This is a genomic window from Planctomycetia bacterium (assembly GCA_015075745.1).
Classification (GTDB): Bacteria; Planctomycetota; Phycisphaerae; order UBA1845; family UTPLA1; genus UTPLA1.
Genome location: JABTTW010000001.1, coordinates 634,386 through 692,056 on the forward strand (window position 1 = coordinate 634,386; position 57,671 = coordinate 692,056).

Sequence of the window (57,671 nt, forward strand, 5' to 3'; positions counted from 1 at the left end):
ACGAGATTATCCCAGGTGGCCTCGACCAGCTCGGTCGAGGGGCCGGTGCGCAGCGAGATCGGCGGCGTGGTCGGCGACGGCTGGGAAGGGTCGGCGAGAACGATCGGTCCCTGCGTCGGCTGCGCCGGGGAGCGGTTTTCCGGCGCGCGCGTCTGCGGCGGGCGATTGGCCAGCCGATCCGCCAGGCGGCGCGGCGGCGGCGTCCTCGCGGGGGAGGCGGTCGGGTTGATGCCGCTACTGCCCTTGCCGACCGGCTTGGACGCGTCGGTCGACAGCGGAATCTTCGGCTGCTCGCCGACGCGCGTGGCCGAGGTGACGAGGATCTCGTCATCCCGGCGATCGCTTCCGTAGAAGAAGTACACACTGGCGACCACAACGATCACCAGCCCGGCCAGGATGCCGACGCGCGTCTCAGTGCCCATGATGTCCTCCCTGACGATGGCGGTAGTGTCTACGACGCCTTCATTGCCGTAAGCATTTTTCGCTTCACCAGGAACTGCGAAGCGATGGCGAATGAACTGTACGTCCCGGTAAGGATACCGACAAGCATGGCGAAATTGAAGCCGTGAATGCCGGGGCCTCCGAAGATGTACATGACCAGGATTGTGAACAGCGTGGTCGCTCCGGTCAATATGGTTCGGGATAGGGTTTGACTCACGGAATTGTTGACCATTTCCGGCGTGATGTCCGTGAGGCGGCCCCGGTTTTCACGAATCCGGTCAAAGACGATGATCGTGTCGTTGACCGAGTATCCGATGACCGTCAGAAGGGCCGCGACCAGCGCCAGGTCGATGCGGAAATTCTCCAGCAAGAGCGCCCTGCCGAAAGCCGTATCCGCCACGAAGTGGGCGGCAGCCAGCGCTCCGGCGGCCACCATCACGTCGTGAATCAGGGCCACGACGGCGGCCAGACCCCAGCGGATGTTTCCGAACCGGAACCAGACGTAAATGATGATCATGATCCAGCTCAGCATGACGGCGATGATGGCCGACGTCTGGGCCTCGCCGGAGACCTGCTGATCGAACTGGGTGATCTGGCTCAGCGACGTTTGTCGCTGGAGCGCGACCTGGATCAACTCGACTTCCGGCTCGGCCAGATCGCTCACCCACGCCGACGATATATTGCCCTGTTCGTCGAGCAGTGGATAGTTCTCATCCGCGACCACCACCATCACCCGCTTGTAGCGGTCGCTGCCGGGAGCGGCGGGAGTGAGTCCGAACACGTCCGACTCGCGCCAGCCGTGCGACTCGAAGCCGGGTTGAAGTCGCATGGACCGCAGACGATCCTTCAGCGTATTAATGTCCTGCGGCGGGTCCATCTGATCGAGGATCATCGCCACGCCGCCCTTCCAGCCGCGCAGATCAACCTCGTTGGCCTCGGCGCCCGATAGCGGCAAATTCATCTGGCGAACGTCCTCATCGCGCAGGGCGAAATAAGGAACGCTGCCGCCCGCGGTATCGTCCATCAGGTTAAACGTAAGGGCCGGCTGGATGTCGAGGTCGTCGCGCATCGTCTCCATGATGGCGCCGACGACGATCTCCTTGTTGGTCTCCAGCGTGACCACCTCGAACGACTTGCCCTTGACCGCCTCGGTACCCACGCCCTGCACGCCCTGCACCTGGGATCGGGCAATGGCCTCGCCGGCCTTTCGGGCGCGCTCAGCGATCTGCTTGACGTAATCCTTCATCTGGTCGAGGGAGACATCCTTGTCGGTCCGCGTGCGAATCGTGATCTGCTCGGCGCCCGGATCGGTGTAACGAATGCCGTCGACGTCGCTCAGGATGCGATTGTCCTCGGTATCGAGAACGCTCTTGACGATCGGCTCGAGCCGGGCCGCCGGAACGCCCGCCGCCGCGACGACGAACGTGCCGCCGGAGCCCGTGACTTCGGCGGACTCCAGGGCGTTTGCGAATTTGCCGAGCGTTTCACCGCTGGTGGTGAGTCGCTTGGCGATGCCGGTTTGATCCAGTGATCCAGGCTCCTTGAGATCGATCTGCGCCGCCGTACCGCCGAGAAACTCAATGTCGTACAGCTCGTCGCGATCCAGGTCGGCGAAGGCCACCACGCCCACGATGGTGATCACAATGGAAAAACCGAAGAAGTACTTGCGCGCACCGATCCAGTCGATGTTGGGCACGCCGATCAATTGCATCATGGGCATGCGCGGTTTGGCCCCGGTCTGGAACAAACGGTGAATCGCCCTGAAGCCCAGGAGAAGTATGAGCAGGCCGATCATCGCCGGGGCAATGTCGAGCAGGGCCTCGCCAAACCCGATGAGGACCGAATGAGTCCTCGCCGTCTCGTCATTTAAGACATAACCCAATCCATAAAGGACGCCGCCGAGCGCCGCGACGATCAGCCCCGAGTAAAACGGATATCTCAGGACTTCCTTGGGGACCGTGATCAGCGACATCGTCTCGAAGAAGATGCGCGTCACGAAGTAGGCGGTAAAGAGGTTGAGGACGACGCCCAGGCCGAGCGTCAGGCCGAAGCCCTTGATTTCCTCCGAACCGAGCCAGTAGAGGATCACGCAGGTCAGGAGCGTGGTGACGTTGGAGTCGAGAATGGCGCGGAACGCTCGTTCATAACCGAGCTTGATCGCCATTCGCATCGTATTGCCGCGGGCGAGTTCCTCGCGCATCCGCTCGTTGATGAGGACGTTGGCATCCACCGCCATACCGACTGACAACACCAAACCGGCGATGCCCGGAAGGGTCAGCGTGGCCCCGAGTGCCGACATCACGGCGAGCGTAAAGAGCAAGTTGAGGCTGACCGCCAAGACCGCAATGCCGCCGGCGTAGGCGTAATAGACAATCATGAACACGGCGACGACGATCGCGCCGTACTTCGCCGACCTCATACCGGCCGAGCGATTCGCCTCGCCCAGTGACGGGCCGATGGCACGAACGCTGATCGGCGGATCCTTGAGCTTGCGCGGCAGACTGCCCGCGTCCAGCTTTTTGACCATGTCCTGAACGTCCTGCGGGGTGAAGCCGCCGGTGATCTGACCGCGCGTGCGGATGACGCTGTTGATGGTCGCGAAGGAAATCGCCTCATCGTCGAGGAAGATGCACAGGAGCTTGCCGGTGTGCTGCCGAGTGAGCGTGGCGAATTTGTCGCCGCCGCGCTCGTCGAGCGTGAAGCCGATGGCCGGTCGTCCGATTTCATCGCGCTCGAACGAGGCCCCCTTGAGCGACCAGTCCGCCTCGCCGTAGCGGTGCGTCAGGACATAGCCGTCGGCAATGTGCGTTAGAACGTAGTACCGATTGCCGAAACGCTCGACGATGACGCTCAGGCTGTTCTTTCGGGCGTCGAAGTCCTTCTCAAGATCTTTCATCTTGAGGAAGTCCGCCGCGTCTTCGATCTCAAACCACTGGTAATTCTCTTCGCCCGGCATTCGCCGCGGCCCGCGCGTCTTGAGTTGTTCGATGTACCGGGCAAAGGTGTCGGCATTGGCGTCGTCGCGCCTCGGGATGATTCGAAACTCGAGAACGCCCGCTCCGCGGAGCAGCCGCTGGAGGTCGGCCGGGTCTTCGAGTCGCCCTTCGCCGCGACGCTGGGTCTTGAGGCGATCCGAGGCCGTCAACATGCCGTCGATCGTCTCCGACAGTCCGGCATAGTCTAACTTGATCTTGGCCAGTTGTTCGATCCGCGTCTTGTCGGTCGGCTTGGCCTCGAGCACAAGCTGCAACTGACCGAGATCGATGTTCGTCGCCAGAAGCTCGCCCATCGCGGCGTCGAATTTCTCCTCCAGCTCGACGACGCGGTCGATCGTCATTCCTTCCGAAATCTTGTCGGGGTCCACGTTGGCCGCGAGCACCTGCTTGATCGCATCCTCATAGGCGGTCTGCTTGGCATGAAGGGCCGCGAGGGCGTCGGCCGTCGCGGGCGTCGTTCCGGCGGCAGGCTGAGTAGTGGCCAGCGCGGCGCTCACTTCGTCCCATGCCTTCGCCGCGGCGATGAGAAGTTCCTTTCTCGAAGGAATGCCGCCGACCAACGCATCGAGCGCAGCGGCCCGCTCGGCAACTGGCTTCTTCACGGCGGCCTCAATGTCCTCTCGGGAGAGGTTGTCCGCCTCGATCGTCTTCACGCGCTGGTCGTATTCCGACTGGGCGGCTTGCAGCGCGTCGTAGGCGGCGGCCGCGGCCGTCAACAGGGGCTGGCGTCCGCTGATGCCCATCACCATTGCATCGAGCGCCGCGGTCCGCTCGGCAGCGGGCTTCGACAGGGCGCGAAGGACGTCGGTCCGGCGAAGCGTCGTCGCCTGAATCTCTTCCTGATACCTCTCGTAATCGTGGCGGGCCTTGACGATCTCGTCGCTGGGCCGCGGCATCTGAATCTCAAGGCGGTTGTAGCCGACCGGACGCCAGACGAGGTTGAACACGCCGCGCGGGTCCACGCGCTCACGAAGGACGCGCATGACGCGCTCCGAAAGGTCGGCCTTCTCGGCGCCCTCAAGACCGCTGTCGTCGATCTCGTACAGCAGGCTGTAGCCGCCGGCGAGGTCGATGCCGTACTTCAGCTTTTCCTTCGGCGGGTATACCGTGGCAAAAGCCAGAGCGGCAACGAAACCAACCAGCACAATCTTCCACCACAAATCACGTTCGTTCATCGGGGCACCTGCGAGAAAATCTCAACTGAAACGATCGAATGTCCAATTAACGCTTTTACTTCTGACGGGAAACCGGGCGATGCCGCGACGATCGCTTCGGATCGGCCGCCTGCCGCCTGTCATCCTAAGTTTTTACCGGGAGATGTCGGTGACGATCGACGGCGCGCGGCCGGCCGAATTCAATCACCGATCAGATTACTAGCACACCGGAGGGGCGTGCGACAGATAAGCTGGATAATGCTGGGCCGAAGCAACAACCCGCGAAAGCTGCGGGACGATCTGACCCGGGCTAACGCTGTCGTGGTCCTGAAGAATCGAACAGAGGATCGCCGCGCCGGAGGAAAACCCGTGGTGATCGACCGGCTTGGCCGCACCCGCGGCGACGAGACACGAAGTCGACGGCGGCGGGGTCTTGTGGCTCTCTTCGGAGTCCTGCCCGGCATCTGGCGATGTCTGGTGCCGGTGATCGGCAGCCGCCTTCTGACGGGCTGCCAGCATCGCGGCACGCTCATGCGATGCGACCCATGCCGTCGACAGAGCAGGCCCGCCGGTCAGCGCGAAGGCCGACAACAACGGGACGATCACCCGGCAGGTCTTGGTGCCCAGTGTGGACATGGTGCAAGAGCATACACTCCCCACCGTCGACGTTCAATGTCCGATACCGACTCACCCAGGGCACAGCGAACCGGCGGTTTCCCGGCCATAACCACGCGGACCGGGTGCTACGGCACAAACGGTTGGAAACCGCCCCGCCATTTTTGCTACACTAGACCTTCTCAAATCTGAGTAAGGCAGGGGTTATTGGAGGATCATCTGTTGCTATCGCGAGTCACGCTTTTCGTTTCCGGCCTCTTCCTGCTTTCCTTCTGCGCCGACTCATCCCGGCAAGTCTGCCGGGCTGGCGAGCCGGTCACGGCTACTCTGCGTGGCACGGCGAATACGCCCGTCGATCTGCCGGCGCGGCTGCTCGGTGCCCCGTCGCTCGATGCGTACCTCAAGGCGTCGAACACCGACGCAGGCGATGAGTTCGGCCAATCCATCGCGATATCCGGCGACACGCTGGTCGTCGGCGCGTGGGAAGAGGACAGCAGCGCGGTCGGCGTGGGCGGCAATCAGGCGGACAACGGCGCCGTGGATTCCGGAGCCGTTTACGTCTTTGTATACGAAAGCGGCGGATGGAATCAGCAGGCGTACATCAAGGCGTCGAACACCCAGACACGCGACTGGTTCGGCTCGTCGGTGGCGATCTCGGGGGACACGCTCGTCGTCGGCGCGCTCGGCGAGGACAGTAACGCCACGGGCATCAACGGCGATCAGGCCAACAACAGCGCGTCCAGCGCAGGCGCGGCGTATGTCTTCGTCCGAAGCGGGACGGTGTGGTCGCAGCAGGCCTATCTGAAGGCGTCGAACACCGATTCATTCGACCGGTTCGGCAATGCGGTGGCGATTTCCGGCGACACGATCGTTGTCGCGGCCTTCAACGAGGACAGCAACGCCACCGGCGTCAACGGTAACCAGGCAGACAACAGCGCAGACAAGTCCGGTGCGGCCTACGTCTTTACACGCAGCGGCACAGTCTGGACTCAGCAGGCCTATCTCAAGGCGTCGAACACGGGCGCCAGCGACAAGTTCGGCCGGGCTGTCGCCGCGGACGGCGATACGGTCATCGTCGGCGCGTATTTGGAAAAGAGCAGTGCGACCGGCGTCAACGGCAACCAGGCGGATGACAGCGCGAACAACGCCGGCGCGGCTTATGTCTTCGTTCGCAGCGGCACCGACTGGTCGCAGCAGGCCTATCTCAAGGCATCGAACACCGAGGCATACGACCAGTTCGGTTACTCGGTGGCGCTGTCCGGCGACACCGCCGTGGTCGGGGCCGCCGGTGAGAAGAGCAATGCCACCGGCGTCGACGGCAATCAGGAAGACAACAGCCTCGAACAGGCCGGCGCGGCTTATGTCTTTGCCCGAAGCGGTGTCACCTGGAGCCAGCAGGCTTACCTCAAGGCGTCCAACACCGACGCGTTTGACCAGTTCGGCTGGTCCAGCGCCGTGTCGGGCGACGTCGTCCTGATCGGAGCGCCGTATGAGGACGACGGGCTTATTCAGCTCGGCGGTTTCGAAGCCGGGATTCCGGCGCCGACCGGGGCGGGCGCGGCGTATCTTTTCACCCGGGCCAAGTCCGTCTGGAGCCACGCCCATTACATCACCGCGTCGAACCGCGAGGCGGAGGACCACTTCGGCCATGCGGTGGCGCTCGATGGACTGAGGGCCGCCGTTGCTGCACCGTTTGAAGAAAGCAGCGCGGTCGGGGTCAACGGCAACCAGGCCGACAACAGTTTTCCCGACTCCGGCGCGGCGTATGTGTATTCGCTGGCGTCGTGCCCGAGCCTCGGCGATATGAACTGCGACTGCGTCGTCGACATGGGCGACGTGGATGCGTTTGTGCTGGCGCTTCTCGACGCGGCGGCATATGACTTGGCGTACCCATCCTGCGAGATTCTGAACGCCGACATCCTGACCGACGGCAAGGTCGACGGCGCGGACGCGCAGGGGTTTGTGGACATGCTGGTGCCGTGATTCGCCGGTGCCCGGGCCGGTTGGGCGGGGCCACATTCCAAGATGACAATAGGCGAAAAAAATAGGGGCCGAGGGACCAAGGGGCTGAGGGGTCCAGGGTGAAGACATTCGCACGCTGATCGCGCGCAAGTCGTGCAAAAGCCAAGGTGACATAAGGTGACACACGCGATTTTTTTCGTTTGCAAGTCTTGTGGCGGGCATGTGTTGGGGCGGGTCGCGTTTGAGGTGAAAATTCGTGAAAACAGGCGGCAGCGCGGAAAGGTGAAACAAGGCCGGTACATGCACGAACAGGCACGGAAAGTTTCGGGGAAGTTCGTTTGTAAGTCTTTGAAAAACGGTTCTGGAAGGTGACACAAGAGAGGGGCTGAGGGGTCGAGGTTCCAAGGGGCCGAGGGTCCTTGTTTGTGAGTGCTCATGGCGCGGCACCTCATGGGGCGGGGTAAGGTTGGGCTCTATTTGTAAATACTTGCTCCGCGCTCGCGCGGGGGGATGCCTTTTCGCTCGACCAGAAGGTGCAGGCAGGTCGGGTACTCGCCCGGAGGGCGCACGATGGTAGCCAGTGGCTTGAGCCACTGGTAAAAATGGCCCCCAGAATTTCACCGCCCAGAGGGCGGACGAGGCCAGCGATGCCGACGACGTACACGCAAAACTACTACCATCTCGTCTTCAGCACCAAGGGTCGGACGAATTTCATCAAACCGGAACTCGAACCGCGCCTGTACGCGTTCATTGGCGGGATCGTCCGCGACCTGCGGTGTCAGCTTCTCGGCATCAACGGAATGCCGGACCACGTGCATTTGCTCATTCGCTATCGCGCGGACTTGTCGATCTCGGATGTGGTTCGCCACATCAAGGCGCGATCATCGAAATGGGTCAACGAGACGGGTTTCTCGCCGGATCACTTCTCCTGGCAGGAAGGTTACGGCGGCTTCACCGTCAGCCGCTCCGCCGTGCCGGAAGTCGAGGCGTACATCGCCCGACAAAAAGATCATCATCAGCGGCAGGATTTCAAGGGCGAGTTTCTCGAACTCCTCCGGCGACACGGAATCGAGTTCGACGAGAATGAAGTCTTCCGGTGATCGTCGTCCGCCCTCTGGGCGGTGGGGAAAGAAGGGGTGGTGGTTGGGCTCGTTAACCAGTGGCTGAAGCCACTGGCTACCATCGAGCGCCCTACCGGGCGAATTGGGATTGGAAGAATCGCACACGGGAAGGGATTCCCATCGGGGGGCGTGCGAGAAAGGATTCACGCACGAGCGGGGGCCGTCGGACCGGCAGGATGCCGATGCTACCCTTCGTTACCGGCTACCCGTTACTACCGGCAGGATGCCGATGCTACCCTTCTTTACCGGCAGGATGCCGATGCTACCCTTCGTTACCGGCTACCCGTTACTACCGGCAGGATGCCGATGCTACCCTTCGTTCCGGCAGGATGCCGATGCTACCCTTCGTTACCGGCTACCCGTTAAATCGCGTGGGCCGGCGAGGGCATATCGCCATGAATCTTCTGCTGTTGACTCTGTTCCCCGTCGAATGAGAACAGCACCATCTCATCATTGATCATCGCCTGCAAATGCGTCGGGCGGCGCCAGATGCGCTGGACGTTTTTCAGCGTCTCCACCGCGTACTTGATGTCCAGGTCGACGCCGTGGTGCTTGTGGCCCATGTAGAGCTCGCCGCGGTTGCCGTAGTTCCCGTCCAGGACGTAGATGTACGGCTGGGCGTGATTCGTCAGCATGAAGAGCAGTTGGGCCTTGATCTTGTCGAAGTCGCGGTTGACCACGACCATCCGCCGGGTTGAGGGGTCGTAGCGGTAGTGGTACATGCGGAAGCGGTCGACGAACTCGGGGGTGAGGAACTCGTCGATAAAGGTCACGTCGTTATAGATGCGGCGGACCTCGAAGACCTTCTCCATGCCTTTGCCGAGCTTTTTGTCCCACTTGCGCTTCTGCTCCATCGACTTGCACTCGTCGTATTCCTTGCCGAAGCGGCCCTTGTTCCAGCGCTCCTCGATGTCGCGGAAGAGCTCGACGCCGATCTTGTAGGGATTGACCTGGCCGGGGGGCATGTGGGTGGTGCCGCTGTGGTGGTCGGCGTAGGTGATGATCTCGTCGTCCTTGAGGATGCGGGTGGTCATGAGGCGGCTGTGCCAGAAGGTGGCCCAGCCCTCGTTCATGATCTTGGTCTGGCCCTGGGGTGCGAAGTAGTAGGCCTCCTCGCGGATCATGGAGAGGATGTCGGCCTCCCAATCCTCGAGCGGGGCGTGGTCGACGAGGAACTGCAGCACGTCGCGCAGGGGCTGAAGCGGGAGGGCGAACTTCTTCTTCTCGCGCTGGGCCATGAGCGACTCGCGCTGGCGGGAGCGCTCGGCCGGGGGATTGACCCAGGGCTCCATGTAGGGCTTGCTCTTGTAGCGAATGATGTCGCGCTCGACCTCGCGCTCCGGCGAGACGCCGCTGTCGGCGACGGGCTTGGCGGTGCGCTGCATGAAGGGCGCGTGGGGGTCGATGAGATTGTCCAGCGTGGAGCAGAGGTCGATGAAGCGTTCGACGCGCTCGAAGCCGTAGCGATCGACGTGACGGCGGATGCGCGTAGAGTGGTTGGCCATCTCGTCCATCATTTTGCGATTGGTCTTGCTGAACCAGTAGTTGTTCTTGAAGAAGTCGCAGTGGGCATAGACGTGGGCCATGACGAGCTTCTGATCGACGACGGAGTTATCGCTGACGAGATAGGCGTAGCAGGGGTCGTTGTTGATGACCATCTCGTAAATCTTGCCGAGGCCGTAGACGTGCTGCTTGCGGAGTCGCTCGTACTCCATGCCGAATCGCCAGTGGGGGTATCGCTGGGGGAAGCCGCCGTATGCGGCGATTTCCTGCATGGTGTCGAAGTCGACCAGCTCGAAGCGCGTCTCAAAGAAGTCGAGGCCGTGGGACTTGGCGATGTCGGCGATCTCGCGGGCGTACTTGGCGAGGTCGGGTCGGAGGTGTTGGATGTTCATGGTGTTCGTCGAAGCGACGGCCTCGCCCTCCGTGGTATCACTTGCCGGCGGTGAAGAACGCCTTGAGTGAGTCGTAAATGTCGTCCTTGGTGTTGACCCGGCTGGTGACCACGTTGGCCTCTTCCTCGAGGTGTTCGTGGATGACGTTGATGAAGTTGCCGCTGCCGTAGGCGCTGGCGACCTGGCAATAGCCGAACATGTTGGAGAGCGGGAGGATGCCTTCCTTGAGCATGCGGCAGCACTCGCGGGAGTCGCTCTCGCTGGAGTTGTCGCCGTCGGAGAAGTGGAAGATGTAGATGTTCCACTCGGACGGGTTGTAGTGCGTCTCGATGAGCGACTTGCAGAGCTTGAAGGCGCTGGAGATCTTGGTGCCGCCGTCTTCGCGGATGCTGAAGAAGGTCTGGCGGTTGACCTCGGCGGCGCGGACATCGTGAACGATGTAGCGGCTCTCGATGCCCTCGTAGTTTCGGCGGAGCCAGGCGTCGATCCAGAAGGCCTCGAGGCGGACGAGCTCCTTCTGCTCGTCGCCCATGGAGCCGGAGACGTCCATCATGTAGATGATGACGGCGTTGGACTGCGGCTTGAGGACGGTCTTCCAGCTTCGATAGCGCCGGTCGGAGCGCATGGGGATGATGATCGGGTTCTCGGGGTCGTAGGTCCCGGCGATGAGCTGACGGCGCAGGGCCGAGCGGAAGGTGCGCTTGAAATGGCGCAGCGACTCGGGGCCGGTCGAGCGAATGCCGCTGTAGCGATCCTTCTCCGAGGTGATCGTGTGATGGCCCTTGGGCTTGATGCGCGGGAGCTTGAGCTCTTCGCCGAGGATGTCGGCCAGCTCGTTGAGCGAGACTTCGACTTCCATGATGTGGTTGCCGGGCTGAGAGCCACCGGGGCCCTGTTCGCCTTCACCGCTGTCGACGGGATCGCCGACGCTGGCGTCGCCTGCGCCGATGCCGCCGTCGTTGTTGTCGCCGTAGCGAAAGTGGGGAAGCTCGATGCCGCGGACGGGGATGCTGATGAGGTGCTTGCCCTCTTTGCCGATCAGCTCGCCGCGGGTGAGGAACTTGCGCAGGTCGTCGCGGATCTTGCCTTTGACGATCTGGCGGAAGCGCTGATGGTCTTTGTCGATCTTCAGGTACATATGCGGCAAACCCCGTCGGGACTATTGGCTAATTCATTATACGGATCGACTTCTCGGCTTAGCGACGAAACGCGGCATTCGAGCGTTTTGGCGGAGTCTCGATGATCCGAGAATTCCGCTTCTGGGCACGATAAGCCGGGACGCCCGCAGACCGCAGGCCGCTAGAAAAATATCGGACAGTGGGGGTAGGGGCTGAAGCAAAGAGTCGGGGGGAGGAAAGGGCCTGCGAGTGCGATATGGCCGCCCATTTGGGCGTGGATGGGGATTTCGAGCGGTGGTGGGGAGAATCTTCGAGTCTGGCGGGCGGCGGGGATGGGCGTGAGAATCGGGGCATGGCGATCAAAGTGGTGGCATTTGACGTGTACGACACGCTGGCTCGATGGCCGGAGGGGCGCGTGGAGCCGATCGAGGTCCAGAGGGTTCTGGCGCGATTCGGCGTGGAGATCAGCTATCAGGCATATGAGGCGGCGCGTCAGGGGGTGATGTTCTTTGACGGGGCGAAGCGGCCCATCGAGGGGTGGATCGACTTTCTGGCGCTGACGTTCGCGAAGATGGGGGCGAAAGTGTCGGTGGACCTCATCACGTCGGTGGCGGCGATGTACGAGTCGCGGAATCGGATGGAGGTGTTTGCGGATGCCCTTGGCGCGGTGGAGGCGGTGAAGGGCGCGGGGCTGGTTGCTTGCGCGTTCACGACGCTGCCGAGGTTTATGTTTCAGCGCGGCGGCGAGGCGCTGTTGGCAAGGCTGGATCATTACTTCGACGCGGCGGCGACGGGCTACGCGAAGGGGCATCCGCAGTTTTACGCGCGCGTGACGGAAATGCTGGGCGTGAAGCCGGAGGAAATTCTATGTGTGGGGGATGATTTGATCTGCGACGTGGAACTTTCGCAGGCGGCTGGGTGGCGAGCGGTTTGGTTGGATCGGCGGGGTGTTAACGCTGATTCAACTGAATCTCAGAAGGTGCACTCGCTGGTGGATTTGTCACGACATTGGAGTGATGATTCCTAAAATGCCAATACCAAACGCCGATCGCGCGGTCATCGCTGAGGAGAAGCTTCGGACCTATCTGCTCAATCCCTCCCATAAACGAGGGAGCGGAAAAGCTCACGTGTTGGCTTCGATTGGTTTCTTTGAGCGAAACTGGAAAGACCTGGAGGGCGCTATTCGACGCGATCATCTGGGGCAAGAGCCGAACGCGACGATTTCATCTCATTACGGCAAACGATATCAGATTTTGGCCCCGATTACCGGTCCGAATGGACGTGCGGCTTCATTTCATACGATCTGGCAAATAGACATTGGAACAGACTACCCCAGGCTGATTACAATGTATCCGGAGTGAATGATGGCACTTGAGATTTACAAAGACGCCGTTTTACTCGTTGACCTGCCGAAGGAAGGGCTTCGCGCGGGCGACGTCGGCACGATCGTGGAACGCCATCAAGTCGCAGGTCGAGAGGACGGCTATTCCGTCGAGTTCTTTGATATGACCGGAAGAACGGTCGCGGTCGCGACAATTCCAGCCAGTCAACTCCGGGCGCCGACTGCGACGGATCGGCCCGCTGTCCGCAGCCTCGCTTCGTAAGCGCGCGACTGCGGAAATCGTCACTTTGAACATTTCCAGGGTTCTTTTCCCTTCTCTGTCTGAACGCGAAGCCCAGCAAAACCGTCCTCATAGAACCCGGCGACCCGAAAAAGTGACTCGCCCTCATTGTCAGTTATCGAAAACATGGCCACTTGCGAAGGTCTTGATTCCATTGTGACGCCTGACAAACCCTCGCCATGCTCGATTTTCATCGTCGCCTCACCAAGTGTGGATACCGCGAGATCAATACGACCGGGCCCTGCCGTCGATCCTACAGTCAGGCCGCCGCCTGCTCCGTCTCCCTTTGAGCTCTGATGGGAATGCAACATTACATTCGGATGCTCTTTGGCGTCCAAAAGGCTCACATACGGCATATCCATTTCTTCGCGTCGATCATCTGATCCTCGTCTGCGAAGTCCTAGTTGGATACGGCGGCGACCTTGAGCGTCGTACAAACGAACATCAGGACCCTTGTCGGTGACGGTGAGCCGAATTCGCTTTCGCCCCCGGGCGTCTTCAATTGTCAGTGACCGGCATGTGATGTTACCTCCGTGATCATCGCCCAAGCTGTTTGCCAATGCCCGCGAATCTCGCAGGCTAAGGCCGATGATGATCCCACCAGTCAGGGTGACGATAAGGAGCGTCGCAGAGAATCTGTTGGACATTGATTCATCTCCGGTAAATAACGCTGCAGCGTCAAGACGTAGCCCGATGAACGCGGATTTTGCCCGCGAAGGCAAAGCGACACAATAGAAGGCCAGATTAGATTAGGAAGTCAGCTACTTCTGCTGAAGCATGCGCTCGATGAAGCCGGTGTCGATGTTGGATTTGTGGAATTCGGGGTGGTCGAAGACCTGCCGCAGGACGGGGATCGTTGTCTTGAGCGGTTCGATGTGGAACTCCTCCAAGCATCGTCGCATGCAGCGGATGGCGTCGTCGCGGTCGGCGCGGTGGACGATCAGCTTGCCGACGAGCGAGTCGTAGTACGGGCCGATGGTGTAACCCGCGCAGGCGTGCGAATCGAAACGGACGCCGAAGCCGCCGGGCACGCGGAGCTCGTTGATCCTGCCGGGGCTGGGGCGGAAACCGTTTTCCGGGTCTTCGGCGTTGATGCGGACTTCGATGGCCGAGCCGTTTCGGGGGATGTCCTTCTGCCGCAGGGTCAGTTTCTCGCCGGCGGCGATGCGGATCATCCACTTGATGAGGTCGATGCCGGTCACCATTTCGGTCACCGGGTGCTCAACCTGAATGCGCGTGTTCACTTCGAGGAAGTAAAACGTCCCGCTCTTGTCGACGATGAACTCGACGGTGCCTGCGGAGTAATATCCGGCGGCCTCGACGAGGCGAACGGCCGACTTGCAGAGCTCCTCGCGCGTCTTGGAACTGATGGCCGGAGAGGGCGATTCCTCGACGAGCTTCTGATGGCGGCGCTGGAGGGTGCAATCGCGCTCCCAGAGGTGCAGATAGTTTCCGTGCTGATCGGCGAGCACCTGCACTTCCACGTGGCGCGGCTGCTCGACGAGCTTCTCCAGATAGACGCGGCCGTCCTTGAAGGCGTTTTCGGCTTCGTTGCGTGCATTGCGAATCTGGGTGCGCATGGTCACTTCGTTGTGGGCGATGCGCATGCCGCGACCGCCGCCGCCGGCGACGGCCTTGATCATGACGGGATAGCCGATCTCCGCGGCCAGCTTCACCGCTTCGTCGTCTTCCTCCACCACGCCGTCGCTGCCGGGCACGGTCCTGACACGCGCCTTGCGGGCAAGCTTCTTGGCCGCGGCCTTGTCACCGAGGAGGCGGATGGCATCGGCGCCGGGACCGATGAACTCGATCTTGCTGGCGCGGCACTGCTCGGCGAAGTTGGCGTTCTCAGCCAGGAAGCCGTAGCCGGGATGAATGGCGTCGACGTTGGCGATTTCCGCGGCGGCGATGATGCGGTCGGCGCGCAGGTAGCTTTGAGCCGGAGCCGGGGGACCGATGCAGATGGCCTCGTCGGCGAGCTTGAGATAAGGGGCGTCGCGATCGGCCTCGGAAAAGACGGCGACCGTGCCGATTCCCATCTCGCGACAGGCGCGAAAGATGCGGAGGGCGATCTCGCCGCGGTTGGCGACGAGGATCTTGGAGAAATTTCGCTTCTTTACGGGAGTTCTGGATGGCTTGCGAACCAAGGCTTCACCGATTCGATCCGCGATCGTGGCGGTCGATTCCTTGCTGGATGATTTATGAGATGCCATCAGGAGGTACGCACCGTCATGAGTATCTGACCAAACTCGACGGGAACGCCGGAGCGGACTTCGATGGATTCGATCGTACCGGTTGCATCGGCCTTGATTTCGTTAAAGACCTTCATGGCTTCGATGATGCAGACCACCGAGTCGGGCGTCACTCGATCCCCGACCTTGACGAACGGCGGAGATTCGGGATCAGGCGTGGCGTAGTAAGTCCCCACCATCGGTGAGGTAATCTTGCCGATGCCGGGGTCGACAGCCGGCGCGGCTGGCGCCGCCGCGGGCGCAGGCTGCGCGACAGCGGCCTGAAGTTGCGGAGCCGGGCTGACAACCGCCGCCTGCGTGACCGCCGCAGACTTCGGCCCGCCTCGGCGAAGGAGAATTCGCTTCTCACCGTCACGGATCATGATTTCCGAGAGATCATGCTCGACCATGAGGTCGGTGAGGGTCTTGATTTCGTCTATTTCCATCCAGAATCACTTTCGCAAAGTCTTAATTCGGGCCGCACCACAAAACCGCATTGCGGCGCTGCCTCACCAGGGCGGAAAGATCGCCACTTCTGGTAGTGCGACAAGGGGCCGATTTTAGTTGACTGGGTGAAAAAGGGTCAAGATCGGCCTAAGTTTCGCATAAGCCTCAGGTTAGCGACACCTGGCCGGGACGCAAGACGAATCTTGTCCACCGCATTTTTCGGTTATCCCCTATGCGATGCCCCTTGTTTCGCAGTCCATCGAGCGTCGCGGGTGCCCGGAATGCAGGTCTTGCGGCGTGTCCCGCGAATCGCCGATTCTGAAGGAAACCGCGTGATTCCGGTACTTTTCCACCTGCCAGCGGGCAGGTCGCCGGAGATGTCGGCGACGAATTCATCCGTCGCGGCGGGCATTCAATTGCGAACCGGCGTCGCTCATTCCCCGAGGTAGAGCTGGCCCACGATTTGGTATCGTCGAACTCAGAAAACTACAACAATCCTGCGATGGCTGGGTAATATCACCTTTTACTGGGGATTATCGGGTCGTCCCGGTGGGTTGACAACTTTGCGCGTATCATATAACTTTCTATATGACATGTATTTGCGATATCAGAGATAGGATCACCCCTCGCCTGGCTTCATGGTGGCACGTCAGGTGTCATGTATCACTCAGCAACAAGAATGCATCCCGGTACTGCTGAAGCCTCGGCCCCCTGCCGGTGAAATTCATGAATTTCGGATGCATTCAAAATCTGCGGTCCGAACCGGGCTTTGACGCGTGACAGTCATAGGGGCCGAGTCACGCAACGAATTCCCGACCGTCGCGAATTGTTGCTCACCGATTGTTCCCCGCGCCTCACCTCTGCGGGCCCTTGGAGGTCCTATCAGAGGAGAAAGATGTCAGACATTCCAGAAACCGAGATTGAAAGCGCCCTGAAGGAGACGCAGTATCTGCTGGGCCGCTGGGAGTTCTCCATTTCCAGCACGGACCTGCTGTGGATCGCTCCCACCAAGCCTCGATTGAGCCCTGAGGAATTGGCCGGCATGCTCCAGATTCTGAGCAAGGGGTGTCACGGCGATCTGCCGAGAACCATCAAGCTCGACCTGGGCGGCGTGAAGGTCGTCGGCGAACAGTGGACGCTGATCGAAGCGTTGATCGTCGACTTCGCTCGATTGATTCACGCCGAAGTCCGGATCGTCGGCGGCGGAACTTCGCCGGCGTACTCCGTGTTTTTCAGCCGGCTCAGTGAAGCGCCACAAGGCCCCGGCGATATTGCGGACGCCCCCTCTGCCGAACGTTTCTACACGGCGCCCCACTCTCCAACCGAGCGGAACGACTCCTCAAACGGGTAATATCACCCCCAATTTACCCAATGAGACGCCGATTATCCTCTGGCCAAATCCAAATTTATAAGGGTTTTCCTTGATTCCTGGGGCAATATCGGACAGTATTTGCGGAAGAGCTTCAGGACTCTCGAAGGTTTTCATTTCGCGCGCCGGTCCATACTCACTTCGACGCTTTCACACTTAGCGGACCTCGCCCACGCGGCCGGACTATTCATGGGCATCCGGAGGCCGACATGGCATCGTCCCGACCCATCGAGCTCTCGCGTTTTGACACGCCTATTCCCTGCGCGTTCGACAATGCATCCGATCCCGACTCCGGCACGAACTTTATCAAGCGACAAGTGGGGGTGAAGTCTTTGAGTAAGTGTCACCTTTCACGGAGGTAGGAAGATGAAACAATGCACGACATTGTTATCACCATCGTGTCAGTTCCGTCATGGGCCACCGATCAGGTGGAACGCGGCAGCCATCACCCTCGCTGTGCTGATCGCGGCGATGGCATCCGGCGCCGCACAAGCCGCTATTGTTCACTTCGTTGCCGATCCGATCAATTCGGCGAACGAATGCCCGGCGTGTACGTCCGCCCAAGGATCGGGTTGCGGCGCCTTCACCCTCGATACGGCGACGGGAAACGTCAATTACTACATCGTCCACAATCAGGCTGGTGAAACGGCGGCCCATGTACACGGAGCAGCCGGTGTCTGCCCTGCGACAGCCGGCGTGCTCAAGCCGCTGCCCGTCGGATTCCTGAAAGTAGGCACTTACAACCTCACCGCCGCGCAGCAAGCCGATATGCAGGCCTCACGGCACTATGTGAACATCCATACCGGCGTGTGTCCGAGCGGCGCGATCCGCGGGCAGATCGTTCCCGTCACCGCGACCGCGCCATGCTGCCTTCCCAACAACGTCTGCATGACCACGCTGCCATCGACCTGTCAATGTCTGGGCGGAACGCCCGGCCCCGTTGGCGCGGCCTGCACGCAAAGAGAGGCGTGTTGTCTTCCCGGTGCGGCGTGTGTCGATGTTGATCCGGTGTGCTGCACCCAGATGGGGGGCATGCCGCAGGGCGCCGGGACAAACTGCGTCACGACCGTCTGCCAGCAGCAGACGTGCGAAGTGCTGCCCGATGGCTCCGCCTGTCAGCCGGTTCAATGCCCGGGAGACGGACAGGAGTGCATTCCGCGCTGCATGAACTTCAATCCCTCGACCGGACAAATCAAGATCATCGACTGCGACTGCCGCAGCCCGAATGAGTGCCATGTCGAGTTTGGCGCCGCCGGCCTGACATGCGTCGGTGCGTGCCCGCCGGGTTTCCACTGCGAAACCACCACCAACCAGCTCCCCGACGGCAGTGTCGAAGTCTGTTGCGATTGCATCGAAGACCCGCCGTATATGAACTGGGTCATCGCCGACGACTTCTGCATCAACCCGTCGTGCCCCGAATGCCGCTGCGACTTTGACGGCGACGGCGTCTGCACGACGTTTGGTGATTTCCAGATGCTCGTGAACTGCTTCGGACCGGTCACACCGGCCTGCCAGTTCGCGGACCTCAATTGTGACGGTGTGGTCAACGCGGCCGACGAACAGATTTGGGCGTGTCTTGCCGGGGGAAATCCGCCGGAGCTTTGCTGCCCGGACGTCGTGCCTCCGCGGATGCCGATCACCGACATCCAGTGGTACGGCTCGTATCTCGATCCCGAGTACGATCCCTCCATCACACCCGTGCCGCGACCGATCGACGGATGGCTCATTGCCATTCATCGCGACATCGCGCCGCAGCCGTGTCCCCCGGGCACTAACTACGACGCCTGCGGGATCATCTCCCCGCCGAATGCGCTGGGCTGTGTCACGTTCCTGCCCGATGGCGCTGCGGTACCGATTCCTTTGACGCCGCCGGTTGGCCCGGGATGTGCCGTGCCCGGATGCGTCATTCCTCCGCCCGGCTACTGGCGCATCTGTGCCCGATACCTGCCGGATTGCAACACGCCCTGCGCACCTGCTCCGGGCGCTTTGTGCGTGCTGCAACACCTGCCGTGCGAAACCGGCATCAGCCGACCTGACCGCCTCGTCGCGCAGTGGGCGTTCAATCCGCAGGCGGTTCCGTTCTTCAACACCGGCCTGATCGGTTGGGACCAGCACACAACCTTCTGTTACAGCACGCGGCTTGCGGCCGGTTGCCTCGTCCACAACAACGCCGGACCGGATGAGATCGACCCGGCGCTGCCCGGCATCTTCAACCCACGCCCGGGCGTTACATACTGGCTGAGCATTCAGGCGGAAGTCGGACACTTCATCTCCCCGCCGCCGCAGTGCGTCGAGTCTCCCACGGGCAATATGGCCACGGGCGACTTCTGGGGATGGCACACCACGCCGCCGGGATATCACATGAAGGACGATGCCTACATGGGCAAGCTCGGTATGAGTTGCCGGGGCGGATGGGTCTACAACTGGATGAATCATCTGCACTGGGGCCAGCCGGAATACATCGGTTGCGCTGATGATCCGACGAAGTCCATGGATATGGCGTTCTATCTCATCTGCAGCAACGGTACGGCGGGCAAGCAGGGCCAGGTCATCTGGTGCCAGCCTCATGTCCCCGGTCCGCCGCCGCCGACCGATCCGCCGCCGCCGGCACGGCCCATCCCGCCGGGAACCATCGACACGCTCATCGACACGCATGCCGATGTCGTCATCGAGTTCTTCCCACCGGGACCGCCCATCGTGAATCTGACGGCCGATGGACCGACGCGCGTCTGGCGTGACAACCCGGACATCCAGCCGGCCGCCACGACGATTCAGACGGAGATCCTCTCCTTGGATCTGACGGGCAATGCTCCGTTCGGCCCGGTCACGATTCGCGAGCAGCCGGAAAAACACAGCAGCGGTCAGATCTTCGGACCGGGAAGCGAGCCATTCCTCCCCTATCCGTACTGGCCAGTGGATAGCTTCTTCGACGTCTTTGTCGAAATTGAGTTGCCTAACGCGCCGCCGGGATTCCAGAACCTGTTTAACTCTGTGCCTGCGCACATGACGGCGCCAAGCGGGCTTTGGGAACTGCCCCCGAACAACGTCGATTACGTTGGGCCGGGCGATCCGGTGTTGCTGTTCGATGAAAGCAACCCGAACCAACCGGTCGGGCAGATTATCTCGATCAGGCATGGCGTCGGCTATCGCGGCGGCATCGACGTCCACAGCGATACCGACTGGGTGAACATGCCGATGTTCTGTTCGTGCAAGGGCGATCTGAATCTGGATGGCCTCCTGAACGGACTCGACATCCAGCGATTCATCAATTGTCTGCTCAATCCTCCGCCGCCCCCGGTCATGCTGGGGTGCCCGTGCGATTGTGCGGACATGAACAACGACGGCGTCGCCACAGTGGCGGACATTAATCCGTTCGTGAATCAGCTCATGGAGGTGCCCAAGGCGGTCTGCCCGCCGGATCCTTGATTTGACGGGTGAATAGGTCGCCCGCGCGGCGGCCTGAATGAATGAACCATTAAGCGGCCTTTCGCCCCAGTGCGGAAGGCCGCTGTTTTTTTCTGCGGCAGGTGCGCGCCGACGGCCTACCAATAGACGTGCCGCCGGAACAGATCTCGCTCGGACTTCGGCAGCGACTCCACATCGGCGATGAGGTAGCGATTCTCGTCGACGTCGGTCAGGATCTTTCCGCTTTTGCCGTGGTCGATCGCCTGGCTCTGCTGCCAGCGCATCATGAACTGTTCGGGCCCGCGATTCGTCACCACGTGGAAGATCAGGAGGCCGAATCGCAGGCGGATGGTCTCGATCCGCTCGATGATGTGAATGAAATAGCGCCGGTCGAGCGCCTCCTGCACCAGCCGACGCACTTCCTCCGGCCAGTCGCTCAGCCGGGCGATGATGCCGATCTCGTGTTCTCTGCCGTCGGCGCCTTCGTGCCGCAGGCTGATGTATTGATCCGGGTAGGCCGCCGGAAACACGCGCACCGCGAAGACGCCGCCGTAGATGCGGTCGTCGATCACGGTGACGTGCAAGGCGTCGTGCGTGCCGAGATGGATGTTCGCTGTCTGCGGCGTCAGCCATCGCGGGGCGAAGTCGAATCTCGCGGGAGAGGACGCGTCTGACGAGACCTGAGCATTCGCCTCCTCGGCGCTTTGCTCTTCCTCGGCACCGGCGACCAGCTTGTCGATGCTGGCCCCGGCGGTCAGGCGCGTTTGTATCTTCACCATGGACGCGTAGATGCCGTCCCTGGCCAGCAGCTCCTCGTGCGTGCCCTCTTCCATGAGCTTGCCGCGATCGAAGGCCATGATGCGATCGGCATTGCGCAGCGTGGAGAGTCGATGCGCGATCACGATGCTGGTGCGTCCACGGGTCAGGGCGAAGAGCGCTTCCTGGATTGCCTTTTCCGATTCGCTATCCAGATTGCTCGTCGCCTCGTCGAGAATCAGGATCGACGGGTCGTACAGGACCGCGCGGGCAATCGACATGCGCTGTTTCTCGCCGCCCGACAGCCCGGCGCCGCGCTCGCCGAGCGGCATGTCATAGGCGAACGGCATCTTGAGAATGAAATCGTGAGCGTTGGCCGCGCGGGCAGCCTGAATCACCATCTCCGGCGTGGCGTCGGGATTGCCGTAGATGAGATTCTCCCAGACCGTGCCGCGAAATAGAAACGACTCCTGCAACACGACGCCGACGTGGCGCCTTAATTCCATGCTGCTTAGCTCGCGCACGTCGCGCTCCTCTACCAGCACGCGGCCCTCGTCCACGTCATAGAACCGGCAGATGAGATTGACCAGCGTGCTCTTGCCCGATCCGCTGCGCCCGACAATGCCGATCATCTTTCCCGGCGAAATCTCGAAGGAGACATTCTCCAATACGGGATGGTGGCGATCGTAGCCAAAGGTGACATTCTCGAATCGAATGCTGCCGACCTTTTCGGGAAGCCGGACAGGATTCGCCGTATCGGTGATGCGCGTGGGCGTGTCGACCAGTTCGAAGATGCGCTGGCAGGCGGTCATGAAGCTGGTCAGCCATGTCGTCAATTGCGCCAGCGTGGAGAGCGGAGCGTAGAACATCGCCAGATATGCGAGGAACGCCATCAGCGAGCCGAGCGTCATGCGATCGCCGAGCACGTCGCGACCGCCGACATACCAGACGATGAGCCCGCCAAGGCTGAAGATGACCTGCATGACCGCCGAAAAGGTCGTCGAAGACAACTCGACCGCCAGCCGTGACTTTCGAAGGTACTCGCTCGATGCGCGGAAGCGCTCGAACTCGCGATCCTCCTGGGCGAAGGCCTTGACCACGCGAATGCCCGACAGCATTCCGGACAGTGCGCCGGCCTGTTTGCTCGCCGAGTCCCAGTATCGGTAATAGCGCGGATAGACGTACCGCCAGAAGAACCAGCTCCCCGCGAGCACCAGCGGCATCGGGATGAGCGTGTAAAAGGCGAGCGTTGCGTTAAGGGTGAACAGCATCGCCCCGACGCCGAACAATTGCAGAATCTGAAGCAGGAACCCGCCGGTAATCTGATGGATCAGCCCGTGCAGCACCTCGGTGTCGTAGGCCACGCGGTTCATCAGCACGCCGACCTGGTGCCGATCGTAGAAGGCGACGGAGAGTTGTTGCAGCTTCTGCACCATCCGCGCGCGGAGGTTGCTCGTCAGCGCCGTCCCGACGCGCAGCGACAGTCGCCCCTTGAGTTCCGAGACGATCGCCAGCACCACACGCGTGCACGCCAGAAAGAGCACGATGGCCAGCAGCGAACTGGTGAGCTTGCCGATCGGTCCGCCGCGATGATCGACGCGGAGGATGTCATCCACGAGGTACTGCTGCAGCTTCGGCGGCACCAGTTCGGCGACGACGCCCGCAAGCAGCAACGCAAAGATGCCGACCGCCGCCGCGCGATACGGTCGAATAAGGTCCCACACCTTCGAGCGAATCGCCTTGCGATCCATGCATTGCGGACAGACATCGCCGACGAAGCGGAGCATCATGCCGCAGTTGCGACACCGGTGCGGATCGACATCATCCTGCGGGAAGAACTCGATCCGCCCGTCCGCGCGCAGCTTTTCCAGCTTGCGGGCGATCTTCGAGAATCGATCGGACAGCCCGTTGGAGTAGCGAAGCAGATCGACCCACACGCCGTCGGCCTGCGCCTGAAGAAAGCCCGAGCCCACGACGCGGTGGGCGCGAAACTTCGTGATGCTTGAGATCGGCAGATTGCGAAGCAGGCGCGGCGTCGGCTCATCGCTCAGCACGGCGATTCGTTCGGTATTGACCAATAGCCACTGGCGCTCGACCGTGCCGCCAATGGCCAGGTCGCTCGAGGTGGTGAGTAGCAGCGGTCCATCGCCGAGCCCTTCCCGCGCGAATCCCTGCACGACGGACTGCGGCGCTTCTTCCTGAAGCATGCCGGGATCATATCGCGGCCGTCAACCGGCGGCAGCACCCCGCCTTTGACGCGAAGTTTGACCGATCGTAGATTAGCAAAATGATAAATCGCTCCATCGCCATCCTCGATTTCGGCTCCCAGTTCATTCAACTGATTGCCCGGCGGGTGCGCGAGAACCATGTCCATTCGCTCATCTTCCCCCCCACCGTTTCACCGGAAGAGCTCGCCCGGAACAACGTCTTCGGCATCATCCTCTCCGGCGGCCCGGCCAGCACCTATGCGGCTGCCGCGCCCAAGCCGCACCCCGGCATCTTCGACATGGACCTGCCCATTCTCGGCATCTGCTACGGCATGCAGGTCGCCTGCGAACAACTCGGGGCCAAGGTCAGCGCCGCGCCGCACCGCGAGTACGGTCGGGCATCGCTCGAAATCCGCGGTGACGATCCACTGGTCCGGCACTTGCCGCGCTCGACCACCGTCTGGATGTCTCACGGCGACATCGTCACCGGCATCGGCGACGACTTCATCACCCTCGCCGAGACGCCCAGTTGTCCGCACGCCATCGTTCGGCACAAGCGGCGTCCGCTCTACGGCATTCAGTTTCACCCCGAAGTCAGCCACACGCCCGAAGGCTCGCAATTACTTCGCAACTTCCTGTTCGACGTCTGCAAGGCGGAGGCATCCTGGTGCCCCGGCTCCATCGTCGAGCAGTCGATCGAGGACATCCGCGCAAAGGTCAAAGGCGACGACCGCGTCATCTGCGGCCTCTCCGGCGGCGTCGATTCCTCCGTCACCGCCGCCCTGCTGCACCGCGCCATCGGCGACCGGCTCACCTGCATCTTCGTCGATAACGGACTGCTCCGGCTCCACGAGCGCTGGCGCGTCGAAGCCATCTTCCGCGGCCATTTCAAGATGGACCTCCATGTGGTCGACGCGGCCAAACAATTTCTCGATCGTCTCAAGGGCGTCGTCGATCCGCAGGAAAAACGCATCCGCATCGGCCACGAATTCATCGAGGTCTTCAAGCACGAATCCAAGCGCATCCCCAATGCCCGATTCCTCGCGCAGGGCACGCTCTACCCCGACGTCATCGAGTCGGGCCACAGCGCCGCCGGGACCGCCGCGAACATCAAGCTGCACCACAACGTCGGCGGCCTTCCCGCCGAACTGGGCTTCGAACTCGTCGAGCCGCTGCGACACCTCTTTAAGGACGAGGTGCGCATCATCGGCGAGCTGCTCGGCCTGCCGGAGGAGCTCGTCTGGCGACATCCCTTCCCCGGCCCCGGCCTCGCCGTGCGCATGATCGGCGACGTGACCGAGGCGCGGCTGGAAATCCTCCGCCTCGCCGATCAGATCATCATCGAAGAACTCACCGCCGCCGGGTGGTATCGAAAGGTCGCCCAGGCTTTCGGCGTGCTCATTCCCGTCGCCAGCGTCGGCGTCATGGGAGACGGCCGGGCCTATCAGGACCAGAGCGTCATCGCCGTGCGCTTTGTGGAGTCGGTCGACTTCATGACCGCCGACTGGGTCCATATCGACCACGCCATCCTCGCCCGCATCAGCAGCCGCATCACCAACGAAGTCCGCGGCATCAACCGCGTCGTTTACGACATCACCAGCAAGCCCCCGGCCACCATCGAGTGGGAATGACCACCCTCCGGCGGGCCATGCAAACCGCCCCCCTTCCGGTTAACATTTGCCGCCTGAAAGGATGTCCATGCGCCCACGAATCAAGGAACTCATCGCCGAGGCCGCCGCCGCCATCGGTCGACTCGATGACGCCCGACAGGAGCAGATCGAGTCCGCCGCGCGGATGATCGTCGACGCCCTCAAGGCGGGCCGCACCCTCTACATCTGCGGCAACGGCGGGTCGGCCGCCGACGCTCAGCACATCGCCGCCGAACTCACCGGCCGCTATCAGCGCCAGCGCCTGGCCTTCAACTGCGTCGCACTCACCGTCAACTCCAGCAACCTCACCGCCATCGGCAACGACTACGGCTTCGATCAGGTCTTCGCCCGGCAGGTCGAGGCCCACGTGCGAAAGGGCGACGTCCTCTGGGCCATCAGCACCAGCGGCAAGAGCCCCAGCATCCTCCTCGCGGCGAAGGCTGCTCGGCAGCGCGGCGCGAAGGTCCTCGGCTTCACCGGCGAGGACGGCCACAGCCTCACCGAGCTTTGTGATCTGTCCTTCGTCGCCCCGGCCAAGTCGGCCTACGCCATTCAGCAGCTTCACGAACTCGCCTACCACATCATCTGCGACCTCGTCGAGCGCAGCGCCGAGGAGATCGAGAAAGGACTCTCGGCATGATCGGCGCCGCCGTCATCGGCATGGGCTACTGGGGCCCGAACCTGGCGCGCAACTTCGCCACCGCCGACGACTGCGCGCTGGTGATGTGCTGCGACAAGGATCGCCGCCGTCTGGAGAAGACCGCCCGGCAGTACCCCGCCGCGACGATGACCGACAGCCTCGCCGAAGTGCTCGACAATAAGAAGGTGGACATCGTCTCCATCGCCACGCCGGTCCACACGCATTACAGCCTCGCCAAGGCCGCCCTCTCCGCGGGCAAGCACGTCCTCGTGGAGAAGCCGCTGACCGGCAGCGTCGCCGAGGCGGAGGAACTGGTCGACCTGGCGAAGAAAAACGGCCGCGTCCTCATGGTCGATCACACCTTCATCTATCACCCCGCCGTCGAGAAGATCAAGGACATCATCCGACGCGGCGAGCTCGGCGACATCTGCTATTACGACTCCGTCCGCATCAACCTCGGCCTCTTCCAGCACGACATCAGCGTCCTCTGGGACCTCGCCCCGCACGACGCCTCCATCATGGAGCACCTGATCGGCAAGCCGGTCAAGTGGGTGCAGGCCGCCGGCGCGCGACACGCCGGCCAGCCGGTCGAGTCGATGGCCTACGTCACCGTCCAGTTCGACGACAACATCCTCGGCCACATGCACGTCAACTGGCTCAGCCCCGTGAAGGTCCGGCAGATCATCGTCGGCGGCGGCAAGCGCATGCTGGTCTACGACGACAACCTCGTCACCGAGAAGGTGAAGATTTACGATCGCGGCGTCGAGCTGCACAGCATCGAGGGCATCCATCAGGCGATGGTCCAGTACCGCATGGGCGATATGTACGCCCCGGCCATCGCCACGGAAGAGGCCCTCAAGCGCGCCATCCAGCACCTGGTCTATTGCATCCGCGAGAGTAAAAGCCCTGTCACCGACGGCGCGGCAGGCCTTCGCGTGGTGCGCATTCTCGAGGCGGCCGAGCGCTCGCTGGAATCCGGCTCGCGCATCACGCTGTAGCGCGTACGCGGCGCCGCCGTAGGGTGGGCTCGGCCCACCATGTATTCTTATTACCATCCTGACGGAGAACCCCCCGTGCCCGATCCGCTTCCGACCTACAACCGCATCGCCGACGACGTGAAGCTCGCGCCCGGCGTGAAGGTCTTCGGCTTCGCCAATCTCTACGGCTGCGAGATCGGCGAGAACACCAAGATCGGCACCTACGTCGAGGTGCAGAAGAACGCGAAGATCGGCGCCAACTGCAAAATCTCCAGCCACACCTTCATCTGCGAGGGCGTCACCATCGAGGACGAGGTCTTCGTCGGCCACCACGTCGTCTTCATCAACGACCGCCGCCCCAGGGCGACGACCGAGGACGGGGCCTTGCAGACCGAAGCGGATTGGAAGGTCGCCCCGACGGTGGTGAAGCGCCGGGCCTCCATCGGCAGCGGCGCGGTGATCCTCTGCGACGTAACCATCGGCGAAGGCGCGACAATCGGGGCCGGGGCGGTGGTGACGAAGGACGTGCCGGCGGGGGCGACGGTGGCGGGGAACCCGGCGCGGGTGATGTACGCGCGATAGTTCTGCGAACATTTCCATACCAGCCCGAAGCGCAAGCGAGGATGTCTCGGGTGATATTCCGTGCGACATGAAGTGACAATTGGGCGTGCTGGGAAGCAAAAACCCAAGGTGACATAAGGTGACACAAGGCCTCGAGCGGCGATTGCAACTCGTGCGGCGGGCACGGGTTGGGGCGGTTCGAGTTTTGGGTGGTTTTTTAGGAAAAGGGCTTCGATACTCAGCATGTGAGTCGGTCGGGGCTTTCGCATTGGACTTTGGCATCGCAGAAGCTCCTTCGAAGAGCAATGCTTGCTCCACGTCCGCGCCTATGGGTTAAGAGGCGCAACGCCGTTGGCGTATTGGTTAAGTTAATTGGTGCATAGTAGCGTGCCCCTATCATCCCCTCATCCAGTATACTTTGGAGGATGTCAAATGGATCAAAGCGGTACGATGTATTCATTTCACACGCGAGCGAGGACAAACAAACCGTCGTTAGGGAGTTGGCCCACGCACTTCGATCGAGGCGCTTCGCAGTATGGTATGACGAATTCAGCCTCCAAGTTGGTGATGGGCTAAGGAAATCTATTGATGAGGGACTCGCCCAGTCACGGTTCGGTATCGTTGTACTTAGCAGGGCGTTTTTTCAAAAACAGTGGACACAATGGGAACTCGACGGCCTGGTCCAGCGTCAGATGACTGGCCATACAGTCATCCTGCCGGTATGGCATGAGGTTTCGCGGGAAGATGTGGCGACCAATTCACCCTCTTTAGCAAACATCGTAGCTGCCACCACCGCCGAAGGCATTGACGCAGTTGTGAATAAACTCGCTGGAGTCCTTCGCCCAGAAAAGTCGTCGCTTGAAGTCGCATATGAGATTCTTCGCAAATTTGGCGCCGACCCTCCCCCAATCAGCGACGACTGGTGGTTGTACGTCGCGGAGGAGTACGCCACTCCGTACTCACTAGTCGATCCTTGGCGATTGAGAGTTCCTGTTTGCCCCTCTGACACTCCAGAACGCGGATGGAACTTGGCTTGGTCTGCGATGCAATGGGAGTGGTGCCAGGAAGCATGTTACCGCCGACTCACTTGTACAGCCCACCCGAATGATGTTCTGGATTTCATCGGAGAGATGCCGGGACTCGAGCAGGCGGCATGCAGTGATGTCGAAAGTGTGCTATCTCACGCCCCACAATTGTCGATACCTGGCCTTGCCGGACGTTTTGAGAACGAAATTCAGCAATTCTATGAGAAGTCTGTTCAGGAATCCTCACGACGCCGTCAGCGGAACGACCGCTCTGGGAGCGCGTGCACACTGAGCGGACTATGCCCGCTATGCGAAACGAATGTGGCATTGCGCCATCCGACGTTTGGCGATTGGGAACCCGCTTATGTAGCGAATTGGTTTTGTAAGCCCTGTAATGGCAGGTCCTTTGGGATCGAAATCGCCGACGTGCTGTTTTGGTTATTGTCCAATCGTTCGGAATGGATCGGTAACAAGAATCGGGAATTCCTACTTCGCGGAATCGCCGAGTGGGGAATATGGAATTGGGGCACCTATGCAGCGGGGGCATGGTTCAGTTCAGACGAGGTCCGTTCAGCGTCGCACTACGGGCAGCTCAGTGAGTACCTGTTAAAGCAACTCGAATCGAAATCCTCGAGAATACGGATTCCAAGTGGGGCGGTAAAGGATCTCCACGAGCGGATCGGTTACTCTGTGCGGACCTTACAGTTTCTTGAGCCGGTCGAGGACATCGCACAGAAGTTTCTGAGGATGGATTTCCTTAAAAAATGGTTGAAGGAGAATCGCTCACGCGGATATGGACAGCAGACCCGAAAGAAGGATTAGTAGATGTAGCTTATGCGCAGAGAGGGCGACTGAGATGACTAAGAAGGACATTGAAGCTGAAGAAAACAAGGTTCCGGAGTTGACTTCCTTCGGCATTGGTGTTTACAAGAAGGAAGAAAGATGAGTGACGCTGGTGCGAGATTCCCTTCTCGCACCCCCCGCGATGGGAATCCGTTCCCATGTCCCACCCCGCCGGGCAGGCCCTCTCGTACATGGGAAGATTCCCAGTGACCTGCTCCCCGAGACTTGATCCAGTTCTTATGAGAGTCTTAACTGCCCGGATGGGCAAGGAGATTCTTGATGAAGCGAAGACGACATGGCCCGGAGCAGATCATCGCCAAGCTGCGTGAGGCGGACGCGATGCTGACGGCCGGGGCGAGCATCGGTCAGGTGTGCCAGCGGCTGGAAGTCAGCGAGCCGACCCTTCACCGCTGGCGGAACCAGTACGGCGGGATGAAGGCCGAGGCGGCCAAGCAGCTCAAGGAGCTGGAGATCGAGAACCGCCGGCTAAAGAAGGCGGTGGCCGACCTGATTCTGGACAAGCAGATCCTGGAGGAAGTGCTGAAGGGAAAATAGCGAGCCCGGCGCGCCGCAGGGAGGCGGTGCAGGAGGCGCAGACGGCATGCGAGGTGTCGGAGCGTCGGGCGTGTGAGGTGGTTGGTCAGCCGCGAAGCACTCAGCGGTACGAGCCGCTCGTGGTGGAGGATGAGCCGATGCTGGTGCGCGCGATGCATGAGCAGGTACGACACCATCCCCGGTATGGCTACCGTCGGGTCTGGGCGCTCTTGCGGGGTGAGGGCTGGAAGGTGAACCGCAAGCGAGTTTATCGCTTGTGGCGGAAGGAAGGGTTTCGAGTGCCTCGAAGGCAGCACAAGAAGCGCAGATTGGGCCATAGCGACGGGGGGATTCTGCGTCATCGCCCGGAACACCCCAACCACGTCTGGGCCTGGGATTTCATCCATGACCGGGATGAGGGCCATCGGTCGCTGAAGTGGTTGACGCTGGTCGACGAGTACACCCGGGAGTGCCTGGCGTTGGAAGTCGAGCGCGGCATGACCGCCTCGGTGATCATCGACATCGTCGCCCAGGTGATCCTCATTCGCGGGGCGCCGCGGTTCCTCCGCAGTGACAACGGTCCGGAGTTCATCGCCCAGGCGCTGCGAAGCTACTTGGAGGCGGCGCAGATTGGCACGCTCTACATCGAGCCGGGCAGCCCCTGGGAGAACGGCTACTCCGAGAGCTTCAATGGCAAGCTGCGCGATGAACTGCTCAATGCCGAGTCTTTCGCCGATCTGCGCGAGGCCAAGGTCCTGGCGGCCACCTGGCAAAATGATTACAACCACCATCGGCCGCATTCGTCGCTGGGCTATCAGACGCCGGCGGCGTATGCGGCCCAGTGTAGATCGGAAGCCTTGGGGGCCCTGCCCCCAAACCCCCGCCAAGGGCTCTGCCCCTGGACCCCGGCTTCTTCCCCTCCTGCCGGTTCGCTATCAGCGCCTGCGCAGGATCGAAAAGTGGACTCGACTCTCATAGCAACTGGTACATAAATTGGGGGCAGGTCACCAGGCTTCAAAATGCGAGAAAGGATTCACGCACCAGCCGCCTACACGACTTCGTTGGAAGTGACCAGACTCGCCGCGTCCTGCACCGAGTGGCCGCAGAGTTGGCCGATGGAGATGACCGCCGTCGGTTCGGCCGGGTCTTCGATCCGCCAGATGACGAGCTGGTCGCGGCGGTCGTTGATGCCGGCGATCCACGGCCCGGCCGCCAGGGCCCAGCGCATCGGCTGGCCCGCCGCGTACTTCGTGCTCACCTGCTCGCCGGGGATCATCATCTCCAGATGCGGCCGCCGGTCGGCGATCAGCAGGCGCGGCACCCCGCCGCCCTCCAGAAAAACGATCGACTCCACCGCGCTGCCGCAGGCAAAGCGCAGCGAATCCATCAACTGCGGCGCATCGGCCCGCCACGAGACGATCTGCCCCGACTCCAGCCCCGCGTAAATCGCCCCTTCAGCGAGGGTCAGCGCTGTGACACTGGCCGGCGCGTTCATGACGATCGGCTCGGCCTCGCCGTCCGGCCCGATGCCCACGACGCGGCGATCGACGGCCATCCACGCCGTGCCTTTATCATCCGTCCGCAGGTCGCGCACCGACTTGGCCGTGAGGAACAGCTCGGCGCGCGGCAGATCGAAATGATCCGTCCTGCGAAGGGCCCACTCGATCAGCCCCACCTCCGAGTGCGTCGCCAGAAGCCGCTCGCCGATGACCGCCGCCGCGTTCACCCCGCCGCGAAGGGGCCGGTCCACGTCGAAGAGGAAGGTCAGCCGCGGGTCCTGCTCGGTCCGCAGCACATGCACGCCGCGCTTCGCCCCCGCCAGCACGACCGACTTACCCTCCCAGGTCCCCGCGTGCACCGAGCGCAGCGGGCCCGCGTCGCCGGCCAGCGACAATCGGCGCGTCGGCCTCGCCGGCGATGCCGGGTCGAACCACAGCAGTTCATCCCCGGCGACGATCAGAATCGTGTGCGACTGCGCGGCGCCGCCTTGCCGCGCGAGCAGCGCCTGATACAGCCCCCCGCGCTGAAGCGGATCAAACGCGCGGATCAGCTCCACCAGCGAGCTGCCCTTGTTCTTTTCCGCCATCGCCTGAAGACGATCGAGCGTGTCGGCCAGCTCGGTCAGCCGCTGCCGCCTGGCATCGGACGACAGCTCCCGCAGCTTCTGCTCCGCCGCGATGCGATCGGCCCGAAGCTTCTGCACGCGCTGGGCCTCGGCCGCCCGGGCGAAGTCCTTCGACGCCGTGACGATGCGCGCGTCGCCGACCAATTCCAGCCCCGACGAAAAGCCGACCGGCTTGAACGCATCCTCCAGAATGGCGTCGAACTGCGGCCAGGTCTGCGGCGAGAGCAGGTCCGCCGCGCTGCGGGCCTTCACAAAGGTCTCCACCGCCGAATGAACCGCCTCGGCGCAGTACGTCTGCAGCGCGTCCAGCGTCACCGCCGCGGCACTGCCCATCAGGCGATCGCAAAAGCCCGCCAGCTCGGTGCGCTCCGCCACCACCCTGACCTGAAGGCCGACCGACGCGGACAGTTCAAAACCGTCGGAGGAACTGAGCCGATCGAAGTTGTACCCCAGCGAAAAAGGCGCTTTGCGAACGAACATCACGCGGACAGCGCCGTCGGCCTCAATCATCGAACCGGGCCCCGCGACGCGCGGCGAGCCCACTTGCGGCCAGACCATCGCGGAGCAGTCCGGCGGAAGCACCAGCGAACGCGTCAGGAACGAAAAGACGTCCCCCGCCGCCGCCCGCCGCGCCACCAGCCGCTCGTCGCCCAGAAAATTCGAGATTTCAAATTTGGTCGTCATTGCGTTGATTGTAGATTGCGCCGCACGACATATCAGGAAGTTTGTCAATGCGACTTTGAGAACTCTTCAAAGCGGATCAGGTCCTTCTTCCGCACCGACGGGCCGACCGCTTCAATCGCCGCGACCAGGTCCGCCTTGCCGATCGCCCCCGCTCCCGCGCCGCCGACGGCCTTCATGAAGGGAATCGTCGCCGCCCGCTCGGCCACCGCCTTGATGTCCGCCCCGCTGTAGCCGTCGAGCAGCCGCACCATCTCGGCGAAGTCGATGTCCGCCGCCAGCGGCCGCTTGCCGAGGTATATCTCGAGCAGCTTGAAGCGCGCCGGCTCATCCGGCAGCGGCACATAGACCTTCGCATCAAACCGCCCCGGCCGCATGACCGCCGCGTCCAGGGCCCACGGCTCGTTCGTCGCGCCGACGAAAAGCAGCGAGCGCGTCGAGCTTCGATCGAACCCTTCCAGTTCCTGCAATATCTGCGGCACCACGCGCGTCATGACGCTGCTGTTCGAATCGCGCCGGCTCGGCACCAGCGACTCGATCTCGTCGATGAAGATGATCGCCCGCGCCTCGGCCTTCGCCGCCGTGAACAGCTTGCGAATGTTCTGCTCCGCCTCGCCGACCCACTTCGAAAGCACCTGCGCCGGGCTGATGACGAACATCGTCGCGTCGATCTCGCAGGCGATGGCCTTGGCGATCATCGTCTTGCCTGTGCCGGGCGGGCCATAGAGCAAGAGCCCCCCGCCTGTGGAGATGCCATACCGCTGCGCCAACTCCGCATGGGCGAAGGGGTAGATCATCTTCAGGCGTATCTCGTGCTTGACGTCTTCCAGCCCGGCGATGTCGTCGAAGCGGATGCTCGGCTTGTCGCGGACGATCCAGTCCTGGGCGTTGGCCCCCTTCTCGTCTTCATCGCCGCTGGCCGCGCGGCGCCGCTCCTCTTTGCGATGCTCGCCCTTGAGATCGCACTGCTTGGCAAACTCGATCAACTCGGCCGCCATCGCCTTGCGCCGCTGGCGCTGCGCGGCGTCGGAGGTCTCCGCGGCGATCTTGATCATCGCATCGGCCGCCTGCATGAGAAACGGCTTGGCCGCGGGATAGTCCCCGTTCTTGTAGGCGGCGAGGCCGCGTTCTTTCAGGCGTTCGAAGGTATCGTAGGAGACGGACATGGTTGAATAGTGAGTAATGATGAATGGAGAATCAAGTAACAACAACAGCCGCTATAGACGAAATTCCGAGGCCCCTCGACCTAAGCTTGATTACGAATCAACCGCCGAGCAATAGCGCCCCACCTATCGTCCCTAGTTTGTCGAGGACATCAGACTGAGACTGCGCGCTCAGAATATGCTGATCCCAAATACCCACCGGCAACAGAATCGGGGCATTGAGTTTTTCATCGAGTTCACTCGAAAGCTGTGTGTACGCCGATTTAGAAAAGCTGTTGAACTCGACGGCCCACAGCTTGCACTCATCTGCCAGAATCTGCCACTTGGGAAATACCGTTCCGCCGACGGCTCCGCTCATCGCGGTTTGATTCGGATGTTCGTTCATCCAGTTTAGATGGTCATACAGTACGGCCAGCTCACCAAGAAAACCTTGTAGGCGCTCAGATGTGCCTTTCGCGAGCGGATCAACCCCATTAGTTGACCTCGAGGCCAGTTCATCTCGCAATCTGCGAATAGTACCAGGCCACTCTTTTTGCCATTCGGGCAACTGGGCCCTTTCAGACGTCGTAAACATGTTGTTCCAGTATGCGACCGTCTCAGATTCGGAATTGCCACCCCAAAACCAAACCATGGCAATCACAATCAGTACAACTATCCAGAGCCTTGATTTCTTTGTCTCCGAAGCTGGTTGCGGAACCTGCTCTGGGTTGCCTGCGTTCCTTGTTTCACTAGGCCAAGCCTTTGTCATGCCCCTGATCACAAATGCGTTTCCGCAGGACTTGCACTTAGTCTTCTTCCCTAGATCGCTGATCTCTGCTGCAAAAATGTGAGAACATGACGGACACTGGGTTCTCTCAAACATCCCTCGGCCTCCTCGAAACCTGACGATCAAGACTCACGTTGGTTTAGCCCTTTCCAATTGCATTGTTCGGAGATTGTGATTGACGTATTTCCCCTTTATTAACCATCCAAGACAGACGCTAATTACGATTGGGTCATGTCCCTTATGGGCAAGTGCGTTCTCGGCCTCAACAATTGAAATCCTGGAATCGACTGCGGCATTGAGTATCTCACGTAGGTCGCAAATAAGTTGCGTGCATGGTTCTGGTCCGCCGATCTGCCAATACTTTACTTCGAGTTCCGTCCATACCCCTATAGGGGTCTGATAAAACCGGCGACACTCTTTCTGTCGATCGTTCTCACATTGATCAATATCATTGCTGATGGCACAAGGCGATATTCTCATAGTTGCACCAGCACTGTTTGATAATTCTGTCGGTTCGGGCCACTCAAACTGTTCTGCTGTTGGATCAAACGACATGATTGCTCCAAGTTGCTTGTTGACCGTTCACACTTCCGGCGAATTGCGCCAACTACGCCTTCCAAACCACTGAACCCCTTAGGGGCACGAATCATTCGAATCGCGAAAACTCCACTTCTACTTCGCTTCCTTCTGCCCGGCGTTCTTTACCGCGTTGAGTTCCACCCGCAGCGCGTCGAGTTCAAACACGTTACTCGCGGGCATCCTGGGACACACGAATCCGCTCACCACGGATCGTAATAATGGCCCCGGCTTCAAGAGCCTCTCCGTGGTTTTCCAACACCATTTTCAGTAAGTCAATCCGCCGTTGGACGGCCACGTCCGGCATTCGGATGATCCCTGCGTGTGGCTGGTCACGCACAAACACCAGTGCGCCAAAGTCTTTGTCAATGGTGATAAGAACCCTGCCCTGCTCGCGGGCCCACCGCAGTAGAATTTCGTCGCCAGGGTCCGGCCCGAGCGCCGGAGCATAGATTGAATCATGCCCCGATTCCCTGAGCCAATCGGACAAGCGCAACCCAATGCACCGATCCACCAGGAATCTCATGCCGACACTCTGACGCAATCCAGTGAGTCATTCGCAATCACCGCGTGGGCATAAGCGAGACACGCCTGAATATCCTCCGGTTTGAGGTCCGGGTAGTCGCCAAGCAGCGTTTCGACAGTCTCGCCTTGGGCCAAGAGGCTCAGGATCAATTCCACCGATATGCGCATGTCACGAACGATCGGCTTGCCGCCGAAAACGTCCGGGCGCGACGTGATGCGTTCCAGCAGACCTTCTTTCGTCATCGCAATGTCTCCCGTAGGTCTACGCTATTGTATCCCCTGGCAACAACTGACTCCAAGAGTTACTTCGCTTCCTTCTGCCCCGCGTTCTTCACCGCGTTCAGCTCCGCGCGCAGCGCGTCGAGTTCGTCCACGTCCTTGGCGTGTTCCGCCTCGCTTTCCGCCTCGATCATCGCGTCGATCTCCTGCTCGGTCACGACTTCCCTCGGCACCTCGGCCGTGTCGCTCGCGGCGATGTCCTCGACCGTCTCGAGGAACATGCTCATCCGCTCTTCCATGCTCTGACTCTGGGCCATCGCCTTTTCCCACTCGGTCTGGGTGCGCACGAGGTCGGTCTGGCCGAACATCCGGCCGATCTCCGAGGCCATCGTCCCCATCGCCTGGGCGAAATCGCTCGACGCCTCGGCCTGCCGTTTGATGATCAGCGCGTTCTTCACGGCGAGCAGTTGCCGCTCGAGCATCTTCTTCACCGTCGCCGTCTTCTTGAGCGAGTTGCGGATGAAGATGTACTGCGAGTTATCGCCGATCTGCTTGGCCCGTCGGGCGTTCTTGATGAACTCGTTGGTGAACTTGTTCTGCTCCGAGATCGACTTCTCAATCCGCCGGATGCCCTGGCGAATCTTGATGTCCCGCTCGATCCGCCGCTCTTCTTCGCTCTTGAATAGACTCATCTCGGCTCCTCGCCTTCTCGCCGTCGCTCAATGGTCACTGCCTCGCTGCGCGATTCGTCGCTGTCCTCGGCCTCGCCTGACAAGGCCTTGACCGCCTGCTCGTGCGCCGTCGTGTCGCTCGTCAACCGATGCCCGCAGCGACCGCAATAGGTCGCCCGCAGATTCACCACCGGCGCGGTACAGCTCGGGCAGGCCGCCGGCGTCTTCGTCTCATAGGCCGCGTCATCCATCAGGAACGCTTCGAGCATCGCCCCGATACTCGAACTCCGCGGATGCTCCCCGAAAGAAATCGCGGCGATCGTCTGTCCTCGCTTTCGGCTCAATTCCACATCGACATACGCCCGGTGCTTCGGCTTATCGAGAAAATAGGTCGAGGCCATCTGAAGCATGCCGGAGATGCCATCATCGGTCCTGCCATGCTGCGCCGGCACATCGGCATCCGCCTCGATCCGCAGACACTCCGCATACCACGGCGTCGTCACCTTGCAGCCCCGCCGCGCGGCGAACTGCATGATCGCCCGGCGAACCTGGTCCTTGCTGTGATCGACCGCCGCTTCGAGTGCCACCGCTATGCCCCTTCAGCCGACTTGTGTCGCTCCCGGACGCGCTTGTCCGCCTCGTCGAAGGCCTGACTCGCGTCGTCGATGAGCCCCGTGTCCATCTGTTCCCAGACATCGAGCACCTGCTTGGAGCCCGGCGTGAGAATCGACTCGCCTTCTTCCTCGCCGATCGACAGCATCGAGTCGAGCCGCTCCTGATACATATCCGCCGTGATCTTGTCGTTCTCGATCATCTTCTCCAGCGTCACGAGGTCGCGCTCGCCGATCATCCCCAGCCGCGAGCCCATCGACTTGGCCTTATCCGCGTTCTCCCGCAGCATGCGCATCCGCGAGACGGTCAGGTACTCCTTCGTGCGCATATTGAGCTGACGGCCGGCCATGAGCTGCTCGGTCGTCTTCAGGTCGAACTCCTGCGCCAGAATCCGCCGCACTTCGGGCGATTTCTCCTGCCGGCCCTTCTCGAAGATCTCCTGCTTCTTCGTCGCACAGTCGCTGACCCGTTTGAGCAGTTGCTCGCGGTCGCGCCCCAGGAGCAGTTCCTGTCGCCGAAGCTCCTGCCGCGTCATCTGCGACAGGGACTTGTTTCGCTTTGTCAGCCAGTCGAATAATCCCATGCTCCGCCCGTTCTATCTGCTAAGACTCTGCGTCACTCCGCCTGCGGCCCGCTACGCTCGCGCGACGGCGCCTGTGTCTTGGCTGTCTGCGACTCGCCGACGGCCGGTGTCTTCTCCGGCGGGGCCTTCTCCTCGTCGCCGCCCTGAAGCTCCTTCAGAATTGCCGCCTCATCGTCCGACATGGCCGACTGCGCCATGTTCACTTCCAGGCTGCTCACCAGATCGTCGCTGGCCGTCAGTTGCTCCAGCATCTCCTCGGCGTTCACCGCCGCCTCGGTCAGTTCCTCGCTCGACGGCAGATGAGCGATGCTTCCGGTCTGGGCCAGTTGCAGGTTGTGAATGTGCGTGCTGATGATGTTGATCTGCTTGGACAGCAGCGCCGCGCTGGTGTTGCACCGGCTGATGTCCTTGCGCATGTGGGAGATCTGCGCGGCGATGCGCCGCTTCACCACGTTCGACGTCGCCGTCTTGCCCTCGTCGACGAGCTGCGTCTCCTTCTTTTCCAGCTTGCCGATGTCGTCGTACATCCGGTTCAGCCGGTCGGACAGCGCCGCCCGCCGCTCGGAGAGCAGGTTGATCTTCTTCGCCTCGTCCCCTTCACTGAAAAAGAGACTGCGAACCCATTCGAACATCGACATCGAACCAACCTCCTCGCCCGAGTACATACCCGCGCCGCGGAAGAGCAGATATTCGCCGGATCGCCTTGAGACGCGCAGGTCCGGGTCGCTCCTTGCGGCGGTTTCAAACGCCTGCTGCACCACCTTGACCGGCAGCTCCAGCCGAGCCGCCATGCTGCTCGCCGACAGACCGCCGGTCAGCAGATCGGTGCTGCGCTCCTCGATCTCCCGGCGAACCCGATCGATCTTCTGAGCGACATTCTCCGGATTAAACAGCTTCAGCAGCCGTTCGTCGATCTTCCGCCCGGGCGATGATATTTTCCACCCGCCGGCCGACGCCGGCTCCACCAGCACCAGGGTCACATTGGGAATATCGAGCGGCGCGCGATACACACTTTCTTCAAAGCCGCTCGGACTGCACACGCCGATAACATGCGGCGCCCGAAGGTCCGTCGTCAGCGACCGAACATGCGACGCCAACTGCACCAGCGTCACCGGACCGGGCGGCGTGTCCGGCGTCAGCAGCGGCTCCGGCGGGACCAGCGTCGTCGCGACCGTCACCCCCTGGAGCTTCCGCCAGAAGAATAGCCGCCGCGCCCACTGACGGATGACAAACCCCTTGCCCTGCGGCAACTCGGCCGCCAGCGCCCGATCGTGCAGTCGCCGGTCGATCATCGCCGCGCGCACGCGCTCGCCGGAGTCGATCTCCTGAAACGTGGTGAGCCTGCCGCGGTCGTAGCGCGAACCCGCCTCGCGGATGTTCTGCTGAACCCCCACGAGATAAGCCGACTCCATTTCTATTGCGCGTTTCGCAGCGGGGTTTACCATATTGGCCGACTCATTCTCCTGCCTTGATGAAACGTTTGCGATGGCGTCTAAAGCGAGAGGCAGTTGACTGATCTAATGCTGTTCGCCTTCGCGGGCCGCGTGGCCGCACAACCGGCAGAACTTCGCATGACCGGGGTTCATCGCCCGGCATTGGGGTCGCGGGCATCGCCACGGCTCCATCCACTCCTCTTCGGAAAGGGAATTGCCGTTTCTGTCGTACATATTGTCCAGTTCCCTGCCGTTATCCCAGCCCGGCCCTCGAATGACCCTCAGAAGGCAGGAAAACACAAAAATGGTAAACCCGGCAAAGAAGAGCAGGGCAAACAACGGCATCCCGGTTGACCAGATAACCATGGTCTATCCCCCCGTCGCCATCAGCTCGCCGCCGCAGTGAATGCAGAACCGGTCGTCCGACTCCGGATAGCCGCCGCATTGAGGACATTTTCGCAGGGTCGCCGTTAACTGCTTGCCGCATGAAATGCAGAAATTGTCGCCCGCCTCGATCGGCGCACGGCACGATGGGCATGCCCCCCCGGATATCGGACGCGCGCCCGGGACACGATTCACCGGAATCGCCGGAACCGTTGGAACCGTCGGTATCGTCGCCGCGCTCACCGGCCGCGCCTCCGATTGACCAATGGCCCGAAGGACATCCGCCGCGCCGGGGAACCGCCGCTCGCGCCGCGTGTAGAGTCTCGCGAAGACTGGATCGATCCACGGCGGCAAGGCCTCGCGCAGATGCGACGGCATGTCGCTCCCGCTGGGCCGCTGACCGGTGATGAGTTCAAACAGCACGATGCCGACGGCGTACAAATCGCTCCGCGCGTCGGTCGCCTCGCCGTCGCGCTGCTCCGGGGCCATGTAGGCGATCGTCCCGGAGATGTTCTTGCCGTCTTCGGCGAGCAGACTGCCCGATTGCATGATGCTGTTGGCCGTCACTTCGCCCACTCGCCCGAGCCCGAAGTCCGTGACCTTCACGTCATCGACGCCCAGCTCTTCGACCGGCTTCTCCTTGCCGCCCGCGATGAGAATGTTGGCCGGCTTGATGTCTCGATGAATAACGCCATTGGCGTGGGCGTGCTCCAGGCCCTCCAGGATGCCGCGCAAGATCCGATGCGCCGTACGCACCGGCATCCCCTCGCGATACCGCTTGATCCACCCTTCCAGCGAGAGACCGTCCACGAACTCCATCACCAGATAGGGCGTCTCCGCGTAGGGATCGAGGCCAATGGCCCGGACGATGTTCTTGTGGCGCAGGCCGTGAATCGTGCAGCCCTCTTTTTGAAGATTGCGCACGAACTGCGAATCGGTCGGGACCTTGATGGCGACGATCTCTTCTTTCCAGACGTGGTGCCGGGCCTTCCAGACCTGTCCAAAGCTGCCCGCGCCGACCATCTCGACGAGGACGTATTCGCTGATGCGGTCGCCGGCTTGTGGACCGTTCATGCTGTACCCTTCATGGACGATGGGGTCACTGACATCGACACGTGTCGAGCGTCATGGTCCCACATGCCTCGCCAGCGACTCACAAATGACGAAATTATAGGCCGCTGCGGCGGCGAAACCAACGATCAACACGAACCATGCGAGACTGCCGGAGACTCCTCCGCCTGCCAGCCACAGCGCGAGCAGTATATCCAGTAGACAATACGTACCGAGCAGCCCCAGGCTCACGATCGCCGCGCCGGAAGCCGTCGTCTGCTTGGCCTGTATGGCAAGCAGCGGTCGCATGAACAGGTAACTCGACCACGGCAGAGCGGCCACGACCACCAGCCAGATCAGCGTGTACTTGACCACGTTGCCGAAGGCCTTGACCGAGTCCGGATTCTGATAGCACCAGAACCCCCCCGCCGCCACGGCGATGAAGATCGCCGCCGTCGCCACCTTGGCCCCCACGAACTTCCCAATGTCCGCTAGTATCACGCGAGACTCCTCACGATCCGCCCCATTTTGAATATACCACACCCCGCCACGCCGCGGGCTTACAAACCTGTGTTGTGTTTGGAACGGCTTTTCTTCGCGGAAAGGCCGAATTCTTCCGCGCGATCGCCCTAAATAGTAGGGTGGGCTCTGCCCGCCACGTCCCCCTAGCGGATTACCCTGGCAATCTGAACGAGCCCGAAGATCGCGCCAGGCGTCAAAGCATTCACCCGCAAAATCCGCGAAGCTTTATCGCATCCGCCCATAGGGCGCACCAAGCGCCCGTGCATTCGCCCATAGGGCGCACCAAGCGCCCCTGCATTCGCCCATAGGGCGCACCAAGCGCCCCTGCATTCGCCCGTAGGGCGCACGATGGTTGCCAGTGACTTCAGTCACTGGAAAAGAACGCCACTACATCCCCGCCCGGAGGGCGGACGACTCTCTGTGGAACACCGCGTTCCCAAAAAACGCGTTCCCCCGCCGTCGACCGCGCCGACTCATTCCCACCCCAACGACGCCCAACAATCCAAGCATCCCCGGCTCCGGCACCGGCGTCCCCCAGAACTCCCAGGTGATGTTCGCATCAAATCGCGTCCCCGGCCCACAGTCGCACGGCGGATCGTAGGCTTCCACGGTGATGTCGTGAACAATGAGGCGTACGGATTCCAATTGCCACCCGGCCAGGTCCGGCGCTCCGCCGAGCATTTCTGATTCCATGAAGCCGGGCCCGCCACCGCCGCAACCTTCTGCATAACCGAGCGAAACGATGAAGTCGTCCTGACCATCCGAAACCAGCGCCGCGAATTCACTAAATGCCGGGGAGTTGCTGGGTGTGAAGTCGATGAAGCCGGCCTCGCCGTCCCCCCAGAATCGCAGCCCTTGGCCGAGCGTAACGATGTGCGTGAAACCCTGCGAATCATGTTCGAGAAAGAACTGTGTCCTTGTGGACTGACATGGTGCGGGACCGGCACCGGCGTGCAGACTAAACGAGCTCAGCAACGTACCTGCCTTCAGCGGCGAAGGCAGGATCGAGAGTATGAAGAGGCCGAGAGCCGCTTGAATATGAACACGGCGTAGCACCATTCCTCCTTGAAAGCGTGCCGGTTACACATACTGAATATCGGCAGGCTGCACGGCCCATGCCCGCGATTTCATCCCGAAGCCGCCCCACGGCGCGAGCGCGGAGCAAGAATGAACAAATAGAGACCAATCCACCCACGCCCCGCGAGGTAGCGCGATGTCACCGGTACCGACAACTTCAACTGCGAGGCCGAGACCCCAAACTTGCAGCCTAAAGCCTACCGCCTACAGCCTCGCGCCTCAGGTCGTTTCCACCAAAAACCGCCTAAAACGCGAACCGCCCCAACACATGCCTGCCGCAAGAGTTGCAAACGAAAAAAATCGCGTGTGTCACTATATGTCACCTTCGATTGCCGCGATTCCCGTAGCGTCCGGCGCCCCTGCCGGACGAATGACACAGGAGACCTTCGGAATGAAACCGCGCCCACTCGCCGCCGCTCAAAGTCTTGTCGTTTTGACTTTTTGGCGTTTTGACGTTTTCACCAAAAACCGCCCAAAACGCGAAGCGCCCCAACACGTGCCCGCCACAGCGCTTGGCATCGTTCGCCCGCGTGTGTGTCACCTTATGTCACCTTGGTCTTGGCGGCCCCAGCGCCCGGATTCTCGGGCCCGCCGCTTGTTGATGTCGCGTTGCGCGGGCCGCCTCCCGCTCGATTACTCGGCAAAGAACCGCCCATCGTCCGCATATGTGCGCCCCTCTCATTTCTTGACAGCCCCGCCGAATTGGCCGAAACTATGGGGCTCCAATGCGCGTCAGGTTTGCCTCGTGTCAGGGTCTGTCGGACAGCCCCGCCGGCGCTCGAATGCGGATTTACCGTCCGGAGACTTAGCAACATGCCCAAAGCCATCGACATTCGCAAAGGCCAGGCGGTCATCTGGGAGGACAAGCTCTGGATCGTCCACGAGTCCACCCGCGTCGCCAAAGGCAACTGGCGAAGCTACATGCAGCTCAAGTTCAAGAACTTCAAGACCGGTCAGATCGTCGACAACCGCTTCAACATGGACGAGAACTTTGAATCGCCCCATGTCGAGGACCGGCCCTTTGAATACCTCTATAAGGATGGCGACAACTTCATCCTCATGGACGTCAACAACTTCGAGCAGATTCACGCCTCGGCCGAGATCATGCCCGACGCCGACAAGTACCTCAAAGGCAACGAGCGCGTCAGCGCCAAGCTCATGGACGGCCAGGTCATCGGCGTCGAACTGCCCAACGTCGTCGAGCTCACCGTCACCGACGCCCCGCCCGTTGTCAAAGGCGCCACGGCGACCAACCAGAGCAAGGAAGCCACCCTCGAGACCGGCCTCGTCGTCCGCGTGCCTCCGTTCATCGTTAATGGCGAAGTCATCCGCGTCGACACGCGCACCGGCGAGTACCTCGAACGCGCTTAGCCCCCGCGTCACCCCACAAGTTCGCGCAGCATGGCAAGGCCGTCCGCCGCGTCAAGCCGGCTCCGGCGGCTCCGCGTCCACTTTCCGCGCTTCCAGCATCCGCCCCACCAATAGCCCCGCTTCAAACAGCCCGTACATCGGCACTGCCAGCATCATCATCGTGGCCACGTCCGGCGTCGGCGTCAGCACCGCCGCGAAGATCGCCACGGCGAGCAAAACGTATCGCCGCGCCGCGCCGATCCGATCCGCCGGCACGATCCCCATCATGATGAGAAACACCACCACAATCGGTATCTGGAATCCGATCCCGAACGCCAGCGCCAGATTCACCACGAATCCGAGGTATTCCGAAATGGAGAAGAACGGCTGAACGAACTGCTGATTGCTCATCGGCTTCAGCGGCATGTAATACGTCTCGCCGTCGTATCGGGCGATCAAACGGCGCTCGCCCCGGCTGATCCAGATCTCGCCATCGCGCGGGCTGACCGGGTTCTCATCCAGAACGGGCACTGTCACGGGCAACGAGTCAATGGGCTCGGCCGGCTGCGTCACCGCAGGCGGCTTCGTAACCAGCCACTGATAAAGAGCGCTGTCCTGGCTGGGCAGCGGAAACCACATGGACACCTGAATGAGAAACTTCAGCAGCCCCGCAAGGACCGCCATGATCATGAACGCCGCCCCGACGACAAACAGTGCGATCGACGTCGGGGCAAAAAGCCGGACCATCCGCCGCTCCGACGGATAAAGCCCGGCCGCGACAAACAGCCAAAGCTGATAAAGCAGCCACGGCGCCGCAAGCACCAGGGCGAACTCCATGGCGATCTTGAAATACTCAACGAACGATTCGACCGGGTTGAGCTGGACCATCTGCGGGTCGAAGCCCAGCTCGTGCATGGCCACGCTGTACGGCGTGGTCAGCGTCTCGATGATCGGCCCGCCGAAGTTAAAGCAGATGACCGCCGCGACCGCGAAGCCGATCAGCCCGTAGATCAACCGCCGGCGCAGCTCTTCGAGGTGATCGCCGAAGGACATTCGCTTGTCGTCTGGATCGTCGGAGTAGCGTGAGAAGATGGAAGCCATCCGACCCTGTCCGGCTCGTTGGTGCCTTACGTTGAACCGCCCTTGGCCTGCCGGATCAATGCCTGAAAATCGACCTTTCCGGTGGACGTCGCGGGCAACTTGTCCATGAAAACAAACGTGTCAGGGATCATATACGCCGGCAGGTGCGCCGCACAGTGCTGTTTCATGGCGATGACCCCCAGCTTCGCGCCGGGCTTCATCTTCGGCGTACCTGCGTGCGGATCGCGATCGGCGGCATTGTCTTGCTTTTGACACTCAATGTGTCCCGACGGAGGCCTCGACGCTCCAGAGCCGTCAACCATCTAGTGCAGACGATTCCCAAAGCTCAGATCGGGCCGCACCATCAATGGGCGTCACCCCATCTTGCCGATCACCGCGTCGCCGAATTCGCTGCACTTGAGCAGCTTGGCACCTTCCATCAACCGGTGGAAGTCATAGGTGACGGTCTTCGCGGCGATGGCGCCTTCCACGCCGCGGATGATGAGGTCGGCCGCCTCGTTCCAGCCCATGTAGCGGAGCATCATCTCACCTGAAAGGATGACGCTGCCGGGGTTCACCTGGTCCTTGCCGGCGTACTTCGGAGCCGTGCCGTGCGTCGCCTCAAAAACGGCGTGGCCGGTGTCGTAGTTGACATTTCCGCCGGGGGCGATGCCGATGCCGCCGACGCACGCCGCGAGGGCGTCGGAGATGTAGTCGCCATTGAGATTGAGCGTGGCGATCACGTCGTACTCCGCCGGCCGCGTAAGAATCTGTTGAAGGAATGCGTCGGCAATCACGTCCTTGATGATCAGTTCGCGTGAGCCGTTCTTGATGACCTGCCAGGGACCGCCGTCGAGGTCGGTCGCGCCGTACTTCTCTTTCACAAGGGCGTATCCCCAATCGCGGAACGCGCCCTCGGTGAACTTCATGATGTTGCCTTTGTGGATCAGGGTCAGGCTCTTGCGACCCTGGGAGATGGCGTACTCGATCGCCGCCTTGACCAGGCGGTAGGTGCCTTCCTTACTCACCGGCTTGATGCCGAACCCGGTCGTATCCGGGAAGCGCACCTTCTTGAATCTGTCGGGAAAGTTATCAGCCAGGAGCTTGCGGAACTTCGTGCAATCGTCGGTCCCCTGCTGAAACTCGATGCCCGCGTAGATGTCTTCGCTGTTCTCGCGGAAGATGACCATGTCAGTCAGCTCGGGCTGCTTGACCGGACTGGGCACGCCCTTGAAGTAACGAACCGGGCGGAGGCAGACGTAGAGATCGAGCATCTGGCGGAGCGCGACGTTCAGCGAACGGATGCCGCCGCCGACCGGCGTCGTGAGAGGCCCCTTGATGCCAACGAGATATTCCTGGAATGCCTTGATGGTGTCATCGGGCAGCCATGCCTTTGCCTCGCCGAGCTTGTCCTTGAACATGTTGAAGGACTTTTCGCCGGCATAGACTTCCTGCCACTCGATCTTCCGCTTGCCCGAGTAGGCCTTCTGCACGGCGGCGTCGAAGACTTTCACGCTGGCCCGCCAGATGTCCGGCCCGGTCCCGTCGCCCTCGATGAAGGGAATGACCGGATGGTCCGGAACGTTCAGCTTGCCGCCGCTCATCGTGATTTTCTGGCCTGCCATGAATCTTCTCCCGAAGTAATCTGATCTTGCTGTGCCCGACCTTGTGTCGCGAATAGAATAGTATCGAATCCTGCGTTTTCAGCCAGTCCGGCGACGACCGGACACCGAGAGATGCCGCCGTGAAGTTCGATTTCGCACATCCTTTTGATCTGCTCGTACAGAAGCCTGACGGCGACATTCGCATCGCCGAAGCGGCCCTGCTATTCGCCGCGGACCACAGCCCCGGGCTCGACCCGAAGCCGTGGCTGGAGCGGCTCGACGGCCTCGCCCGGCGAGTTGAGCGGATCGAGGTCGTTTCGCCCGCCGACCAGGTGGCGGCGCTGCGGACCGTTCTCGTCGAGGAGGAAGGATTCTCGGCCAACATCACCGACTATTACGACCCGCGCAATAGCCTGCTCGATCAAGTCATCGAGCGCCGCGTCGGGATTCCCATCTCGCTCTCCGTCATCTGGCTCGACATCGCCCGGCAATTGCGCTGGCCCTTTGTCGGCGTTGGTCTGCCTGGACACTTCGTCATCAAACGCAAGACATCGATCGGCGACCTTGTCATCGATCCCTTCGGCGGCGGACAGGTGCTCAGTCGGGCGGGCTGCGAGCGGCTCGTGTCTCATCTGTTAGGCAAACCGATCCAACTGGACGATTCCGCCTTCGAGGCCGTCGCCGCGAAGGCCACGCTCATGCGCATGCTCAACAATCTTCGGACGGTTCTTTCGCAGCAGGAGGCGTGGTCGAGCACGGCGTGCGTCCTGGCGAGAATGTTGGCGCTGGAGCCTGACTCAGAGTTGATCCGCCGCGAGATTGCCATGGTCGGGGTGAGGATCGCCGAGCTGAACTAAAGCCCGACCTCTGCAAAGTACCCAGGGCACCAGAATCCGCCGGGAACATGGGAATTCACCGCGTGATCTGCCACCCGCCTATTGACGCCTGTCCCAATTGCTCCTACGCACTGCACGGACTGCCGGAGGCGCATCGCTGCCCGGAGTGCGCGTTTGAGTATGACGAGGCGACGATCGTCTTCAAGCCGTCGCGGCCGTGGATGACTTACGTCGGGACGCTCGGTTTCGCGGCACTGATGGTCTATTTCTACGGCCCCATGGTGTACGGCCTGACCGTCGGGGCGCTGGGTCAGACTGGCGGCACGGGTGTTACGCTTGCGGTCCTCGCCTCGCCGCTCGTCTTTCTGGCTTGGCGGATTCGTCGCGCCAACCAGATCGGCCGTTTCGCCGCGCTGACGAAGGGCGGCCTCTTTGTACGCAACATGGGCGGGCTGACACAGGTGGCGTGGGACGACATCTCGCTCGTCGCGATCAGTGACATCCGACCGTGGCTCAAGCGGCACAGCAGCGAGCAAGTCATTGGCCTCCACGGCATCCTTTCGACGCGCGAGGAGAAAAGGTCTTTCCTGGAGGCCGTCTCGCGCGGGCGGAGCGGGCAGCCGCCCGGCATCCGTGTGGATCCGACGGCGGAAGATGCCGGCGCGACAAAGGGTCAAACATTTGGCACTTCTCGCTTCGTCAATCGCCTGACCAGCGCCGGCGGCGTCATCCTGCTGATCTCCGGAGTACTCTTCATCCTCGCCGCGATCACGGCTCATCCCCGGATTCAGGCGTCGGCGACCGTCGCGGCCGGCGCCGCGTGGATCGGCATCATTCTCCTGCTGACGGGAATCTGGCGATCCGACAAAAAAAAGAACTGAGGACAACTCGCCCACATATCGCGAATTGGCATCGTCCGGGTCACACTTTAAGACCGAAAACAAGTCCTTTTGCCTTGTTCCTGGGGCCCAATCGGCCTATCATCATGTATCAATCTTAACTGCCCAACGAAGCCCAGCCTGAACCTCGGGAGCGAATCCATGCAGTATTCTCGCCTGTCTTTCTCTATCTGCACTTGCGTCCTGTTGGCCGTTGCCGCGATCGCCAATGCTCAACCGGCCTTTCTCAGCTCGGCCCAGGTCGCCGCGCCGCGCCGAACCCTTGAAGAGACCGCTGTTCGCAGTCGCACAGTCGATGTCAACTTCGCCGTGCTGCACGGCATGACCGATATGACCGACCGCCGCCTGCGCTTCGACCTGTTCGACGATGTATCGCCCGTCGGGGCGCTGACGCGCCGGGAAATCCGCTCCGCCGATAGTTACACCTGGACCGGCCAGTTCGAGAACATCCCCGGATCAAGCTTCTACCTGGTCGTCCATCACGACGTCATCTGCGCACGCATCGATCTGGATAACGGCGGCGTCTTTGAGATTCGCTCGATCCCCGGCGGACTGCATGAAGTCGTCGAACTGGATCCATCAGCGTTCAAGCCTTGCGGAACGGGCAAACAGCACGCGATCCCACATCAGGCCGCGGAATTGACCGAACAGCCATCGAGCCCCGGCGATCCACGGGGGGCCTCGCCGCGCGTCGATGACGGTTCGGAAATCGACGTGCTCGGCATGTACACCACCACCGCCAAGAACGCCGCCGGTGGAACCAACGGCATCGAGTCGCTGCTGATCCTCTCGATCAGCGTCACCAACGGCGCCTATTCGTCCAGCCAGATCAATCCGCGACTTCGCCTGGTCCACATGGCCGAGACGAACTACCCCGAAACCGGCAACGCCGGCCTCGACCTGGGACGCTTCTCGGGAACCTCCGATGGATTCATCGATGAAGTCCACTCGCTCCGCAATACGCATGGCGCCGACCTGTGCGCCCTCATCGTAAACAGCTCGGACAACTGCGGCATCGCCTATCTGATGACGTCGCTGTCCTCCGGCTTCCAGACGCTTGCGTTTAGTGTCACGCTGCGGACCTGTGCTGCGGCCAACCTGACCCTTGCCCACGAGCTGGGCCACAACCAGGGCTGCCAGCACGATCGCGACAACGCCGACACCGGCATCTATCCATACGCCTACGGCCACCGTTTCAACGCCCCGGACCTCAAGCGCACAATCATGTCCTACGAGCCCGGCTCACGGGTGAACTATTTTTCGAATCCCAACGTGCTGTTCAACGGCGTGCCGACCGGCGTCCCGATCGGTCAGCCGCTCGAAGCGCACAACGCGCAGACCATCAACAACACGGCGCTGACCATTTCGCAATTTCGCGAGTCGATTCCCGTCATAGAAGATCTTGATCCGCCGCAGCCCGATCCGCTCTCCTTCGACAGCCCGCCGGCGGCGCTCGATTCGACCAGCATCACCATGACCGCGGCCGGTACGATCGACGCGAGCCTGCCGGTGCAGCATTTCTTTGAAGAGACGACGGGCAACCCCGGCGGCACAACCAGCGGCTGGCAGAATCCGAACTCGTACGTCGATTTCGGCCTCACGCCCAACACGCAATACTGCTACCGCGTGAAGGCCCGTGACAGCAACGGCGTGCCGAATGAGGGCGCCTATTCGCCCGCCGCCTGCACTGCCAGCCACATTCAAACGCCGATCGGCATGGCTTTTTCGAGCGTAGAGTTTACAACGGCCCAGGTGACGGCGACCGGGGCGTTTACCAATCTCAACGTCGGCATGTCCGGCATCTACTTCGATGTCGATCCGCCCGGCGCGTACGGCGGCGCATTCACCTGGCAGCCGAGCAACACATCCATGTTGACCGGCCTGCTTGCGGGGCAGAGCTACACGGTCCGCGCCAAGGCCCGCAACCAGGACGGCATCGAGACGCCTTACGGTGGATCCGTCGTGATTGATACGATCCCGCTCTTCGGCGACTGCAACGCCGACGGCATGGTGGACGTCGACGGCGATGTCCCCTGCTTCGTGGATGCGCTATTGGGAATCGACAATCCGCCCGGCGCGATCATCCGCAGCGACCTGAACTTCGACGGCTTCACCGACGGTCTGGACATGCCGGAGATGGTCTTCTGCCTGACCTTCGGGTGTAATTAGACGCGGCTCGATTCATCACGAAATGTCGAATTCATTCGGAGGTCCGCCCACCGGCGGCGGCGGTCGCGGATCGCGAAAAAACCCCAATTCGCAGAGTTATTGACGTTCACATCGACGGCTGCTAGCCTTATCAGGCTCCGCACGATTGACCCCCAGCCCGGGTGGCGGAATTGGCAGACGCGCTAGGTTGAGGGCCTAGTTTCGGTTAAACGAAGTGCAGGTTCGACCCCTGTCCCGGGCAGTTGATTCTTTCCCCGAGAAAGCCAGAAAGTCGTTGAAATCAAAAGCGTTAAGGTCGCAGTTTGGTAAATCGCAAGCTCGAAACGACCGAAGTGCGGCCCTAGCTCGGATCAGTTTCTTAAGAATCTGTCTTAAAGACGGTTGCCGATGAAACCGCTTGAGAATGGCGCCGAATTGACGATTACCGTAAGCACGCCGATCATGCTTCCATCAGATTGCAGGGTACCGTCTATTGTAAACAGTGAAGTTCCGAGTGATGTGGTTAGAATCATCGACCAAATCGCACGACTGCCAGTAATTGTTGCGGGCTGATTGGAAGTAAATAGATTTAACGATCCATCGCAGCCATCATCGACACGCACTATTTGATTATTCATCACGTCGATACAAGTTAGGCCAAGTCCGGACGTACTTTGAAGCCGCCAAGTTCCGTCAAGGGAAGGTCCCCCATCACACCCGAGCAAGCAAATGAGTAGACAAGAAACTAGGCCATAGCATTGCCTCGTCACGTTGCTGTTTGAGTTCGAAATTTCCACCACGCTGAATCCTGCTTTGCAAGTGGGTTTTGACTTCCTTCGACATAATTCAGGGCAAAACGAGAACAACTTCACAGGCGTTTGTATTCAGCATCTCAAGTGCGAACCCTCGATCGATAATCTCAACTGCATCGCCGACAAACCAATCAGCAGTTTCATTAACGTAGAATGTATTGACAAGAAAACTGAACCCAGAAGTCAAAAAGATTCGAATCGAACCGCTTTCGGGCGTCGCTCCCGTAATTAAGCCACCGCCGATTTCTAGATCGCCCTCGTAGCCGAAGTAACCATGCTGTTTGGTCCGAAGATTCGCAACTACCGCCCCGGTTCGGTTACCTGGAATGGGTGCGTTTAGTGCAACCACATCGCCATAGAAAAAGCCCAATGGGAAGTCTGATATAATCTGGCCTCGAAGATAAACACCTTTGATGCCTGTCACGGAAACCCCAATAAAGTCGCTGCAATATAGCTCCGTGACGAGGCCAAGCGTGTTTGGAAGCAGCAAATCAAGGCCAAAGGCGACTTCATCACCATCCAGAATCGTATCGCCATCTGTATCAGGATTGAGCGGGTCGCTTGCGAAGTTAGGGTCTAGCTCCAAGCCGTCATCGAGGCCATCCAAGTCGGTGTCTGGCGAATTCGGGTCGGTACCGACCTCGATAACCTCTTTGTAATCAGAAAGCCAATCAAGGTCTGTGTCCGTGTGACTGGGGTCGGTGTGATAGATCAAAACTTCGTCCCCATCACTTAATCCGTCTCCATCCGTATCTGCATTGGTTGAGCTTGTAAAAATCATCAACTCAAATGCGTCACTGAGCCCGTCACCATCAGTGTCGATAGACATCGCACTGGAGCCTGCCGGAGCCCCTGTCATTTGGCAGTTGCCGCCAAGGACGAAAGGAAGTGCCGCCAACAAGGCCGCTAGCCGTAGTCTTTTCATGCCACGATCCCTGAAAGAAATCAGACTTGATTGGCCCATCCGTGGCAGACGGCTCCGAGAGAATTCGTGGAGCCTCCTATACCCCGTAATTATGCGACATGTCGATCTGGGATTCAATCTCAACGTGCCATGAAACCGCTCGCTCGGAAGAGTATGCTCGCAGGCATAGTCTGATCGTGGAGCACTATCGCTTATCTAGACCGGGTAGAATCTCCTCAACGCGATTCAGAATGTCATTCGCTGAAAGCTCGCGAGCAGGCTCTGGTGCCAGTTCCGGTATTTCGTATTCCGGAGGCCACCATAAATTGCCGGTTTCGCAAGCGATTACGATTTCCGGCCAATTCGTTGAGGGCCTAGTGCTCCGTCATCGTTAGCTTTGCGGGTTATTTTTGGAAAGGGTCGATGTTCATGATTGGATGGCCGTGGATGGCCTGTTGATCATGGAGGATCGGCGATGAAACGGTATGTGGTTCGGCTGGAGGCGGTGGAGCGGCGGCGATTAAAGGAGTTGGTTTCGACGGGCAGGGCGGCGGCCTACAAAATTCGGCACGCGAACATTCTGCTTCAGGCGGATGAATCGAAGTCACGACCGGGCTGGCCCGATACGCGGATCGCAGAAGGCCTGGCGGTGTCGGTTCGGAGCATCGAGTACCTGCGGAAGCGGTTTGTAGAGGAAGGATTGGAGGCCTGTTTGGCACCGAAGAAACGGCCCTTCCCGCCGGTGGCGCCAAAGTTCGACGGCCGCAAGGAGGCCAAACTTGTGGCCGTGGCCTGCTCGCAGCCGCCGAAGGGATACGAACGTTGGTCGCTCCGGCTGCTGGCCGACCGGGTGGTGGAATTGAAGATCGTGGACGCGGTGTCCCATGAGACGATCCGGCGTGTTCTTCAAAAAACGAGTTGAAACCGTGGCAGAAGAAGATGTGGTGCATTCCGCCGGACCAGGATGCGGCGTTCGTCTGTGCGATGGAAAATGTTCTGGAGGTTTATCACCGGCCCTATGATCCGAAACGCCCGGTGGTCTGTTTCGATGAGAAGTCCAAGCAACTGGTCTCGGAGGTACGTCGGCCGATGGCGGCGAAGCGGGGTCAGGCGGCGCGGTATGACTATGAATACGAGCGCAATGGGACGGCGAATTTGTTTGTCTTCGTGGAGCCGCTCAAAGGTTGGCGGCAGGTGACGGTGACGTCGCGGCGTTGCAAAACCGACTTTGCCGGCCAGATGCGGGCGCTGGTGGACCTCCACTACCGCCGTGCGGAGAAGATCACCGTGGTGATGGACAATCTCAACACCCACACCGTGTCGAGCCTTTATGCCGCCTTCCCTCCAGCCGAGGCAAGACGGCTGATGGACAAGCTGGACGTGGTGCATACGCCCAAGCATGGATCGTGGTTGAATATGGCGGAGATCGAGTTCAGCGTGATGGAAAAGCAGGCTCTCAACGGCCGCGTCCCCGATGAAAAGGCCCTAACAAAGCAAGTGAAGGCATGGGAATCAAATCGGAACCATCGATCCAAACGAATCAACTGGCAGTTCACCACCGATGATGCCCGCGTGAAGCTCCATCGGCTTTACCCGCAAATTGAAACATGACGGAGTACTAGTTTCGGTTAAACGAAGTGCAGGTTCGACCCCTGTCCCGGGCAGTTTCGCTCCTCCGGTTACGTCGCGACCAACCCTCCCAAGACCCGACGCTTCCAAGACTCGACGCTCCCCTACCAGGGCAGATCAAAGCTCGCGCATCTCACACCGAACACCGACGGCGATCGACGCGGCCGCTTTATAGAGCCTTCCTCGTCTGAAACCGCGGCGCGATCACTCGTGAAAGGAATTTCACCGAGGAGGTCGTCGTGTGATTGCCAAGGTACCCGTGCGCCAGCCACGAGGGATGCCAGCGAAGCTCGATAAAGTCCGGCCGGCCGTGGTGATGCCAGCCGACCCAGCCGGCGGCCGGGCCGAAGACGCGATCGGAGCTGCCCAGCAGGCTCGTGCCGATGCCGAGGAACATGTAGTCGCCCGGACCGCCGACCGAGACGAGTCCTTCCGAGCACTTCGACGCCGCGATCGAGATGTCATAAGCCGGCGAGATGGACGGCGCGAGCAAGACAGCGGTGCATGCCTTCACGTCGTCCGGCAGCAGCTCCAGCGCCTTAACCACGATGAACGTGCCGCCGGATTGTGAAAGCAGGCAAACCGGCGCGTCGGGGTGCGCGCGCTTTTGCTCGACGATCTGCCGGGCGACCTCGGCGGCCCAGCGTTTCTGATGTCGCTTGCTCATCAGGTTAATCAGCGAGCGGATGAGCGGCAGGCCCCCGTTCCAGTCGATGCGTCGAACCGCCCCGCGATAACCCGACTCGAGAACAGCGCAGGCCATCGCGCGGTTGTAGGGGCTGGGGCCTTCGATGCCGCCGAGCACGAGAGTCAGCCCGCGCGAACGACGGCGCGGCGTGTCCGCGCGGGGCGGAAGCTTCGGGTTCCAGAAGATGCTGGTGATCTCGGCATAGAGACCGATGAGCGGATCGACAAGCCCGCTCAATGCGCCGACGAGCATGATCGGCGACCAGCGCGCCTCTGCGCCCTGTGGTGCGGCCCTCACGCCCGCGTCATGCGATTGCCTGCGCGTCATGCTCATCATGGGTATTGTCGGGGGCGTGCCGGAATATTCAAAGCAGAATGGGCACGATTGGTGCATCGGCAGGGCCGAGATCGATCACCGGCGGCTTAAGGCGCCAAGAACAGGATCGCGCGGGGATGTTTCAACGGGCCGCATGGTGAACAGCATCTCGTCAGGCATCGTCGCCAGCCGAAGCGCCAGCGACTCGACGTCGAACGGCTCGCTGGCCGACTGAATCTCATCAATCACTTCCAGCGGGAATCGCACATCGAGGCTCTGGCCGGAGGAGCGGTCGACAAAGGTCGTTCGCGTGTCGCCCGCCCGGCTTACCGGCGAGAGTTCCAGATTCAATCGCCCCAGCGTTGCGCCGGTCGCCGCCTGAATCCCATCGGCCACTGACGCAAGGCTGACACTCGGCGGACACGCATGCACGACGCGAAGCGCCTCCGTCCCGCGATCGAGACCCAGTTCCGCCAGTGCCGCCGCGCCCGCTCGATAACCAAGCACCGCTCCTGGCGTCAGCTCCCCATGAACGCCACGAATAGACCGCAGCTCGTCGGAGATGCGCGAGTCGCCCTGAATGCGAAACGTGAAGCTCGCCCAGTAGCTCTCCCAGGTAGCCTTGCTCAGATCGGCTAAGGGCCGAATGACGTGGGCTTTGAGAAACGCGTGGCCCGCGCGAGCCAGCGGAAAAGATGCGACGCCGTCCTTGTCGGTTTTGGTTTGCACGGCGTAAGCGTGCGCGCCGGCCCCTTCGTACCCCAGCGACACCGGCACGTTGGCCCAGCGGTAGCCGTCGAGCAGGACCTCGATCTTGACCGTCTGGCCGACCTTCCAAGCACAGGGATTCGTCAGCGGGATGATCTCCAGCCGATGACCCAGCGGCTTTCGGAATGACTTGTCGCCCGACTCGGAGGGCTCCACGCTGATGATCGTCTTGCCGAACTTGGTGTACGACTCGACGACCTCGGCCTGCTTGTCATCGCGCGCGGTGAACCGCTCGACGGCCGCCTCCGCGCGCTCCTTGCGAATATACGCCTCGAACTTGTCAGGCTTCATGGTGATCAGATTGGGCCGCAGGGCGATGCCAATGATGTGCATGCCACCGGTCGTGAGCTTTCGCCGGACCGAGAGCCCCTTGTCCTGCGGGAGGTAGCCGGTGATGTCGGTCCGCTGGTCCGAGGTCAGATCAACAAACGACGCGACCCGTCCGGGGGCGGTCGCCTTGTCTCCCAGCGGAAATTCCTCGCCGGTCACGAACGAAAGCCAGACCTCGTCGCCCTTGTTGGGCTTGTTTTGGTCGGTGATAAGCCACGAATCATGGGCGGAGGCCGCCTGCGCGCAACCAAAGAGGCAGACGCAGTTTATGAGACGCAGTAGGTGCTTCTTCTTAGAATTCACAGGCCAGGACACCCTCTTGGCGACAATGGACTCTGCGGCTTATATGCCCGGGGCCACGACAGGTCGCAGCTTTTGCCGGTTCGGGCAAGCCGGATTTTCCATTCGCCTCCAACCCTATTCGCCCGATGGTGTCCAACGAGGATAGAATTGTTGCCTCGCCCTTTGAAAGGTCTTTGAGCATGAGTTTATTCGACTTCATCATTCAATTGATCTTCGCCATTCTGGACCTGGTCTTTTTCTTCGTCTAATCATGATGAGGAAATAGAATTGCTCCCCTCCGGCGCAGCGCCCGCAAGCAGGGCCAGTGCGGACCGCAACTCGGGAATTCTTTGTAATCTAGTCGCATAGTCGCGCTCCCGGGGGCCGCCCTTGGCGCGCATCGCCTTGAGAAGTTTGTCCTTCGCCGGGCGAGGCCACCGGGCAACCGCCTTGAGCGGATGAACCATCAGCGCGAGTCGGCGAAAAGCGTCGCGCTCTTCGGCGGACCATTCCTTCATACTTCCAGTCTTCAGCATTCGCATGACATCGCGCGCCGACTCTTCCTCGGCGCGTCGCCGATCGCCGCGAAACCGCTTGCCGATTTCCGCTGTGAGCGCAAGGCCGAGCTTCGTCAGATCCAGTTCCGGCAACTGATCGACCGCCTCGTCAAACGACAGTCCCAGCTTCGCCCGTGCAAGCTTCCTTAGCATCGGCGCCGACGTTCGATGTCGCGGACTCGCCCGCAGCTTCCCCGCTTCCTCATCCGCAAGGGCCCGCAGCTTCGCGTCAATCGGCCGAAAGCCGAGGCGATAGTAAAACCAGAACGCCCCCGAATGGATCGCCTCGCGGTTACCCGCCCCGAACTGAAACGGGTCCACGCAAAATCGCGTCGCGCCAAAGAGCCACTTGTAAACGCGAATCACCTGGGCAAACGCAAACGCCGACTCGCCGCCGCGAAACTCGTCAAAGATATTCACGCCAATCTCGCAGCGCTCGAAAAACACCCACCCGCCGCCATACCCCATGGGCACGCGATTGCGTGCCACGATGAACCCGAAATAACTCTCAATCGGCAGCCGCCGCTCCGGGGTCATGCCGAAGACGGCCACATCGATGCCCCGTTCCAGCCGATATAGCGCCACCTCGCCGGGGTTCGCATACGTCAGCGTGTCGATCTCCCGATGCCGGACGCACAGTGTCGTTCGGCAGGCATCGAGGACCTCCTCGGCCCGGCGGCGAGCGAGATACTTCGGCGGGCCCAATCGCTTGGCGACGAGCGACCTCAGGTCGATCTGCCGGAGAATCGGCTCCTCTTGATAAAAAATCGGACGCCGCGGAAAACGCGCCGTCGTGCGCGAAAACCCCGCCGCGCGAAGCCGCCAGCGCACGGCGACACTCAGCGAATCGAACGCGTGATCTGGCAGGCTCGCCGGCCCCTCCAATCGGCCAAACTGCTCCACCAGCCACCCGGCATCGCTCGCGCGACGGCTCCCCTTCGCCAGCGCGAACCATTCCTGCGTCGTGAGATGATCGGCATAGAGACCGTCCCGCTCGACGGTCGGAACAAGCGCATGGAGAAACTCGTCCATCGCTTCGCCGAGCGAGCCGTCGTCCCAGTCCAGCTCGACGTCCGCGCCCAGTCGGCCCACCAGCCAGCGCGTCATATCCAGTGTGAACGGGTGTACGATCTCCGTGTTCGCAATGCCGGTATCAACCAGTCGAGCCGCAAGGCCCGGTCTCACTTTCACGATCGATGCCAGGCGCTTCATTTCGCCCTCCACCAACTTGAAGAGCGCCGCGCTGTCCGGATAGGCCGCGAGAAACAAAAGCAGATCGTGATACGCCCGAAGCAGCCGGGCCGTCGTGATCGGCTCGCGACTAAGCTCGCGCAGCAGCCGCATCTTCTCCGCGCGGGGCCCCCGCCCCACCGCCGTCCGGGCATTTCGCAGGGCTTCGACCATCTCTTCTGGCGACATGGTGGAATAGCAAAGGCGATTCGGGCAATTGGTGCAAGCGGTGTATGGACCAATCCGGGACCGCGTGCGGCCGGGCGGCGGCTTGCTACAATCGC

46 protein-coding genes, 1 tRNA gene and 1 pseudogene (1 of these 48 only partly in view) are annotated in these 57,671 nt (G+C 61.2%); 19 read left to right on the top strand and 29 right to left on the bottom strand.

What is annotated here, in order from left to right:
• From HS101_02500 to HS101_02510, 3 genes are all read right to left on the bottom strand, one after another.
• Positions 1 to 422 carry the 5' portion of a LysM peptidoglycan-binding domain-containing protein gene (locus HS101_02500; protein MBE7505136.1) on the bottom strand. The gene continues 676 nt to the left of window position 1, outside the view, so the window shows 422 of its 1,098 coding nt (coding positions 1-422); its start codon is at positions 420 to 422; its stop codon lies beyond the left edge, outside the window.
• A 29-nt stretch (positions 423 to 451) separates the two neighbouring features.
• Positions 452 to 4,612, bottom strand: coding sequence for a protein translocase subunit SecD (gene secD / locus HS101_02505; GenBank protein MBE7505137.1), 4,161 nt, complete (start codon positions 4,610 to 4,612; stop codon positions 452 to 454).
• 198 nt (positions 4,613 to 4,810) lie between these two features.
• Positions 4,811 to 5,227 carry a hypothetical protein gene (locus HS101_02510; GenBank protein MBE7505138.1) on the bottom strand — a complete coding sequence of 139 codons (417 nt, stop codon included), beginning with the start codon at positions 5,225 to 5,227 and terminating at the stop codon, positions 4,811 to 4,813.
• Positions 5,228 to 5,575: 348 nt separating this feature from the next.
• Between HS101_02510 and HS101_02515 the strand changes: the two genes are divergently transcribed.
• Positions 5,576 to 7,189 carry an integrin gene (locus HS101_02515; protein MBE7505139.1) on the top strand — a complete coding sequence of 538 codons (1,614 nt, stop codon included), beginning with the start codon at positions 5,576 to 5,578 and terminating at the stop codon, positions 7,187 to 7,189.
• 626 nt (positions 7,190 to 7,815) lie between these two features.
• A complete protein-coding gene (tnpA, locus tag HS101_02520; protein MBE7505140.1) occupies positions 7,816 to 8,268 on the top strand; it encodes an IS200/IS605 family transposase in 453 nt (150 codons plus the stop codon).
• A 383-nt stretch (positions 8,269 to 8,651) separates the two neighbouring features.
• Here the strand turns inward: tnpA and HS101_02525 are convergent, their stop codons facing one another.
• Together HS101_02525 and HS101_02530 are read right to left on the bottom strand one after the other, a co-directional pair.
• Positions 8,652 to 10,184, bottom strand: coding sequence for a SpoVR family protein (locus HS101_02525; protein ID MBE7505141.1), 1,533 nt, complete (start codon positions 10,182 to 10,184; stop codon positions 8,652 to 8,654).
• Between the two features lie 37 nt (positions 10,185 to 10,221).
• Positions 10,222 to 11,322, bottom strand: a complete 1,101-nt coding sequence (locus HS101_02530) for a DUF444 family protein (GenBank protein ID MBE7505142.1) — start codon at positions 11,320 to 11,322, stop codon at positions 10,222 to 10,224.
• Between the two features lie 236 nt (positions 11,323 to 11,558).
• On the opposite strand from HS101_02530, the gene HS101_02535 reads away from it, so the two are divergent.
• The 3 genes from HS101_02535 to HS101_02545 are packed head-to-tail and all read left to right on the top strand — an operon-like array spanning position 11,559 to position 12,906.
• On the top strand, positions 11,559 to 12,329 hold the full coding sequence (locus HS101_02535; protein ID MBE7505143.1) for an HAD family hydrolase: 771 nt from the start codon (positions 11,559 to 11,561) through the stop codon (positions 12,327 to 12,329).
• On the top strand, positions 12,319 to 12,663 hold the full coding sequence (locus tag HS101_02540) for a hypothetical protein (protein MBE7505144.1): 345 nt from the start codon (positions 12,319 to 12,321) through the stop codon (positions 12,661 to 12,663). Before HS101_02535 ends, HS101_02540 begins: the two co-directional genes overlap by 11 nt.
• 3 nt (positions 12,664 to 12,666) lie before the next feature.
• Positions 12,667 to 12,906 carry a DUF4926 domain-containing protein gene (locus HS101_02545; GenBank protein ID MBE7505145.1) on the top strand — a complete coding sequence of 80 codons (240 nt, stop codon included), beginning with the start codon at positions 12,667 to 12,669 and terminating at the stop codon, positions 12,904 to 12,906.
• 20 nt (positions 12,907 to 12,926) lie between these two features.
• On the opposite strand, the gene HS101_02550 is transcribed toward HS101_02545, so the two are convergent.
• From HS101_02550 to accB, 3 genes are all read right to left on the bottom strand, one after another.
• Positions 12,927 to 13,571 carry a hypothetical protein gene (locus HS101_02550; GenBank protein MBE7505146.1) on the bottom strand — a complete coding sequence of 215 codons (645 nt, stop codon included), beginning with the start codon at positions 13,569 to 13,571 and terminating at the stop codon, positions 12,927 to 12,929.
• A gap of 114 nt (positions 13,572 to 13,685) precedes the next feature.
• Positions 13,686 to 15,137 (bottom strand): acetyl-CoA carboxylase biotin carboxylase subunit, encoded by a 1,452-nt coding sequence (gene accC / locus HS101_02555; protein ID MBE7505147.1) that lies wholly within the window; start codon positions 15,135 to 15,137, stop codon positions 13,686 to 13,688.
• Complete coding sequence (gene accB / locus HS101_02560) at positions 15,137 to 15,601, bottom strand: acetyl-CoA carboxylase biotin carboxyl carrier protein (protein MBE7505148.1); 465 nt, start codon at positions 15,599 to 15,601, stop codon at positions 15,137 to 15,139. The genes accC and accB overlap by 1 nt, the downstream gene beginning before the upstream one ends.
• Before the next feature lie 896 nt (positions 15,602 to 16,497).
• On the opposite strand from accB, the gene HS101_02565 reads away from it, so the two are divergent.
• Positions 16,498 to 16,953 (top strand): hypothetical protein, encoded by a 456-nt coding sequence (locus HS101_02565; GenBank protein ID MBE7505149.1) that lies wholly within the window; start codon positions 16,498 to 16,500, stop codon positions 16,951 to 16,953.
• Positions 16,954 to 17,337: 384 nt separating this feature from the next.
• Positions 17,338 to 20,397, top strand: coding sequence for a CHRD domain-containing protein (locus tag HS101_02570; protein ID MBE7505150.1), 3,060 nt, complete (start codon positions 17,338 to 17,340; stop codon positions 20,395 to 20,397).
• Positions 20,398 to 20,513: 116 nt separating this feature from the next.
• Here the strand turns inward: HS101_02570 and HS101_02575 are convergent, their stop codons facing one another.
• The gene (locus tag HS101_02575) at positions 20,514 to 23,339 is read right to left on the bottom strand and encodes a DUF1854 domain-containing protein (protein MBE7505151.1); all 2,826 of its coding nucleotides are present in this window, start codon (positions 23,337 to 23,339) and stop codon (positions 20,514 to 20,516) included.
• A gap of 80 nt (positions 23,340 to 23,419) precedes the next feature.
• On the opposite strand from HS101_02575, the gene guaA reads away from it, so the two are divergent.
• The 6 genes and pseudogenes from guaA (at position 23,420) to HS101_02605 (ending at position 30,395) form a co-directional block, all read left to right on the top strand.
• Entirely contained in the window at positions 23,420 to 24,970 is a 1,551-nt protein-coding gene (guaA, locus tag HS101_02580; protein MBE7505152.1) for a glutamine-hydrolyzing GMP synthase, read from the top strand.
• A gap of 67 nt (positions 24,971 to 25,037) precedes the next feature.
• Complete coding sequence (locus HS101_02585; GenBank protein MBE7505153.1) at positions 25,038 to 25,628, top strand: SIS domain-containing protein; 591 nt, start codon at positions 25,038 to 25,040, stop codon at positions 25,626 to 25,628.
• Positions 25,625 to 26,626 carry a Gfo/Idh/MocA family oxidoreductase gene (locus HS101_02590; protein MBE7505154.1) on the top strand — a complete coding sequence of 334 codons (1,002 nt, stop codon included), beginning with the start codon at positions 25,625 to 25,627 and terminating at the stop codon, positions 26,624 to 26,626. Before HS101_02585 ends, HS101_02590 begins: the two co-directional genes overlap by 4 nt.
• 39 nt (positions 26,627 to 26,665) lie before the next feature.
• Positions 26,666 to 27,187 (top strand): N-acetyltransferase, encoded by a 522-nt coding sequence (locus HS101_02595; GenBank protein MBE7505155.1) that lies wholly within the window; start codon positions 26,666 to 26,668, stop codon positions 27,185 to 27,187.
• Positions 27,188 to 27,591: 404 nt separating this feature from the next.
• A complete protein-coding gene (locus HS101_02600; GenBank protein ID MBE7505156.1) occupies positions 27,592 to 29,013 on the top strand; it encodes a toll/interleukin-1 receptor domain-containing protein in 1,422 nt (473 codons plus the stop codon).
• A gap of 300 nt (positions 29,014 to 29,313) precedes the next feature.
• A pseudogene (locus HS101_02605) lies at positions 29,314 to 30,395 on the top strand (IS3 family transposase).
• 221 nt (positions 30,396 to 30,616) lie between these two features.
• On the opposite strand, the gene HS101_02610 reads toward HS101_02605, so the two are convergent.
• The 13 genes from HS101_02610 to HS101_02670 form a co-directional block, all read right to left on the bottom strand.
• Positions 30,617 to 32,377: a hypothetical protein gene (locus HS101_02610; GenBank protein MBE7505157.1), complete on the bottom strand. Its 1,761-nt coding sequence runs from the start codon at positions 32,375 to 32,377 to the stop codon at positions 30,617 to 30,619.
• 44 nt (positions 32,378 to 32,421) lie between these two features.
• The gene (locus tag HS101_02615; protein ID MBE7505158.1) at positions 32,422 to 33,540 is read right to left on the bottom strand and encodes an ATP-binding protein; all 1,119 of its coding nucleotides are present in this window, start codon (positions 33,538 to 33,540) and stop codon (positions 32,422 to 32,424) included.
• 97 nt (positions 33,541 to 33,637) lie between these two features.
• On the bottom strand, positions 33,638 to 34,399 hold the full coding sequence (locus tag HS101_02620) for a hypothetical protein (GenBank protein ID MBE7505159.1): 762 nt from the start codon (positions 34,397 to 34,399) through the stop codon (positions 33,638 to 33,640).
• Positions 34,400 to 35,048: 649 nt separating this feature from the next.
• A complete protein-coding gene (locus HS101_02625) occupies positions 35,049 to 35,405 on the bottom strand; it encodes a DUF5615 family PIN-like protein (protein MBE7505160.1) in 357 nt (118 codons plus the stop codon).
• Positions 35,402 to 35,647, bottom strand: coding sequence for a DUF433 domain-containing protein (locus HS101_02630; protein MBE7505161.1), 246 nt, complete (start codon positions 35,645 to 35,647; stop codon positions 35,402 to 35,404). The genes HS101_02625 and HS101_02630 overlap by 4 nt, the downstream gene beginning before the upstream one ends.
• 59 nt (positions 35,648 to 35,706) lie before the next feature.
• Entirely contained in the window at positions 35,707 to 36,315 is a 609-nt protein-coding gene (locus HS101_02635) for a hypothetical protein (GenBank protein ID MBE7505162.1), read from the bottom strand.
• On the bottom strand, positions 36,312 to 36,881 hold the full coding sequence (locus tag HS101_02640) for a hypothetical protein (protein MBE7505163.1): 570 nt from the start codon (positions 36,879 to 36,881) through the stop codon (positions 36,312 to 36,314). The genes HS101_02635 and HS101_02640 overlap by 4 nt, the downstream gene beginning before the upstream one ends.
• A gap of 2 nt (positions 36,882 to 36,883) precedes the next feature.
• Positions 36,884 to 37,489, bottom strand: coding sequence for a hypothetical protein (locus HS101_02645; GenBank protein MBE7505164.1), 606 nt, complete (start codon positions 37,487 to 37,489; stop codon positions 36,884 to 36,886).
• Between the two features lie 32 nt (positions 37,490 to 37,521).
• Positions 37,522 to 38,934, bottom strand: coding sequence for a hypothetical protein (locus HS101_02650; GenBank protein MBE7505165.1), 1,413 nt, complete (start codon positions 38,932 to 38,934; stop codon positions 37,522 to 37,524).
• A gap of 72 nt (positions 38,935 to 39,006) precedes the next feature.
• Positions 39,007 to 39,288 carry a hypothetical protein gene (locus tag HS101_02655; protein MBE7505166.1) on the bottom strand — a complete coding sequence of 94 codons (282 nt, stop codon included), beginning with the start codon at positions 39,286 to 39,288 and terminating at the stop codon, positions 39,007 to 39,009.
• Between the two features lie 3 nt (positions 39,289 to 39,291).
• Positions 39,292 to 40,380, bottom strand: coding sequence for a protein kinase (locus tag HS101_02660; protein ID MBE7505167.1), 1,089 nt, complete (start codon positions 40,378 to 40,380; stop codon positions 39,292 to 39,294).
• Between the two features lie 51 nt (positions 40,381 to 40,431).
• On the bottom strand, positions 40,432 to 40,857 hold the full coding sequence (locus HS101_02665; protein MBE7505168.1) for a hypothetical protein: 426 nt from the start codon (positions 40,855 to 40,857) through the stop codon (positions 40,432 to 40,434).
• Positions 40,858 to 41,265: 408 nt separating this feature from the next.
• Positions 41,266 to 41,937 (bottom strand): PEP-CTERM sorting domain-containing protein, encoded by a 672-nt coding sequence (locus HS101_02670; GenBank protein MBE7505169.1) that lies wholly within the window; start codon positions 41,935 to 41,937, stop codon positions 41,266 to 41,268.
• Positions 41,938 to 42,768: 831 nt separating this feature from the next.
• Between HS101_02670 and efp the strand changes: the two genes are divergently transcribed.
• The gene (efp, locus tag HS101_02675) at positions 42,769 to 43,326 is read left to right on the top strand and encodes an elongation factor P (protein MBE7505170.1); all 558 of its coding nucleotides are present in this window, start codon (positions 42,769 to 42,771) and stop codon (positions 43,324 to 43,326) included.
• Between the two features lie 51 nt (positions 43,327 to 43,377).
• On the opposite strand, the gene HS101_02680 is transcribed toward efp, so the two are convergent.
• The 3 genes from HS101_02680 to icd form a co-directional block, all read right to left on the bottom strand.
• Positions 43,378 to 44,406 (bottom strand): twin-arginine translocase subunit TatC, encoded by a 1,029-nt coding sequence (locus tag HS101_02680; GenBank protein MBE7505171.1) that lies wholly within the window; start codon positions 44,404 to 44,406, stop codon positions 43,378 to 43,380.
• Positions 44,407 to 44,432: 26 nt separating this feature from the next.
• Entirely contained in the window at positions 44,433 to 44,606 is a 174-nt protein-coding gene (locus HS101_02685) for a hypothetical protein (GenBank protein MBE7505172.1), read from the bottom strand.
• 153 nt (positions 44,607 to 44,759) lie between these two features.
• The gene (gene icd / locus HS101_02690) at positions 44,760 to 46,010 is read right to left on the bottom strand and encodes an NADP-dependent isocitrate dehydrogenase (protein MBE7505173.1); all 1,251 of its coding nucleotides are present in this window, start codon (positions 46,008 to 46,010) and stop codon (positions 44,760 to 44,762) included.
• A gap of 119 nt (positions 46,011 to 46,129) precedes the next feature.
• Between icd and HS101_02695 the strand changes: the two genes are divergently transcribed.
• The 4 genes from HS101_02695 to HS101_02710 all read left to right on the top strand — a co-directional run bounded on the left by HS101_02695 (position 46,130) and on the right by HS101_02710 (position 50,134).
• The gene (locus HS101_02695; protein MBE7505174.1) at positions 46,130 to 46,846 is read left to right on the top strand and encodes a hypothetical protein; all 717 of its coding nucleotides are present in this window, start codon (positions 46,130 to 46,132) and stop codon (positions 46,844 to 46,846) included.
• A 47-nt stretch (positions 46,847 to 46,893) separates the two neighbouring features.
• Positions 46,894 to 47,706, top strand: coding sequence for a hypothetical protein (locus tag HS101_02700; GenBank protein ID MBE7505175.1), 813 nt, complete (start codon positions 46,894 to 46,896; stop codon positions 47,704 to 47,706).
• 159 nt (positions 47,707 to 47,865) lie between these two features.
• Positions 47,866 to 49,893: a hypothetical protein gene (locus HS101_02705; GenBank protein MBE7505176.1), complete on the top strand. Its 2,028-nt coding sequence runs from the start codon at positions 47,866 to 47,868 to the stop codon at positions 49,891 to 49,893.
• 155 nt (positions 49,894 to 50,048) lie between these two features.
• Positions 50,049 to 50,134, top strand: a tRNA-Leu gene (locus HS101_02710).
• 584 nt (positions 50,135 to 50,718) lie between these two features.
• Here HS101_02710 and HS101_02715 read toward each other — a convergent pair.
• Entirely contained in the window at positions 50,719 to 51,609 is an 891-nt protein-coding gene (locus HS101_02715) for a hypothetical protein (protein ID MBE7505177.1), read from the bottom strand.
• Between the two features lie 454 nt (positions 51,610 to 52,063).
• On the opposite strand from HS101_02715, the gene HS101_02720 reads away from it, so the two are divergent.
• Positions 52,064 to 53,199 (top strand): IS630 family transposase gene (locus tag HS101_02720; GenBank protein ID MBE7505178.1). Its coding sequence is split into 2 segments (ribosomal slippage): positions 52,064 to 52,496 and positions 52,496 to 53,199, totalling 1,137 coding nucleotides; the frame shifts between segments, so codons are not numbered across the junction.
• Between the two features lie 187 nt (positions 53,200 to 53,386).
• Here the strand turns inward: HS101_02720 and HS101_02725 are convergent.
• The 3 genes from HS101_02725 to HS101_02735 form a co-directional block, all read right to left on the bottom strand.
• Positions 53,387 to 54,241: a hypothetical protein gene (locus tag HS101_02725; GenBank protein ID MBE7505179.1), complete on the bottom strand. Its 855-nt coding sequence runs from the start codon at positions 54,239 to 54,241 to the stop codon at positions 53,387 to 53,389.
• Positions 54,242 to 54,316: 75 nt separating this feature from the next.
• On the bottom strand, positions 54,317 to 55,621 hold the full coding sequence (locus HS101_02730) for a DUF4198 domain-containing protein (protein ID MBE7505180.1): 1,305 nt from the start codon (positions 55,619 to 55,621) through the stop codon (positions 54,317 to 54,319).
• 248 nt (positions 55,622 to 55,869) lie between these two features.
• Positions 55,870 to 57,576, bottom strand: a complete 1,707-nt coding sequence (locus HS101_02735) for a hypothetical protein (GenBank protein ID MBE7505181.1) — start codon at positions 57,574 to 57,576, stop codon at positions 55,870 to 55,872.
• Positions 57,577 to 57,671: the final 95 nt, after the last annotated feature.

Coding starts and splice junctions, on each gene's coding strand:
- accB (MBE7505148.1), bottom strand. CDS start 15,601: ATGGAAATAGACGAAATCAAGACCCTCACCGACCTCATGGTCGAGCAT.
- HS101_02570 (MBE7505150.1), top strand. CDS start 17,338: ATGAAACAATGCACGACATTGTTATCACCATCGTGTCAGTTCCGTCAT.
- HS101_02590 (MBE7505154.1), top strand. CDS start 25,625: ATGATCGGCGCCGCCGTCATCGGCATGGGCTACTGGGGCCCGAACCTG.
- HS101_02620 (MBE7505159.1), bottom strand. CDS start 34,399: ATGTTTGAGAGAACCCAGTGTCCGTCATGTTCTCACATTTTTGCAGCA.
- HS101_02660 (MBE7505167.1), bottom strand. CDS start 40,380: ATGAACGGTCCACAAGCCGGCGACCGCATCAGCGAATACGTCCTCGTC.
- HS101_02700 (MBE7505175.1), top strand. CDS start 46,894: ATGGGAATTCACCGCGTGATCTGCCACCCGCCTATTGACGCCTGTCCC.
- HS101_02575 (MBE7505151.1), bottom strand. CDS start 23,339: ATGCTTCAGGAAGAAGCGCCGCAGTCCGTCGTGCAGGGATTCGCGCGG.
- HS101_02630 (MBE7505161.1), bottom strand. CDS start 35,647: ATGACGAAAGAAGGTCTGCTGGAACGCATCACGTCGCGCCCGGACGTT.
- HS101_02650 (MBE7505165.1), bottom strand. CDS start 38,934: ATGGTAAACCCCGCTGCGAAACGCGCAATAGAAATGGAGTCGGCTTAT.
- guaA (MBE7505152.1), top strand. CDS start 23,420: ATGATAAATCGCTCCATCGCCATCCTCGATTTCGGCTCCCAGTTCATT.
- HS101_02600 (MBE7505156.1), top strand. CDS start 27,592: ATGTCAAATGGATCAAAGCGGTACGATGTATTCATTTCACACGCGAGC.
- HS101_02625 (MBE7505160.1), bottom strand. CDS start 35,405: ATGAGATTCCTGGTGGATCGGTGCATTGGGTTGCGCTTGTCCGATTGG.
- HS101_02540 (MBE7505144.1), top strand. CDS start 12,319: ATGATTCCTAAAATGCCAATACCAAACGCCGATCGCGCGGTCATCGCT.
- HS101_02635 (MBE7505162.1), bottom strand. CDS start 36,315: ATGAGTCTATTCAAGAGCGAAGAAGAGCGGCGGATCGAGCGGGACATC.
- accC (MBE7505147.1), bottom strand. CDS start 15,137: ATGGCATCTCATAAATCATCCAGCAAGGAATCGACCGCCACGATCGCG.
- HS101_02705 (MBE7505176.1), top strand. CDS start 47,866: ATGCAGTATTCTCGCCTGTCTTTCTCTATCTGCACTTGCGTCCTGTTG.
- HS101_02585 (MBE7505153.1), top strand. CDS start 25,038: ATGCGCCCACGAATCAAGGAACTCATCGCCGAGGCCGCCGCCGCCATC.
- HS101_02525 (MBE7505141.1), bottom strand. CDS start 10,184: ATGAACATCCAACACCTCCGACCCGACCTCGCCAAGTACGCCCGCGAG.
- tnpA (MBE7505140.1), top strand. CDS start 7,816: ATGCCGACGACGTACACGCAAAACTACTACCATCTCGTCTTCAGCACC.
- HS101_02535 (MBE7505143.1), top strand. CDS start 11,559: ATGGCCGCCCATTTGGGCGTGGATGGGGATTTCGAGCGGTGGTGGGGA.
- HS101_02645 (MBE7505164.1), bottom strand. CDS start 37,489: ATGGGATTATTCGACTGGCTGACAAAGCGAAACAAGTCCCTGTCGCAG.
- HS101_02725 (MBE7505179.1), bottom strand. CDS start 54,241: ATGATGAGCATGACGCGCAGGCAATCGCATGACGCGGGCGTGAGGGCC.
- HS101_02510 (MBE7505138.1), bottom strand. CDS start 5,227: ATGTCCACACTGGGCACCAAGACCTGCCGGGTGATCGTCCCGTTGTTG.
- HS101_02715 (MBE7505177.1), bottom strand. CDS start 51,609: ATGAAAAGACTACGGCTAGCGGCCTTGTTGGCGGCACTTCCTTTCGTC.
- HS101_02595 (MBE7505155.1), top strand. CDS start 26,666: ATGTATTCTTATTACCATCCTGACGGAGAACCCCCCGTGCCCGATCCG.
- HS101_02735 (MBE7505181.1), bottom strand. CDS start 57,576: ATGTCGCCAGAAGAGATGGTCGAAGCCCTGCGAAATGCCCGGACGGCG.
- efp (MBE7505170.1), top strand. CDS start 42,769: ATGCCCAAAGCCATCGACATTCGCAAAGGCCAGGCGGTCATCTGGGAG.
- HS101_02680 (MBE7505171.1), bottom strand. CDS start 44,406: ATGGCTTCCATCTTCTCACGCTACTCCGACGATCCAGACGACAAGCGA.
- HS101_02670 (MBE7505169.1), bottom strand. CDS start 41,937: ATGGTGCTACGCCGTGTTCATATTCAAGCGGCTCTCGGCCTCTTCATA.
- HS101_02610 (MBE7505157.1), bottom strand. CDS start 32,377: ATGACGACCAAATTTGAAATCTCGAATTTTCTGGGCGACGAGCGGCTG.
- HS101_02530 (MBE7505142.1), bottom strand. CDS start 11,322: ATGTACCTGAAGATCGACAAAGACCATCAGCGCTTCCGCCAGATCGTC.
- HS101_02550 (MBE7505146.1), bottom strand. CDS start 13,571: ATGTCCAACAGATTCTCTGCGACGCTCCTTATCGTCACCCTGACTGGT.
- secD (MBE7505137.1), bottom strand. CDS start 4,612: ATGAACGAACGTGATTTGTGGTGGAAGATTGTGCTGGTTGGTTTCGTT.
- HS101_02565 (MBE7505149.1), top strand. CDS start 16,498: ATGTCAGACATTCCAGAAACCGAGATTGAAAGCGCCCTGAAGGAGACG.
- HS101_02615 (MBE7505158.1), bottom strand. CDS start 33,540: ATGTCCGTCTCCTACGATACCTTCGAACGCCTGAAAGAACGCGGCCTC.
- icd (MBE7505173.1), bottom strand. CDS start 46,010: ATGGCAGGCCAGAAAATCACGATGAGCGGCGGCAAGCTGAACGTTCCG.
- HS101_02655 (MBE7505166.1), bottom strand. CDS start 39,288: ATGGTTATCTGGTCAACCGGGATGCCGTTGTTTGCCCTGCTCTTCTTT.
- HS101_02685 (MBE7505172.1), bottom strand. CDS start 44,606: ATGAAGCCCGGCGCGAAGCTGGGGGTCATCGCCATGAAACAGCACTGT.
- HS101_02545 (MBE7505145.1), top strand. CDS start 12,667: ATGGCACTTGAGATTTACAAAGACGCCGTTTTACTCGTTGACCTGCCG.